Annotated in this window: 53 protein-coding genes and 1 pseudogene (2 of these 54 running past the window's edge); 6 read left to right on the top strand and 48 right to left on the bottom strand. The window is 47.7% G+C overall.

Annotated elements, in window-relative coordinates; genetic code table 11:
• The 14 genes from J2Z70_RS06275 to J2Z70_RS06210 all read right to left on the bottom strand — a co-directional run.
• Window positions 1-112, bottom strand: the 5' portion of a protein-coding gene (locus J2Z70_RS06275) for a flavodoxin family protein (protein WP_209870544.1). Its footprint begins 659 nt before the window's first position; only the first 112 of its 771 coding nucleotides appear in the window; it begins with the start codon at window positions 110-112; its stop codon lies off the left edge, out of view.
• Between the two features lie 231 nt (window positions 113-343).
• Window positions 344-1933 (bottom strand): peptide ABC transporter substrate-binding protein, encoded by a 1590-nt coding sequence (locus J2Z70_RS06270; protein ID WP_209870540.1) that lies wholly within the window; start codon window positions 1931-1933, stop codon window positions 344-346.
• 238 nt (window positions 1934-2171) lie between these two features.
• Window positions 2172-3170 (bottom strand): hypothetical protein, encoded by a 999-nt coding sequence (locus tag J2Z70_RS06265; protein ID WP_209870537.1) that lies wholly within the window; start codon window positions 3168-3170, stop codon window positions 2172-2174.
• A 13-nt stretch (window positions 3171-3183) separates the two neighbouring features.
• Window positions 3184-4746 carry an HAD-IIIC family phosphatase gene (locus J2Z70_RS06260; RefSeq protein ID WP_209870534.1) on the bottom strand — a complete coding sequence of 521 codons (1563 nt, stop codon included), beginning with the start codon at window positions 4744-4746 and terminating at the stop codon, window positions 3184-3186.
• 15 nt (window positions 4747-4761) lie between these two features.
• The gene (locus J2Z70_RS06255; RefSeq protein WP_209870532.1) at window positions 4762-5004 is read right to left on the bottom strand and encodes an acyl carrier protein; all 243 of its coding nucleotides are present in this window, start codon (window positions 5002-5004) and stop codon (window positions 4762-4764) included.
• A gap of 13 nt (window positions 5005-5017) precedes the next feature.
• Complete coding sequence (locus J2Z70_RS06250) at window positions 5018-5401, bottom strand: VOC family protein (RefSeq protein ID WP_209870528.1); 384 nt, start codon at window positions 5399-5401, stop codon at window positions 5018-5020.
• A gap of 28 nt (window positions 5402-5429) precedes the next feature.
• A complete protein-coding gene (locus J2Z70_RS06245; protein ID WP_209870525.1) occupies window positions 5430-6092 on the bottom strand; it encodes an SAM-dependent methyltransferase in 663 nt (220 codons plus the stop codon).
• A 35-nt stretch (window positions 6093-6127) separates the two neighbouring features.
• Window positions 6128-7069, bottom strand: coding sequence for a nucleotidyltransferase family protein (locus tag J2Z70_RS06240; protein WP_342592997.1), 942 nt, complete (start codon window positions 7067-7069; stop codon window positions 6128-6130).
• A gap of 42 nt (window positions 7070-7111) precedes the next feature.
• The gene (locus J2Z70_RS06235; protein ID WP_209870519.1) at window positions 7112-8119 is read right to left on the bottom strand and encodes a hypothetical protein; all 1008 of its coding nucleotides are present in this window, start codon (window positions 8117-8119) and stop codon (window positions 7112-7114) included.
• A complete protein-coding gene (locus tag J2Z70_RS06230) occupies window positions 8116-8391 on the bottom strand; it encodes a PqqD family protein (RefSeq protein WP_209870516.1) in 276 nt (91 codons plus the stop codon). The genes J2Z70_RS06235 and J2Z70_RS06230 overlap by 4 nt, the downstream gene beginning before the upstream one ends.
• Window positions 8392-8413: 22 nt before the next feature.
• On the bottom strand, window positions 8414-8845 hold the full coding sequence (locus J2Z70_RS06225; protein ID WP_209870514.1) for a lasso peptide biosynthesis B2 protein: 432 nt from the start codon (window positions 8843-8845) through the stop codon (window positions 8414-8416).
• Window positions 8846-9050: 205 nt separating this feature from the next.
• A complete protein-coding gene (locus J2Z70_RS06220) occupies window positions 9051-10115 on the bottom strand; it encodes a radical SAM/SPASM domain-containing protein (protein WP_209870511.1) in 1065 nt (354 codons plus the stop codon).
• Window positions 10116-10170: 55 nt separating this feature from the next.
• Window positions 10171-11922, bottom strand: coding sequence for an ABC transporter ATP-binding protein (locus J2Z70_RS06215; RefSeq protein ID WP_209870508.1), 1752 nt, complete (start codon window positions 11920-11922; stop codon window positions 10171-10173).
• Window positions 11916-13706: an ABC transporter ATP-binding protein gene (locus tag J2Z70_RS06210; protein ID WP_209870505.1), complete on the bottom strand. Its 1791-nt coding sequence runs from the start codon at window positions 13704-13706 to the stop codon at window positions 11916-11918. Before J2Z70_RS06210 ends, J2Z70_RS06215 begins: the two co-directional genes overlap by 7 nt.
• 330 nt (window positions 13707-14036) lie before the next feature.
• Here J2Z70_RS06210 and J2Z70_RS06205 point away from each other — a divergent pair, with 330 nt between their 5' ends.
• Window positions 14037-14981, top strand: coding sequence for a TlyA family RNA methyltransferase (locus J2Z70_RS06205; protein WP_209870502.1), 945 nt, complete (start codon window positions 14037-14039; stop codon window positions 14979-14981).
• 210 nt (window positions 14982-15191) lie between these two features.
• On the opposite strand, the gene J2Z70_RS06200 is transcribed toward J2Z70_RS06205, so the two are convergent.
• The 10 genes and pseudogenes from J2Z70_RS06200 to J2Z70_RS06160 all read right to left on the bottom strand — a co-directional run bounded on the left by J2Z70_RS06200 (window position 15192) and on the right by J2Z70_RS06160 (window position 27735).
• Entirely contained in the window at window positions 15192-19136 is a 3945-nt protein-coding gene (locus tag J2Z70_RS06200; protein WP_209870500.1) for a discoidin domain-containing protein, read from the bottom strand.
• A gap of 404 nt (window positions 19137-19540) precedes the next feature.
• Window positions 19541-20038 carry a hypothetical protein gene (locus J2Z70_RS06195; protein ID WP_209870498.1) on the bottom strand — a complete coding sequence of 166 codons (498 nt, stop codon included), beginning with the start codon at window positions 20036-20038 and terminating at the stop codon, window positions 19541-19543.
• Window positions 20039-20294: 256 nt separating this feature from the next.
• Entirely contained in the window at window positions 20295-21422 is a 1128-nt protein-coding gene (locus J2Z70_RS06190) for a hypothetical protein (protein ID WP_209870496.1), read from the bottom strand.
• A gap of 123 nt (window positions 21423-21545) precedes the next feature.
• Window positions 21546-21827, bottom strand: coding sequence for a hypothetical protein (locus J2Z70_RS06185; protein WP_209870493.1), 282 nt, complete (start codon window positions 21825-21827; stop codon window positions 21546-21548).
• Between the two features lie 51 nt (window positions 21828-21878).
• Window positions 21879-21977: pseudogene (locus J2Z70_RS33130) on the bottom strand (DUF6985 domain-containing protein); the annotation flags it as partial.
• Between the two features lie 421 nt (window positions 21978-22398).
• Entirely contained in the window at window positions 22399-22806 is a 408-nt protein-coding gene (locus tag J2Z70_RS06180; RefSeq protein ID WP_209870491.1) for a hypothetical protein, read from the bottom strand.
• 11 nt (window positions 22807-22817) lie between these two features.
• Window positions 22818-24374, bottom strand: coding sequence for a deaminase domain-containing protein (locus J2Z70_RS06175; protein ID WP_209870488.1), 1557 nt, complete (start codon window positions 24372-24374; stop codon window positions 22818-22820).
• Window positions 24375-24546: 172 nt separating this feature from the next.
• The gene (locus J2Z70_RS06170) at window positions 24547-25014 is read right to left on the bottom strand and encodes a hypothetical protein (protein WP_209870484.1); all 468 of its coding nucleotides are present in this window, start codon (window positions 25012-25014) and stop codon (window positions 24547-24549) included.
• 7 nt (window positions 25015-25021) lie between these two features.
• The gene (locus J2Z70_RS33125; RefSeq protein WP_342592991.1) at window positions 25022-27094 is read right to left on the bottom strand and encodes a CdiA C-terminal domain-containing protein; all 2073 of its coding nucleotides are present in this window, start codon (window positions 27092-27094) and stop codon (window positions 25022-25024) included.
• A gap of 158 nt (window positions 27095-27252) precedes the next feature.
• Window positions 27253-27735, bottom strand: coding sequence for a GNAT family N-acetyltransferase (locus J2Z70_RS06160; RefSeq protein ID WP_245368022.1), 483 nt, complete (start codon window positions 27733-27735; stop codon window positions 27253-27255).
• Between the two features lie 192 nt (window positions 27736-27927).
• Between J2Z70_RS06160 and J2Z70_RS06155 the strand changes: the two genes are divergently transcribed.
• The gene (locus J2Z70_RS06155) at window positions 27928-28527 is read left to right on the top strand and encodes an AAA family ATPase (RefSeq protein ID WP_209870483.1); all 600 of its coding nucleotides are present in this window, start codon (window positions 27928-27930) and stop codon (window positions 28525-28527) included.
• Here the strand turns inward: J2Z70_RS06155 and J2Z70_RS06150 are convergent.
• Window positions 28517-29434, bottom strand: coding sequence for a class I SAM-dependent methyltransferase (locus J2Z70_RS06150; RefSeq protein WP_209870480.1), 918 nt, complete (start codon window positions 29432-29434; stop codon window positions 28517-28519). The two genes, J2Z70_RS06155 and J2Z70_RS06150, sit on opposite strands and share 11 nt — an antisense overlap.
• 609 nt (window positions 29435-30043) lie before the next feature.
• Window positions 30044-31429: a sedoheptulokinase gene (locus tag J2Z70_RS06145; protein ID WP_209870478.1), complete on the bottom strand. Its 1386-nt coding sequence runs from the start codon at window positions 31427-31429 to the stop codon at window positions 30044-30046.
• A 135-nt stretch (window positions 31430-31564) separates the two neighbouring features.
• Between J2Z70_RS06145 and J2Z70_RS06140 the strand changes: the two genes are divergently transcribed.
• Entirely contained in the window at window positions 31565-32323 is a 759-nt protein-coding gene (locus J2Z70_RS06140; RefSeq protein ID WP_209870475.1) for an SDR family oxidoreductase, read from the top strand.
• A gap of 62 nt (window positions 32324-32385) precedes the next feature.
• Here J2Z70_RS06140 and J2Z70_RS06135 read toward each other — a convergent pair whose 3' ends face one another.
• The 5 genes from J2Z70_RS06135 to nirB form a co-directional block, all read right to left on the bottom strand.
• Window positions 32386-32706 carry an iron-sulfur cluster biosynthesis family protein gene (locus tag J2Z70_RS06135; protein WP_076086617.1) on the bottom strand — a complete coding sequence of 107 codons (321 nt, stop codon included), beginning with the start codon at window positions 32704-32706 and terminating at the stop codon, window positions 32386-32388.
• 235 nt (window positions 32707-32941) lie between these two features.
• Window positions 32942-33709 (bottom strand): uroporphyrinogen-III C-methyltransferase, encoded by a 768-nt coding sequence (cobA, locus tag J2Z70_RS06130; RefSeq protein ID WP_209870472.1) that lies wholly within the window; start codon window positions 33707-33709, stop codon window positions 32942-32944.
• Window positions 33706-34593: a formate/nitrite transporter family protein gene (locus tag J2Z70_RS06125; RefSeq protein ID WP_209870469.1), complete on the bottom strand. Its 888-nt coding sequence runs from the start codon at window positions 34591-34593 to the stop codon at window positions 33706-33708. The genes cobA and J2Z70_RS06125 overlap by 4 nt, the downstream gene beginning before the upstream one ends.
• Before the next feature lie 37 nt (window positions 34594-34630).
• Window positions 34631-34942 carry a nitrite reductase small subunit NirD gene (gene nirD, locus J2Z70_RS06120; RefSeq protein WP_209871050.1) on the bottom strand — a complete coding sequence of 104 codons (312 nt, stop codon included), beginning with the start codon at window positions 34940-34942 and terminating at the stop codon, window positions 34631-34633.
• An 18-nt stretch (window positions 34943-34960) separates the two neighbouring features.
• On the bottom strand, window positions 34961-37390 hold the full coding sequence (gene nirB / locus J2Z70_RS06115) for a nitrite reductase large subunit NirB (protein ID WP_245368021.1): 2430 nt from the start codon (window positions 37388-37390) through the stop codon (window positions 34961-34963).
• Window positions 37391-37729: 339 nt separating this feature from the next.
• Here nirB and J2Z70_RS06110 point away from each other — a divergent pair, with 339 nt between their 5' ends.
• Both J2Z70_RS06110 and J2Z70_RS06105 read left to right on the top strand, forming a co-directional pair.
• Window positions 37730-38326, top strand: a complete 597-nt coding sequence (locus J2Z70_RS06110) for an ANTAR domain-containing response regulator (RefSeq protein WP_209870468.1) — start codon at window positions 37730-37732, stop codon at window positions 38324-38326.
• A gap of 12 nt (window positions 38327-38338) precedes the next feature.
• On the top strand, window positions 38339-39388 hold the full coding sequence (locus J2Z70_RS06105) for an anthranilate phosphoribosyltransferase (RefSeq protein ID WP_209870466.1): 1050 nt from the start codon (window positions 38339-38341) through the stop codon (window positions 39386-39388).
• Window positions 39389-39463: 75 nt separating this feature from the next.
• Here the strand turns inward: J2Z70_RS06105 and J2Z70_RS06100 are convergent, their stop codons facing one another.
• From J2Z70_RS06100 to lysS, 17 genes are all read right to left on the bottom strand, one after another.
• A complete protein-coding gene (locus J2Z70_RS06100) occupies window positions 39464-39967 on the bottom strand; it encodes a DMT family transporter (RefSeq protein WP_209870464.1) in 504 nt (167 codons plus the stop codon).
• A gap of 18 nt (window positions 39968-39985) precedes the next feature.
• Window positions 39986-40411 carry a DMT family transporter gene (locus J2Z70_RS06095; protein WP_036693966.1) on the bottom strand — a complete coding sequence of 142 codons (426 nt, stop codon included), beginning with the start codon at window positions 40409-40411 and terminating at the stop codon, window positions 39986-39988.
• A gap of 185 nt (window positions 40412-40596) precedes the next feature.
• The gene (locus J2Z70_RS06090) at window positions 40597-40998 is read right to left on the bottom strand and encodes an NUDIX hydrolase (RefSeq protein ID WP_036728610.1); all 402 of its coding nucleotides are present in this window, start codon (window positions 40996-40998) and stop codon (window positions 40597-40599) included.
• The gene (locus J2Z70_RS06085; RefSeq protein ID WP_209870463.1) at window positions 40991-43027 is read right to left on the bottom strand and encodes an elongation factor G; all 2037 of its coding nucleotides are present in this window, start codon (window positions 43025-43027) and stop codon (window positions 40991-40993) included. The genes J2Z70_RS06090 and J2Z70_RS06085 overlap by 8 nt, the downstream gene beginning before the upstream one ends.
• A gap of 9 nt (window positions 43028-43036) precedes the next feature.
• Entirely contained in the window at window positions 43037-44020 is a 984-nt protein-coding gene (locus tag J2Z70_RS06080) for an aldo/keto reductase (RefSeq protein ID WP_209870461.1), read from the bottom strand.
• A 133-nt stretch (window positions 44021-44153) separates the two neighbouring features.
• Entirely contained in the window at window positions 44154-44720 is a 567-nt protein-coding gene (locus tag J2Z70_RS06075) for an ATP-binding protein (RefSeq protein ID WP_209870458.1), read from the bottom strand.
• 28 nt (window positions 44721-44748) lie between these two features.
• Window positions 44749-45582: a GNAT family N-acetyltransferase gene (locus J2Z70_RS06070; protein WP_209870455.1), complete on the bottom strand. Its 834-nt coding sequence runs from the start codon at window positions 45580-45582 to the stop codon at window positions 44749-44751.
• A gap of 29 nt (window positions 45583-45611) precedes the next feature.
• Window positions 45612-46898, bottom strand: coding sequence for a sensor histidine kinase (locus J2Z70_RS06065; protein WP_209870453.1), 1287 nt, complete (start codon window positions 46896-46898; stop codon window positions 45612-45614).
• The gene (locus tag J2Z70_RS06060; RefSeq protein ID WP_036728619.1) at window positions 46885-47565 is read right to left on the bottom strand and encodes a response regulator transcription factor; all 681 of its coding nucleotides are present in this window, start codon (window positions 47563-47565) and stop codon (window positions 46885-46887) included. The genes J2Z70_RS06065 and J2Z70_RS06060 overlap by 14 nt, the downstream gene beginning before the upstream one ends.
• 29 nt (window positions 47566-47594) lie before the next feature.
• Complete coding sequence (locus J2Z70_RS06055; protein ID WP_209870450.1) at window positions 47595-48377, bottom strand: ABC transporter ATP-binding protein; 783 nt, start codon at window positions 48375-48377, stop codon at window positions 47595-47597.
• Between the two features lie 266 nt (window positions 48378-48643).
• Window positions 48644-50995 (bottom strand): ABC transporter permease, encoded by a 2352-nt coding sequence (locus J2Z70_RS06050; protein WP_209870447.1) that lies wholly within the window; start codon window positions 50993-50995, stop codon window positions 48644-48646.
• A gap of 148 nt (window positions 50996-51143) precedes the next feature.
• A complete protein-coding gene (locus J2Z70_RS06045; protein ID WP_209870445.1) occupies window positions 51144-52316 on the bottom strand; it encodes an alanyl-tRNA editing protein in 1173 nt (390 codons plus the stop codon).
• Window positions 52317-52319: 3 nt separating this feature from the next.
• Window positions 52320-52754 (bottom strand): GNAT family N-acetyltransferase, encoded by a 435-nt coding sequence (locus J2Z70_RS06040; RefSeq protein ID WP_209870443.1) that lies wholly within the window; start codon window positions 52752-52754, stop codon window positions 52320-52322.
• Window positions 52755-52777: 23 nt separating this feature from the next.
• A complete protein-coding gene (locus J2Z70_RS06035; protein ID WP_209870441.1) occupies window positions 52778-53542 on the bottom strand; it encodes a TSUP family transporter in 765 nt (254 codons plus the stop codon).
• 29 nt (window positions 53543-53571) lie between these two features.
• Complete coding sequence (locus tag J2Z70_RS06030) at window positions 53572-54006, bottom strand: NUDIX hydrolase (protein WP_209870440.1); 435 nt, start codon at window positions 54004-54006, stop codon at window positions 53572-53574.
• A 409-nt stretch (window positions 54007-54415) separates the two neighbouring features.
• Window positions 54416-55135 carry a YebC/PmpR family DNA-binding transcriptional regulator gene (locus tag J2Z70_RS06025; protein ID WP_036728630.1) on the bottom strand — a complete coding sequence of 240 codons (720 nt, stop codon included), beginning with the start codon at window positions 55133-55135 and terminating at the stop codon, window positions 54416-54418.
• A 94-nt stretch (window positions 55136-55229) separates the two neighbouring features.
• Window positions 55230-56792 carry a lysine--tRNA ligase gene (gene lysS / locus J2Z70_RS06020; RefSeq protein WP_209870438.1) on the bottom strand — a complete coding sequence of 521 codons (1563 nt, stop codon included), beginning with the start codon at window positions 56790-56792 and terminating at the stop codon, window positions 55230-55232.
• A 656-nt stretch (window positions 56793-57448) separates the two neighbouring features.
• Here lysS and J2Z70_RS06015 point away from each other — a divergent pair.
• On the top strand, window positions 57449-57671 hold the 5' portion of the coding sequence (locus J2Z70_RS06015; RefSeq protein ID WP_209870436.1) for a hypothetical protein. It continues 188 nt past the right edge of the window; only the first 223 of its 411 coding nucleotides appear in the window; its start codon is at window positions 57449-57451; the stop codon falls past the right edge of the window.

Genomic DNA, 57671 nt, shown 5'->3' with positions numbered 1-57671 from the left:
TGTACTCAAACTCAATCTCCCCGTAGGTTCGGAGCTGTGCTTCAAACTCACGGACCGCTCTGTACGTATTGTTCTTCTGCTGATTGCCGATGATTGCGATGACCTTCTTCATGATAGTCCCTCCAGAATAGAATACAAAATAGTGGTTCTCTTGATACCTGCCCAGATTATGAATGAATATATTTATATTCATTCATAACGTATATTAACATAGATATGCGCTGTTGTCTGTACGGACACGGCTTGATTTTGAACGATTGGTGAAGAGCTTCCGGGCCAAAAGAAAGAAGCCACAAGCAGCAATCTGCTTATGGCCTCCTGATCCTTGTATTCTAAACGCTTTTCACCGCCACGAGCCTCTTGTGAAAGCTATGGACCCGTCATAGTCAACATATACATTTTTGATATTCGGATGACTCAAATAATCAGTCACAGTGTAAAACAGCGGAATAACTGCCATTTGATCCATGAGCAGCTGTTCGGCCTTGGCATAGATCTGCATACGCGTGCCGGGGTCGGCCGCCTGCCGGGCTTGCTGCATATAACGGTCATACACTGTACTGCTCCACCCTGTATCATTGGAGACATTCTGTGAACTGAACAGCTCCAGCATCGAGGCCGGATCATTGAAATCAGCGCTCCACCCCGCTCTTGCAATAGCATAGTTCTGATGTATACGATTATCCAGCAGTTCCTCGAAGCTTTGGATTTCTACACTTGCTTCAATGCCTAAGTTCTTTTGCCAGTCCTTAATCACTTTAGTTGCGATAACGTCATGGTTGATATATTCATTCACGATAATAGTGAAGCTGGGGAACTTGGTGAGTCCCGCTTCTCTCATGCCTTCCTTCAGTAATTGCTTGGCCGCCGCCACATCCTCATGAAAGTACATCTTGTCCGACATCTCTGTGCGGAAATTCAACTGGGTCCCATGAATACTTGGCGGCACCAATCCAAACGCCGGATTGCCGTAACGCAAGGCTTCGCGGTCAATCGCCATCGCCAATGCCTGGCGGATCTTCAGATTGTCAAACGGCGGCTTAGTCAGATTGAATTGATAAAAATAGGTGGAAGCATACGGTCCTTCATGCAGGTCGCGGGAAGATGCGCTATCTAAAGATGTATAATCTACCGATTCCTCCCCTCCGCCTCCAACCCAGTCAACCTCCTTATTCATATAAGCGGCGGTCGGATTCCCAGGCAGCAGCAGACGTACCTCCGGCAGCTTAATTTCTTGGGCCGCATAATAAGCAGGATTTTTAACTATAGAAATCTCATTACTCTTCCATGTCTTGAGCTTGAAGGGACCATTGGTTACCATAGACTTAATGTCTGTAGCCCATTGGTTGTTGGCCTTCGCGGTCTTAGCATACACCGGCAGATAGATACTCTCTGCGAGCAGCTGGATGAAGTAGGAGGTTTTCTCCTTCAATGTGACCTGGAGTGTGGTGTTATTCAGAGCCTTTACGCCGATTTTGGAGGTATCCTTCAGAAGTCCCTCGTTGTAGTTCTGCGCATTATTAATCATGTACATATTAAAAGCATAAACATTCTTGGCTTCCGGAGCCAGCGCCCGCTTCCAGGCATACTCGAAGTCCGAGGCCAGCACCTGCTGCCCGCTGCTCCATTTCGCATCCCCGCGGAGTGCAAAGGTATATGTTCTGCCATCCTTCGAGAGGGTCCATGATTTTGCAATTGCCGGAACGGCCTGACCAGCCGCATTCAACCGGACCAGTCCTTCAAATAACCCTTTGAGAACCGTCACTGTGCTGTCATCCGCAGCTGCTGCCGGATCAAGCTGATCAGGAAGACTTCCCAGACCGATACGCAATACCTTATTAGCTTGTGCAGCAGATGAAGTACCTGCCCCTCCCGTGAGCGTTACACTCATCATTAAACCTACTGCCAAAATGATATAAAGCAACCTTTTCATCAACGTTTCCCCTTTGTAAAGTCATTATGTATTAGTAATAGAATAGCATGGGGGCAGATATTACGCTGTCATAATTTATCGAAGATGAATAATTATATTCCATGTAAAAAACTCCATAATCAAAAGATCAAATCAAAGGTTGTGGTCTCCATGCTCCCTGACCTGTAGAGCTTTATCTTGAGTCCGTAATACACTGTAATCTCCTCAGTAGGAATAATTTCTTTCCCACTCGTCTAAATTAATATATTTTACACTGCTTTATGTTATACAGCATTAAATTCATCGCCTCTTTTTCTATACTTTCTATTTCCCCCAACAATCTAATGATCTGATCCATCTGTTTATCATTCTGAGTTATAATTGCCTTAAGTAAAAGGTTTCTTGCTGAAAGAGTTTTCTGCTCCAATTGTTTATAGAGTTTATATATAACTTCTGCTTGGTTAAGATATCCGTGAGTTTGCATATATTCTATACGATGAAGCATTAAAACCTTATGGTCATAAATAACATGGATATGTCTAAAATCCGTATTCTTATTTATTAAATCCTCCTTTATTTTCCTGTAAACCTCTAATCCAAATACGCTTTTATTAGGCTTGTTTATATAAAAAGAACTTTTTTCAAAACTATTTTTAGACTGTAAGAACTCTTCCAAGAATTCTATTACCAACGAGGGTTTAAAATCAAATATGCCTTTAGCATTAAAACTAAGAAGCTGCAGTCCTCCTTTATCTAAAAGCCAATCATCTTTTTCCTCAATGGCTAAATAAGCTTTTTCAATTTGTGAAAATGATACCTCTGTATAAGAATATTTCTCTTTAATAGAAAAATCAGCTATGTAAAATACTTTCTTTTCCTTATTGTAACCATATATAAAAGTATCGTGAGGAAAAAATTCTGATCGGCCGAAATAGGATTGTTCAAACACGCCATAAATGTAATTATTAAGATCGATACACTCGATAAAAAACTCACAAATATCTTTTTTAAACAACAAAATGGTTTCTCGTTTTAGATGTTGATTATAAATCCATGGGCAAACCTCTAATATAGGATATTGATAAAAGTCAACAAAGGTTTTGTCGTGCGATTCGTCTCTGATCATATGCAACTGAATATAATTGCTATAGATCCATGGTTGTGTTTCAGGATAATTGGATAGAATTGAAAATAAATTAGCTTGCCATTGCCAAGAAGTTATAATTGGATACTTCATTGGTAAGATTTTAGAGTTCATTTACTTTCCTCCTCTAATTTAAATGCAAAAGTAACAAGTCAATAAGACCATCATTTTTTTGAGTTCTTATACAGCTCTCTACTTTGATATCTTTAAAATTCGTTTTTACGTAAGAAATAAGTTGATTTTCAATATTCCTTCCTAATACCCGGCAAGATAAACAAAACAAATCTAAATAGTATATTCCAGATAGTTGTATGACACCAAATGCTCCGACAAGACCTAAATCGCTGAATTTATCCGACACATCAACTGCATATAATTTATAACCTTTTGTACTGATTTTCTCTTTTATTTCAGATACAGTATACCTTTTACCTACCGTACACTTATTCGCTCTTTGGCTTAATTCTGAAATTCGATAATACTCTAAATCATCTGCTATATGTATATTAATTTTTGTATCAAGAGCGTTTAAATATTCCTCATATGAAGCTGTCTTCTCTTTCAAAACCGTCCTATGCACATTTGATTGATACGTATTATTCCTTATTGCAATAAGATTTGCATCGAAGTCAAGCGACAAGTTGAACAAAGATAAACTGCTGTAAATATTCTCTTTTTTAAAGAGTACTGCTTTAACATCTGGTAAAATGCTATTTACCGATTCCACTTCAAAAATAGAATCATCAATAAATACGATGCTATCCAAACTTATATTTAAAACTACGGCTATTAATTGAATTTGCTCTGCTTTATTGTTCCAATTCACTTGAAAACTTGCGATGTGCTCTTCTCTTAAGATCATTTCACTATGACTATTGAATACCTTTAAAACATCTGATAAATCATTTTTACTTGAAACAGTCAAAATGATCCCTAAGGTATGTAAAGTTAACAGGAATCGTTGGAAATCTTGAAAAAACTGTCCCGGGCCATTAGAGGCTAAACTTATATTTTCAATACCATCTTCACTTAATATCCCACCCCACAGAACATTATCACAGTCCAATACGATACATTTTTTTTCATTTCTCTTTAAAATACGAAACTGTTTAAAAATTTCTTTTGCAGCTAAATAGATAAGATCTGATGTGTATGGGGAATTCCAGCGGTACAATCCTTTGGTGTCATATGCATCTCTGGTTCCGATATAAGATATTAACCTTTTCAGGTCAATAACTATATCAGAAGTTTCACTCAATAGATCTTTGATCTCTTGATTCAAGCGGTCAATGAAATTATAATTATGAAGAATATTTCCAACAACCTCTTGCAAAAAATCAAAATAGTCTTCAAAACCCATCCATATTATTTTTGAGTTAACTTCATTACGCAGCTTTAAATATATGACTTTGACGTATTCTAGTATATCTTTATAAACTATCTGCAATTCATCTTTGAAACCTATGTTTGAGAGTATACCCGGGCTTAATTTCCTGATATTCAGCCAAACCAATATTAGATCCGACTTTTGCATTACTTCAATATGACGGTTTTCAAAGCATCCATTACTAGGTATATAATTAATTTCAGATGAGGTATCAAATAAGCTGTTAATATGCATTCCAAAAAAGTGTTCTATCGTTATGTTAGAAATAACTGAAATGTTCAGATCCTTACCTTGAATATCCAAAGAAGTGAACTCCCTTCATTTGACGGTGGAAAGAACTTGCATCACCTTGTTAAGAGTATTCATACGGGCAAGTAATATATATTCCTCTGGAATTTCAACACCCAATTCTGCTTCCAACGTTACTATAAATCTGATAAAACCAATTGAATCTAAGCCAACCTCTGTCAAATCACGATTCCTGTCAGCTAAAGATGGCAAAACAGCAACATCAAGTGCTTCTAGTAGCGCAGAGTGTATTGTCTCAAAGGTAATATCCATTTCGTATCCTCCACTATAAAATAAACTCAATTAAACTCCCATTATTTAAGCATGCGAAAACAACTTTTCTATTTTGTAGCGCAGGCGCTGTAATCTGTCTTGTGAAGATTTTTCCTATCTTTAAAGCTTTAAACCATTGATTCATATCCATTTTTGTTCCACTTTCGAAACAGATATGATGATAACCCGATTTGAAATTTCGAACGCTCGACCTTTCACTTACTGCTTCGATTAATTCAATAAGCAAACTGCCATCTTGACTCTCTAGAAACATAATATTGTTATCTTGTATAAAATCATATACAACTTCGCCAATTTCCACAAAACCAAGAGCTTCGAAAATTATTCGGTCTTTCTTCATATCCTTCACAATAAAACCTAAATGATGAATTTTCATGATTTCACCTTTATTCTCATCGAATGTATTAAATGTTTGTTGTGTAGATATCAACGTAGGGGTAGTTCATATGAAACAGACCTGTAGATATTCTTTTAGTATGATTAAAGTTCTTATTACGATTTAGATAACGGGTGTAATATTCATTCGGAGAATATAAATACAAAAAAACTGTTCTGTTGAATTCTCTTACCGAAGATAATATATTATCCGTAGTCTTCATAAAATATTTCAGATCAAACGGATTATTAAAAAAGAACTTATTCATATCTGGAGATATATTCATAGCCTCGGCGGGGCATAAATGAAATGAAATCCTATCCCTCTTTTCGATTCGTGTAAATCTCGAAACATTTTCCAGCGCAATAGAATGCATTTCTTCGTTTATTTCAACTCCAAATGCATTCATGCATCCATAGTAGGAGGAACAAATAACCGTTCTTCCTTTCCCACTGCCAAAATCCACAAAATGATCATTTGGAGTAAACGGCTGATATTTAAACAGTTTCTTTAATGCCGAGTATGGCGTTGGTTGATAATTGGAGTATCCGGATTTATTATTCAGGAGAATATACTTATCTGTGTCTATTTTTAATTTTCTGTCGTAATATTTGTCCATCAAATAAAAGGAATACGTATGCACCATGTCAAGAAAAGAAGTCATATAATTATGTTTGTTTACTTGTTCCATAAGATAAACACCACCCGTTGAATATAGCAAGCTAGTCAGTACCCTCTAAATACTTTATTATTAATTCGTAATTTGTGGATATCCGCTTCTGTTAAATTGTTTTTTATCAAATTAAGTTTTTTATCTGTTTGAAGTCTTGTAAAAAAATCCGTTTGCCATTTTTTCCGTTCTTGTTCCGTTAGTCCATAATAATCAAGTAGCTTCTCTCCTTCTTCTGTCTTGAGCGCTTCTAAAAATTGATTTAAACAAGGATCTTTAAAAATCAACTGGGTGTAATAGATTACATAAAAAATATAAGGTGTTATTTTATATTCATTACTAAGGTGATAAATTGTTGAGACTGTGATTGTATCAAGATTGTTCTTGATTAAATAATAGACATCCTGAAACATTGAAAGGTTTATGGTGTTATGGTTAACCAAATGGTAGATAGAATTCATTTCTTTATAATGATGCAAACATACTTGTAGAAGTGCTTTTATTGGAGGTAGTGTCTGTAATTTATGCCCGTAAATCTCCACTTCGGATGCATCTTCCAGGAAGTGATTAACATCGATCCTCTCCCCCGAATATTCCCCCCAAAATAAATCAAAGTTGATGTCCAACTCGACATGACAGCCTTTTTTAGATTGCAATTCTTTGACGTAGGGAACCAATTGGTGAGAAGACGCTAGACAAAATACTCTTGAAAAATTGGTTTTTTTTTCATCTCGGCTTATTGCTTCAAAGCCGCACGTTTTTAAAATCTCCTTCATTTTTGGAATGCTTTTCCGATCAATAAGAATATCCACATCACCTAGTCCACGGAAACCAAATTTATTGTAGGCCAATAATGAGAGCGGCTCTCCCTTTATAACAGCATATGGAATTTCGTTCATCACTTCCCAAAATACTGATAGTTCTTGATAATTTACACGACTGATTATTGACAAAAGTCTATTTTCGGAACGCAGGTGCGTTTGAAGCCATTCTTCCACTAAATGCAAATGTCTCTCTCCTTCAGACAGTCATCCTTCTGATTAGTTTCTAAATATTTCTTCAATAAATCTTTCATCAAAAATACTATCAATATCTCCCAAATCAAGCGCCTCGAATCTGGGTAGGCACAATTTAAAAAAACACACATCTTTCGATAAAATTTGATATAAATGAATTAAATTCAGCTGTTCAGGCAGTAATTTCGAGGGATGAATTGAATTCTCCAGAAAATATCTTAAAGCTTGAGAATTACTTATCTTATTAATGGAAGGAACAACGATATCGTCTTTAATCTCCAGATAAATAATTTTGGATAAAGTCTGAGTCGTATAGAATTTCAGCTTTGAAAATTTAGAAATATCATAATAATCTTGAACCTTGTTGCCCATAAAGCAGTCTTCACTTTGAATATTTGCTATAAAACGATTTATTGATCTTAAATTACTTTTTCGTACTCCAATTGTTTTATCTAAGGAATATACTTTTTTTTCCTTCAAATTCAGATAAAAAAAATCATTACATAATAACCCATCACAAGCCTCAAACAATTGGACTATAGTCGATGATTTACCGGAATTAGATTTACCTATAAAGCCGATGGAGGAGTTGTTTTTTACCAGTACTGCTCCATGAAAAGGAATTTCTCCATTCCTATATAAGACTTGTGCGATAAAAGTTTCTACAAAAGATTCCGTAATCAAATAATGCTCCTGATCTTTCCGATATAGAATAAATAATTTGTTATGAAAAAAATCTCTTGAAATCATGATGTTTTCCAATAAAATAAGATCGGAGGCAGGAAGTTTCTGCGAAACATAATGACCTTTAATAATAGAAGGATCCAAATCCACACTGTGTTTGGAAAGAACATAATTTGATTTATTTATATAAGGATAATCTCCCTCAAAACTTTGAAAATATACTTTTATGTCTATTCTCCTATCCTCACTGTATTGATAATCCGGATAGCTATTCAAAGAATCAAATAATTTTGGATCTTTACTGGTTACAATAAGTTTATACTTGCCTAAACTAAGCGTCTTTTTCATGAAATTTCGTAAAGCATTCCAATTTGCTGCATTTGCTCTAATAGGATTTTTATATCTTGGCTTAGCTGTTCTTGATTTTCAATTTCATAATTTTGTTTAAAATAATTGTTGATATCGTCTATAGAACAACCTTCGTGTACATGAATAAATTCAAATAAGTCTTTGGCTGTTTCGTTAAATACGTGATATTTTTCGTCCGTCATTGTAAACACAACAAAATCTTCATCAATCTTGTTCCATCCAAAGTCTCTTGCGTTAAGTTTATACATCATGATCGTATCTCCTTTTCAAAAGCTAATTTTTCGCTTCAAACGAAACTTTGTATTTCTTTATACTCTGAGATTCGAAGTAGGGCTCTCCGTCTAGCTCTACCCAAGCATGACCAGAAAGTACTTTTCGGTTATGACTGTCATAATAGTGCCAGAATCCAACCTTCAGTGTTACACAAACACCATAACGGCACGCTAAATAAAATAAGATCTGAGATCTCTTCAAACAACCAAGTTCTAAATGTCTATTAATCAAAGAATTATTGCTTACGCTAAGCATTTTTTTTGTAACGTTTATAAATTTCTTCAGGTTAGGATTTAAACGTTTATGCTTTAGGGAGTACTCAATGACTTCATTCATTTTCTTCTCTCTCAATAAAAACAGAGCATAAATTAATTGCAGCATCGGGGTTCCTTTCTGCATTACAAATATCTCAGGTGGCATTTCTAACGTCAAAAAGGAAAGTGCCACCCGAAGGATATTTGACGATTTTAAAAAACAGGTATTATACCTTCAATTAATAAGGGCATGCAGTGTGACAGCTACTTGCTGAGTTACCAGAAAGCACAACTGTTTCAAGTGCACCATAAGATATAATTTCTGGTTTGAAATATGTTTTCTTCATTGAGTTCACCTCCTTTCCATAGTATAAATTTAATATTCAATATTTTCTTTCTGCTAAACAGCCATAAGTACTGTGAGCCTGGATACAAAAATCTTTTTGCGGTTTAGAAAGATCTCCGGAGGCCTTATAATTTTTCGCTATACATTTAATGCAATAATTATCTATTTCACAACTTAAACATTTATCAAAATCAGCCGCAGACAAAGCACGGATCTCATGAAATAAGGAATTGTCCTTCCAAATGTTTTCAAACGGTTTTGTTTTAATGTTCTCGGTGTAACCACCGCTGTTTTCCGGCACACTTGTATCTTTAAAAATAATACATGGAAATACATTTCCTTCAGCATCAATAAAAGCTGATGTTCTTCCAGCCCGGCAGATGCCATCAGAAAGTTTTCTTTTTTTATAATTTTCTTCTATATAATCATCAGATACTTTATAAACCACTGATTTGTCCGTTTCTATTAACTTGGAAATCTGTTCATTAGTTAATTTATATTGCAAAGGTTTTGTATTCCCGCTGTATGTTGAAGTAATGTTATAATCAACTACTAGTTCGACTCCCAGCGATTTGGATAACAAATTTAATGAATTCAATGAGTTAAGGGTTTCTTGAGTGAGTACACATTTCATCAACACTTTCACGTTTGCTTCTGTCAACAATTTAATGGCATCGACTGTCTTTTTCCATGCTCCAGTTCTCTGTACGATTTGATCATGTTCGCTTTCGATTCCAGAGTGCAAACTTATCTCAATTCTCGAAAACAGCTCAGAGAGTTGTCTATAGTTTTTTTCATTTATTAGTGAACCATTGGTATTAAGGGACAGGCCAAACCCTAATGATTTAGCCCTTTCAAATATTTCTATACATCTTCTCTTTAATAAAGGTTCTCCACCAGTAAAATTAATTTCAATCGTGCCTATTCTTTTTAAATCGTCCAACAAAGTGAACAATGTTGCAGTATCTAATCCATCGTCTTCATCACACTCGGCATAACAAAACTTGCATCTCCAGTTGCATCTTTTGGTTAATTCAATTTGAACATGACTAGGTACGTTTTTAGCCCGCAATACACTGAGAATATGCTCACTTAATACCATATTTCCACTCCCGCTTCATTTAATTTAAAATCAGTTTTCAAAACTATCGGGTGGACTAGTGATACCACTGTTCTTGAGCTGTATAGAGTTTTATGTATTCAGCATTGTTCTCAAGCAGTTCTTTATGAGTCCCGATTCCCACAATTTCACCATTATTCATGACGATAACCCTGTCCACCACTCTGCATAGCCCCAGTCTATGAGAAATAACCAAGGATGTTTTATTCTCTGAAATTTCCAGGAATTTCTCCAGCACTTCCGATTCGAAGGTCGGGTCCATAGCAGAAGTTGGTTCGTCCAGAACAACCATTGAACTATCCCGGAACATCGTTCTGGCCAGTCCAAGCCGCTGGTTGTCTCCACCCGATAATTCAATCCCGCCGAATTCGTTTCCGATAGGGGTATCCAATCCTTTTTCTTTGACAAGCTTCCCCATCCCCATCATTTTCACAACATTTAAAATAGCCTCATCGCTATCCATTTTTTGAGTCTTACTAATCGCAATATTCTCTCTGATGGTAAGTTTGTAGGTAACAAAATCCTGCCATATAGAGGAAATGAGGGAATAATAACTTGTTTTATTGATATCCTTAAGATCCGTGCCATTGTAATAAACGCTGCCGCTACTGGATGAATACATCCCCATGATTAATTTTGCCAGGGTGGTTTTCCCGCTCCCGTTTTTTCCGACTATTGCCAACTTTTCTCCTTTATGTAGTTGTAAGCTCACATTTTTCAGAGCATAATCCGTCTTATTCGGGTATCGAAAAGAAACATTGTCCATAGTAATTTGATTAAAAGCTCCTTTTATTTGCGCTCTGCCCTCAACCTCTTCCTCCAATTCCAAGAAATCAAGATAGTCTTTCGAGAACAACAAGTGTTCTTTAAAACGGCCAAATTCCACCAGGAAAGATCTTGTCTGGTCTTGCACTATTGCAAAAGCAGCAATACACGCACCAAACAGTCCGAGCGTTATCTCATGATGGATAACAAGTCTGTAGGCAAAAAATATGCTGGTCAAGTATCCAAGTGTCCTGAGAAAATCGCACACTAGTAAAGTCAGACTATCTTTCCTTCTGAAATCCCACTCTTGACTCAACACAGCATCACGATAATAGGTCCACTTCTCGGCCAAGTAATCACCGCTGCCGTTAACACGCATCTCTTTTACAGCCTGCTTATTATTGAACAGACTCCAGAAATAATCCAGGGATCTCCGCTTGGGGGCCTGAAACCATTTCAAATAGTAAAATTCTTTCCCCCGGATAATTCTGGCTATTAAATAAGGAAGCACGCTAAGCAAGGAGATTGGAATAAACCATAAGCTATAGGATGCCAATAGAGTGATTACAAGAAGCACCGAGATGAAACTGGAGAACACGCTGATTGTAATCATAAGTAATTGCGGAATTACCGCTCTCGTTACACAATCTTTTGCTCTATTTAACTTATTTAATATTTCAGGTGTTTCCATGCTGATAAAAGGAAGCTTCGTACACTTTTCACCTATATAAATATTAAGCTGATAACCCAGTTTCTCGTAAATCCCAATAGACACAAATAACCCGGCGATACTCTGAAGGATGGTTTTCAGGATATAAATCGCTATAAATAGCACCATGAAAAAATAGATTTTATGCAGATTTAACAAAGCCGTGTTGCTAAATTCATGAAAGATTGATGACAAAATCCTGGTTGAGACTGCGGGATATAAGAAACCGGCAGCCGAACTAACTACAATAATCAAAAGCGATCCGGGCGAAGAGTCCATTGCTATTCTAAATATTTTAGCCAGCTGCTTTAACATATGATGTCATACCATTTCGCCTGAGCTCTGAACATTTCAGCATATATTCCCTGTTTGGCGATTAACTCATCATGATTGCCCTCTTCACAGATCCGCCCATCATCTATAACAAAGATTTTATCTGCCAATTTGGCACTTGCCAAACGATGTGAGATCATAATCGAACCTTTTTCTTGTATAACCAAAGAAAGAGATTGATAAAGTTCACTTTCTGCAACCGGGTCCAAAGAAGCTGTTGGCTCGTCTAGAATGATAAATGAAGAATCGGCGAAAAGTGCTCTGGCTATAGTAATCCGCTGCCACTCGCCTCCAGACAGGTCTATGCCGTCATCCTCCAGCTTCCCTAAAGGCGTATTCAGTCCTTTCCCGGTAAGCTTAAGGAATCCCATTGGTTCAGCCTGTCCCAAGGCCTTATCTATAGCTGCATCGTTATGGATTTTTGTAATATTCCCTAAGGCTATATTCTCCCGTACAGTTAAACTGTATTTCATAAAATCCTGGAAGACGACGCTGAAAAGAGCAGAAATCTCATGCTGACTCAAGTTTGAAAGCGCTATACCATTAATAGTGATCTCACCCCTATCAGGTTGATAAAGCCCGCACAACAGCTTAATAAGCGTAGACTTTCCAGCACCATTTTTACCGACAATTGCAATTCTCTCATTATGTCTTATCGTCAGGGACACACCTTGCAGAATCGGTTTTTGAGACTGGGGATATGAAAAGTAGACATCATTGAAACAAATTTCAGGACTATTGAAACACCTCTCTTTTTTGAGATCAGCGCTCTCTTCACTTTCAGGCAAAGACATAAAATGCTTATAGTACTTTGTCTTCAATACATTTCGGGAGTATTCGGAATATTCCCAGGAGACCTGCTCCGATATACTGATAATCGAATTGAGAGAGCAGATTAAAGCCACAAAAAGTCCTAAAGTAATGAGTCCGTTGTACATATAATTTACTAACGTAATAATAATTAGCACTGTCCAAGCCATAACACATAAAGTATTGATAAAGATAAGTTTTTGAGATTTTACATTGGCGCCCACCCTCTCTTTATAAACTTTACTTCTGATCCCTCCCCATTGATTAACGATATATTCTACCGCACCAAATAATTTGAGTTCAGAAAGGGAGGATTTAGTAGTCAACAACCCTAACAAATATCCCAACTTCCGATCTTCGGCAGATTGTTTGTAGAAAAGACTGTCGAGGATAGTCATAGCTCTATAGTTTAGAAAAAGCATGGGGACCGTGAATAAAAAACAAAGTACTGACAACCAGACAGAAACCTTTGCAAATACCAGATTTAGTAGTACCAGTGAAAGCAGAGAACTGCCTATCTGCGTGATATTAAGAAAACTGTTTTTGATACTTTCGCTAGGATTGTCACTCATTTGAAATATAGTATCCTGCGTTTCTTGATCTTCGAAACAACTGTATTTGAGCTGCTTATACTTGTTCAATACGACCGGTGTCCAGTTTTTCAATAATAATCTATCAAAATTTATATTGAGGTAACCCTCCATCGACGTACAAAGGGAGATTGTCAAAATAGTGATAAGCAGCAGCACCAGGTTCAGACCCACGTGGGTGTAACCCGCATTGCCTTTGTATAATTCAGATACACTGTCGATTAGATCTTCTGTTAGCAACAAGCTTAACGGTGCCAAAATGGCTGACACTATTAACAAAATTATTTTGAGTATGGCATGAGCTTTACAAAACTTTATCATGATTTTTATCGGGTCCAGGCAATATTGTAGTAATTGCAGCTTCATCACACCTTGTTTTTTGGAATTAGTGTTTTCACTTAATAAATTGTTTTCTTCAATTGCGCTCCAACAAATAAACAAATGAACATTTAAGTTTACATTTTACAATTACATAAAACCACTTCCTTTCTAATTAATTTGCATCTTATCACAGCATTTTCCATCTGTAAAGCGACTAATTTGTAATAATATTGAAATTATTTAAAATTAAATACAAAAATTAAACAAATATCGGATTTATATTGTTACATTTTTATCTATTGACTCATGTTTTTTCCTATGGTATTAATTACAATATTAAAAGAAAATCATAAATTATTAATTTAATCATTACAAATGAATAAATTATTTTATTCATTTGAACATTTAAATGATAATTATGCGCAATTACTTTTACTAGGGCACTTATTCTATCTAAAATTGGAGTTTTCGCAAATGAAGAAAAATAAAAAAAGTTGTACTGTCATTGATAAACTAATTTCGGAAAATTGGTTTGATAGCTTTGAAGAGGCAAAAAAATGGATAATATTAGGTCGAGTTTTGGTTAACGATGAATTAATAATAAGTGTTAACGACAAAGTTCCTGTAGATGGAACAGTAAGAATTAAAAGGTATTATCAAAGAAAGTATGTAAATAAAGGAGGCTTAAAATTAGCAGGCGCATTAAGTGATTTTGGAATTGATGTAAATGGAAAAGTGGTAATGGATTGCGGAGCTTCTACTGGCGGGTTTACTGATTGCCTGATACAAAATGGAGCAAAGCTTGTTTATGCTGTTGATGTAGGGTACGGTCAATTAGCAGGGAAACTACTATTCGATAAAAAAATAGTGAATATGGAAAAAACCAATCTTGCTGACAAAGTTCTGCTTTCGTTATTCCCTTCTCCAGAAGTAATCACCTTAGACTTGTCATACCTTTCATTAAAATATGCCCTGCCATTATGTAGAGAAATCATCGGGGATTGCGGGACTGTAATTGCTTTAATTAAACCTCTGTTTGAAGTAGCATCTTCTGATATACGGAGAAGCGGGGAATTCGACAGTATCGATACCATCCGTGATATATTAACCGATTTATGTAATCACTTTATCGAAGACTATGAGATAATTGGTATTACCAATAGTCAAGTTACAGGGAACAATGGTACATTAGAATTTTTTATTTATTTGGAATGGGGAAATAATAATCAAAAAAATATAAACAGTGACTACTCATATTCAGTCGATGCGGCCATTAATAGAGCCTCGGAGTTAGATTGTTTTAGTAAGCACTCATTTTAATCTTGCTGGAAAGAACAGACCACTCAAAGTAAGAACACTAGCAGGCAATCCTTTGCGTCTGCCGTAGTCTACGCGCACAGGGACTTTCTTAATAACAGAAATCAGGACCACCGTTGGACGGGTGGTCCTGATTTCGCGCGTTTCACGCACTCAACTGGCTAAAACCAAAAAAAGAGGAGCCTCCACGGCCCCTCCCTGTCTATCTCTAGGCTACTGAATCAACAGCCCAAATCCGCTCTGAATATAATAAAGGCTTGGATATGCAATATTGCTGGTCGTCAGGTTGTTGAAGGTAGCCGAACCGTTGCCGGTATACGTGTAGATTGCCGCTCCCTTATGGGCGCCGGAGAATCTGGACGTTGTCACTCCATCGAGACCTGTGCCGTTGATGTTGATGTTGTTGAATACGATACCCGAGAAGCCGCCACCGTATCCGAACTGGATCGCATCCCGCTGGGTGTTGATGATATCAATGTTGGTGAAGGTTACATTCTTGATCGGATCACTGGAAGCTTCGAGATCAATCGCGCCGCGCTCCCCGTCATACAAGTCACGGCTGGTGCCGCTGTTAATAATCGTCGTATCCGAGAAAATCATCCCCGTATTGCTGTTGAAATGCGCCCCCGGGAAGGTCGTATTCAGCCGGATACCGGAGCCGCCCACCGTGTCGATAATGTAGTTGTGATCCGCCTTGTGACCACTGCCCCCGAAGATGCCGATAGCGCCGGCACGCCAGTTATTCTCAATCGTATTGTACGAAAAAGTGTTATTCACCCCATCCGGCGCCCCGAACGTATTGCTCGGCCAGACAGCCAGTCCGTCGTCCCCGTTATTGCGCACATTGGAATTGCGGACGGTAGAATTGCTGGTCCCCTGGGAGAAGTTGATGCCGTCCGCCAGATTGTTGCGGATGCGGCTGTTCTCTACAAGCAGATTGTTCGCAAAAATCGCCGGCGTCCGCGCATAATCCCCTACCCACATGCCGCACTCAAAATGCTCAATCCATACGTTATGAATGACTGAATTATTGCCGAAGTTATCCATCAGGCCTTTATAGATGGCATTCTGGTTGTACCGGGACCGCAGATTCGAGTTCATATAGACATTGCTGAAATCCAGCTTGCCCAGGATACGGAAGGAAATGCCCCCGCCAGCTGCATTGGGATTTGTAAATTGCAGATTGGTGTGCCAATAGCCTGCACCGGTGACCGTGAAGTTGTTGATCATATTGCTGACCGATCCGATGACCCACATGCTGCTCAGATTAAAAGTTCCAGCCGGAATATAGAGAGATTTTCCGCTGGTGACGGCGGCTGTAACCGCACTGTTGAAGGCGGCCAGGTCGTCCTGTCCGTCTCCTGCCACTGCGCCGTAATCGGTGACCGACACCGAGTTGGCCGGACGGGCAATTGCCGCCGGTACTGGCTCGATTTCCAGGAAGTCTACGCCATACTCAAGGCTGTCCCCGTTACTCTTCTGAATACGGATGGTGTCTCCGGGCTGCAGAGGGGTGTCCATCTTCCAGTGAACTTCATCGAACCGGAATAGCGGACGTCCAGCACTTGGCGCATCTCCCGGCTGATCTCCAGAAAAGTATTGCCATGCATAATAGGAGGTGAGCGGAATGGTCTTGGCCTTGGTTCCATTCACATATACGTCAAGCGCACCGGTAAGACCCATTCCGTCTGCCGAATCCGGCATCGTGAATCTCATGGTGACTCCGGCACCGCCTTGCCCCGCTCTCACTGTCCACTGTGCAAATGCTCCGTTAGACGGTAAGGCCACATAACTCTGTCCCGAAGCTTCGGAGGCAATCAGCGCCTGATCGAAATTCGGTGCGGATCTCAGCGCTGCCGAGCCGCCGCGGGTTGCATCCTCTGTATCATACCGGCTGTAGGGAACGCTTGCTCCGCGCAAGGCGTACACTACCAGATTCACAGTGTTCACGTTGTTGGCCTGCTTGGTTGTTACCTCATTGGCATCTGCTGCAATGGTCGTAGTGACGGTGTAACTTCCGTTCACTGCGCTCCAGGTGCCAGGGAGAGACACTTGAACCGAAGCCCCGGCAGCAATTACGCCGGTGTAGGAGCCGGTGTAGGTTTGCACAGTGGAGCCTGCGGCATTCTTCAAGGCTACAGTTATTCCATGGGCACCGCCTGCGGAAGCCAGGTTGCCTTGATTTTTGAGACTGACAGTGAAGGCCACGTTACTCCCCGCAGCCGGTGTTCCCGGTGACCAGGAGGTCGTACCGACAAGGTCGGAGCTGGAGACTGGAGCAATCACCAGCGGCGAAGAATTCGTATAGCTGTTGTTGCTTTCGTTCTGCTCAATAATCTGGCCCGCCTCATCTACCTTGGCACTCAGCGGATAAGTTCCGGCTGTTAGCGTCCCTGCATTCAAGGAGACCGTAGCTGAAGCACCTGCGGCCAAGGCTGGTACCGCAGCCGAACCGGCCAGTTCGTTGTTCAGATAGAAATTGACAGTCGTCGCTGCTGCTGCGGCATTGCCAATGTTTTTTACCGCTGCATTCAGAGTTACACTGCCTGTCTCCACCGGAGAAGCAGGAGTCCAGCTCATGCCTGTAATCGTCAGATCAGGGTTCGCTGCCGGTGTGCCGTATACCTGGAACTCAGCGATCTGTCCGGCTGGCGCACCGGAGTTGGCAGTGATATTAAGCTGCAGCCGCTTAACAGTTGCTGTCACGGGAATGGTCACCGTGTTGCCCGAAGACGGACTGAAAGTATAGGTCTGAGCTGAAACGAGGCTACTGAAGGTTGTCGTATTCTGATTGTGTCCCAGGACTTGAATATTCTGGGTCCGGGTTGCCCATTCGGCAGCCGGATTCAGCTTCAGCACAATGGAAGTGATATTATGATTGGCTCCAAGGTCGAGCGTAAGGCCGCTTGGATTCCCGCTGCCTTCCCAGTAAGTAGTCGTGTTGTTATCGTTGGCATTCGCGGCAACGAAATTCTGCGTGCTGGAGGAGGCGCTGATCGTTTTACCAAGCGCAATATTGCCACCAGGAGAAGCTGTCGCCGTTGGAGTTGGTGTGACTGTAGGCGTTGGGGAGGTTGTCGGCACTGGTGTTGGTGTAGCAGATGGAGCAGGTGTAGAAGTTGGCACCGCTGTAGCGGTAGAGACCGGAGTAGATACCGGGGTTGCTGTAGGTACAGCTGTTGGAGCTACTGTAGGTGAAGGTACGGGCGTAGCGATGATTGCAGCTGCTACCGTAATTAGATCCAAATTGACATTGCCCGTATCCCCCGCATCGTATTTGTAAGCAATGCTGTTACTGCCAGCATTCAGCTGGAGGGCTTCAGCCTTCGTACTCCAGGTATCCCAGTTCGCCAGGTTAGGCAAGGTGGCCTGGCGCTGCTTAACTCCGTTCACGTAGATACTGATCGATTTGTCGCTTCCGTTTGCATTGGCATACTTCAGCGTAACGTTCCGTGTACCCGCCGCAGGCACATTGACCGAGAAAGTGGTAGCCGGACCTTGGGCCAGATAGTTGTCCACAAAGCCTGTGCCGGAGTATCCGGCATGGTCCGTGTTCACTTTTGCGCCCCCGGAGAGTGTAGCGTCTTCCGCTTCATAGGTACCGGCTGGAACCGGGCTGGCAGTAGGCGCAGGCGTTGCGCTGCTCGCACCGTAGATCTCTAGCTCGGACAATTGGCCCGCAGGCCATGCAGTATTCGCGCTGAACAGCAGACGGACATAACGAGTGCTGGCAGCATTGAAGTTCACCGTGACACTGTTGTTCGCTACCGCAGGGTTGAAGACATATGCGGCCGAAGCAACGATATCCGTGAAGGTAGAGCCGTTCGTACTTCCCTGAACAGCCAGCGTCTGCGTCCGGGTCTCCCAGGTTACCGGAAGCTTCAGCACAAGCTGGTCTATACTGGTGAGCGTACCCAGATCGACCTGAATCCACTGGGGAAAAGCATCATTTGCGCTCTCCCAATACGTATTCTGATTACTGTCCTTAACGTTATCCGGCGTATAATTCTGGGATTGCCCGCTGGCGGTAATGGTTTTGTTAAGTACCAGATTCGGTCCGCCCGCTGCCGACGAACGGGTAAGCGGTCCAGCCGCCATGAATAGCGTTGAGATAAGCAGCGTAACTACAAGCGACCATGTAACATACTTGTTGCGCATTCTATTCCTCCTTAATCTGATGTGGAACGACACACAGTGATATTCACAGCGCTCTAATGATAGCGATTACAACTGTTGAGATCCCTTTCCCGCCCTCCCCTCACTGCGATACACACTCATTATAGGTTTAATGCAGAGCACTCTTTAAGAGCTATTTCTACGGAAAAGATAGTTGATTCTATGAAAGTGATCATTGAGATTAGCCAAGAATAAAAAAAGATCAACTATGGCAGATTCTGACCACAATTGACCTGTACTATGGAACTTAAAAGCGTTATTAGCGTGATTGATTTCTTTAATATGCCTAATTTCCTTGGTATCAAGTAGCATTTCTTATCTTCGTCTTGTTGTATTTACTCGCCAAACCCCAAACCATCTGGGAAATTACTAGGTGGCTGAATATTTCAAGGTAAATCAATCAACCTTGGATCTATATAACACCAATCCGGATCATACGGTAAAGATTTCATTTTTTTCATGTCCCCCCAGCTATAAACCCAATCATAATCTGTAACCCAAAAGTAATTGTCAGGATTCAATCTGAGGTATTCATAAATAAAATTAAAAATTAATTTTTGAACACCATAAATATCTTCAATATGACCAACTTGACATAATGATAAATTAGAATCCAGTTCCAAATCTTCATGATAGTAAAAATCAATACTTGGACTGTTAATAGCGTGAACTGAAAAAATAAATGATTGTTCACTTTTCTCTGCAAATGAATTGTTATTAATGTTCAATGTAGTATACGAAAATTCCCCATTATCTGAATAATTTTTATTATTATGAAAATATAGAGTTGCATTAGCATGGAATACTGAGACTATTGTATCTGATAACAATTTCTCAGGTGAATATTCTTCTTTTATTGTCAAAATAACTGCCGAAGTACCCATTTTATTTTAACGCCTCCTTAAGTTCATCCAGGGAATTAACAATAGTAACGCCCTTAGATTTAATCTCCTGTAATTTTTTTAAATCATTTGGATGTAAGTTTGTCAATATACAAAATAACTTTCTTCTGACCGGGATTGAAATAACTACCGTTATTTGGGTTTATATATTTATCAAACTGTTCTACATCTGTTATTGCCTTTATTGATTTTTTAACTTCAATAATCTCATCTTTAGTAACAACATCTAAATCACCAGCTAAACTATTATCTGCCTTTTTAACTTGCTGTCCAAACCCTGTGATTCCTTATTTTCTCTTACAAAAGAAGCTACTTTAGCCTCGGTAGCCTTACCCGGGTCTGAACTGTTTAACTTAGCATCAATATCATTATTAATACTTCTAGGATGCTGATCAGTCCACGATAGCTCATTCCCAGCAGGATTCTTATAATTTGTTTTATTTCCGTCCTTAACTATTTTAACAATAATATCAGAATTATCCGTCCCCTCAACTCTACCGCCCCCACCCTCCAACCCATCCATATACCGCTGCTGCACCGGCGTCTTCGGCAAGGCTGGAGTATCGGGGATCTCTCCTATCTTGAAAACAAACCCTTCCGGCGTCTGCCCCAGCGGACTCATAGCCGGGAGCTTCTGCTTGATCCCTTGCAGGGCATCCTTCGCCGCTTGGCTGACGATGTCTTCTACCTCGCCTAGGACTTTACCTGCTTTGGTGATTTGTAGTCCGGGGACGAGGATGGAGGCAACCGAACCCAGCATCGCAGCTTTCTCTTCGGGTGTGCCTTCGTCAAACTGATGATAAGCCATCTTCGCCGCTTCCACCAGCACTTCTGGATGGTCAATCAGATATTTCGCCTGATTCTTCATTTCTGTGGTAGTCTTGACCGGGTCTACAACTAGCTTGAAGACAAAAGTAGCCGTATCCGCCACGCCCATGACGATCTCTTTCACCAATCCTTCGGTAAACGCCAGCACCACATCCCCCGACTGGCGTATTCGGCTCTCCACTGTCGTAAGCCCGTAAGTCTCATCCAGCCACCCGCTATACAAAGTTTGTATCGGAGCCTGAAATTCACTCGGCACATGGACTTTCCTAACATAAAAGTCCAACGTGGTCTCATTTTCCTTGTTGTCTGCGGTAATTGGCATGCCATCCGGCAGGGTAAGCGGCGGCCCGTTCAATCTCCGCTGCGCTTCAATCTGCTCTTGAACCTGTTTAAGAGCCGCTGCGAGCTGGATTTCCTGCCGCTTGGCTGCAAGCTGGTCCCGCGCATGCGCTCCTGCGGCGGTCTTCTCCATCGCCAGCCGCAGGAGCAGCAAATATTCTTCGTTATGTAGTAACGGAACCTTGAATGGTTGGTTCATTCGGTAATGGGTAACCCCCCGCCGAAAAAGAAAGCCCTAAAGTAAATGAACTTTAGGGCAAAGTACTTTAGTTATAATTATTGAGGAAACCATTCCAAATTTGTTTTGTACCACTTCAGGGCGCTACGCTTTAATTATAGATAGCGCCTCTTGTAAGGCAATTCCTTTTAACTGAGACAACATGTCATAATTTATGGTTTGTGTCGCAAGCCAAATTTGACCGATTGACTCGCCGCAACTTCCTGCAATCATTTCATCACAGTTGCTTTCGTTTGACACATTAATTAAAAACTCTACCGTCTCATCATCTTGAAAGCTTTCTCCCAACTCAATCACTGCATCATCTTTTTCCGCATCTGATGCCTTAGGGTCTACTAATATTTGAAAAAGTTTTTCCTTATTCATACTTATCACTTCCCAAATGGAATCTTGCCCATTATATCAGTACAATAACACTTAAAGTGCTACATCTTGGTATCCTACCCTAGCCACTTCTTCATTGATCAAACGTACACCAACCCCATTTTCTTCATCCCATGTACAGTCAAAGGTTAACCATAAGTTGAATATAAAAATAATTCATAATCCATTGTCGTCTACCTTTCCAAAGCTTCTCAAATAATTATTAAATTGGGGTAAAAAGAGGAGTTTCAACTGGCCCACCTTTTCAAAATATCTACATCCATGTTTAGCTTTTTGAAAGATACTTTTTCTGGTATTGATCCAAGTTTATATTTACGATTACATTATCATTCTCTTTCCTAAATAAATGATCCGTACCATTTTCCACAAACACCATATCAGGATTAAATGACATCAAAATATTTCCGAAGATTTGAAATAAAATATCCCGCGTTTATTTCCATCCTTTCAATTCTTCAATTGAGTCCACTGTTATTGCTTGAATGAAGGTTAATTCGGCACTGGGTAGCCCCCACAAGATTATGTTCATAGTAACCACTGTACAACACTAACTTTAATCAACCTTCAAACCTAAGATGTATTCTACTCTTGACTTAGTAGCAAAGCTTGTTTCCCTAATTTTATATTCATCTTTACTATAAATTAGATTTTTACAAATTAGAATGTCTTGCAATAGCTTTTCAATGTCATTTTTATCTATGTTTTCTTCAAACACAGCGTTTTTTAGGTAAATATCCAATTTGTTATATATAAAATCAGCAATTTCTTTATATTTCAAACTCTCAATGGCTATAGAAATAAAATATAATGTTTTAGTAAATGAACTATCGTTTACTCTTCTCCATTCTTCTTCTAAAATTTTCGCTGAAGCCTGTGCTACATTTAAACCCTCTTCATCTATATATTCCTCAAAGCCGAATACTACTGAATCTTTTATCCTTTCATAGCCCATAATGTTCATACTATCACTCCTCATCTCATACTTTTAGAATTAACATTTAACTGAATATTCGGGAACTTACGTCTGAATTCCATAATTAAGTTTGAGCAACTTTGACATGCATCTAGTTCAGTAAATAAATCTATTTGACCTTTAACATTAGGGTCTTTTATTTGAGAAGCAATATCCTCAAGAATCTTTGCCTCCGTGTCATTAATTCGTGGAAATTGATCATCGACATAGCTTTCCAATGATTTATCAACTTTGGAATAACTTAAATCTCCAACATTACTTCCCACGCCATCAGAGGAATGAATTTGACTATGTGCTTGAAACTCTTTCTTAATACCCGGAATATTCACATCTGCTACAGCGGCATTTCCAAAAGTTAGATTATCTAGTTTCCTATCAAGTTTTTTTCTTTGTGTATTTGAAAGGTTCTTGTATTCGTCAGAATTTCTTATTTTTTGAATTTCTTTATTAATATCATTTCTGATATTTTGCGTTCTCTCATAAAGACTGTCAATTAATCTATTAGGTATCTTATCTTTGTCCGTCCCCTCAACTCTACCGCCCCCACCCTCCAACCCATCCATATACCGCTGCTGCACCGGCGTCTTCGGCAAGGCTGGAGTATCAGGGATCTCTCCTATCTTGAAAACAAACCCTTCCGGTGTCTGCATCACCGGACCCAGATTCGGGAGCTTCTGCTTGATCCCTTGCAGGGCATCCTTCGCCGCTTGGCTGACGGCGTCTTCTACCTCGCCTAGGACTTTCCCCACTTTGCCTGCTTTGGTGACCTGGAATCCGGGGACCAGAATCGATGCAACCGAGCCCAGCATTCTCGCCTTCTCTTCCGGGGTGCCCTCGTCAAACTGATGATACGCCATCTTCGCCGCTTCCACCAGTACTTCGGGATGGTCAATCAGATATTGCGCTTGCTGCTTCATTTCTGTGGTGGTTTTGACCGGGTCCACAACTAGCTTGAAGGCAAAGGTTGCCGTATCCGCCACGCCCATGACGACCTCTTTCACCAATCCTTCGGTAAAAGCCAGCACTACATCTCCCGATTGACGGACCTTGCTCTCCCATTTCGTGAGGCCGTACGTGTTATCCAGCCACCCCAGATAACTGGTGTACATGGGGGTGAGATATTCATTCGTCACATAGACTTTCGCCTGATAAAAGTCCAATGTGGTCTCGTTTTCCTTGTTGTCTGCGGTAATTGGCGTGCCATCTGGCAGCGTGAGCGGAGGTGCGTTCAACCGCCGCTCTGCTTCGATCTGCTCTTGCACCTGCTTAAGAACGGCTGCAAGCTGAATCTCCTGCCGCTTCGCCGCAAGCTGACTACGAGCATACGCTCCCGCGGCGGTTTTCTCCATCGCCAGCCGCAGGAGCAGTAAATATTCTTCGTTATGTAGTAACGGAACCTTGCCCGCCGTAATTGACGGATCATACTCACAGGCAGTAACCGCTGGTTGCTTATAATGAACGCTTAGATCCTTACCGGCTTCATAGTAGATTTTGGCTACGCCTAGAGAAGCCAGCTTCTGCCGGGCTTCTTCGGCCTTCGCATGAACAGCCGTCATCTGCGCCTGGTTTCCGATTTAACCCTGCGCCGCGAAAATAACCGACAGAAAACCTTGAAAGGCACGAAGCCACTCAAGGTTTTCATTAAAATTAAGATTCAAATGTAGTCCTATCGGGGAAATATCCATTTTCCCTAGCGGAGTTTATCAATTAACATTCCATAGCCTGCTGTTAGTTTGGTAATTCCTGAAAAATATAAGGAGTTCGTAGTAAAGTAATTATCTTGTTTGATAGATACTTTTTCTGGTATTGATCTAATTTTGTATTTATGATTACAGTGGCATTTTCTTTTCTGAATATTTGATCTGTACCATTTTCAACAAACACCATGTCGGGATTAAAAGCCATTAGAATACTACCGAAAATCTTAAACAACATTTCTAATCCTTCCTCGAATAATTTCCCAAATAATTGAATCCTGATTTCAGTATTTATTCCCAATCCATACTCTTCTCTTACATCATCAACACCAATAATATCCTCTGTTTCAATAAAAAAAGTAAAATACTTACAGGAAAGAGTAGAAACATTATCGTAACTAGTTACTTTATCTCCAACTGCACTGCACATAATGTGATAAATTGTTTTTTTAAGTGTTTCCTGATCCAAATTTGAGACTAAGAATAAAGTACAGTCCATTTCACTTCTAACCTCCAAATACTCTTATAATCTTTCCATCCTTCACTAGAATTAATTCTTCTAGTCTTTTTAAATCTCCATTCGGATTTGCCTTCCTTAATAATGTATTAACAATCTCGGTAACTTTTTCATTTGGAAAGTTGTCTAAGTTCAAAACAATTCTTGCAGACTGTTCCTTTGTCTTTTTTGCTAATTCATTAATTAGAGTTTTCACTTGTCCTTCAGGTTTGGGTGCATAGCAATCGAACACCTTACCTTCAATTAGAAAATCTGGATTCGACCCTTCCTTAATGCCATGACCATTTCCACCCTCGATTTCATCTAACATCTTAATGTCATAGCCATTATCAGCCAAGAGATTGGCTGTATCATTTTGTTTCTTTATTCCATGAGAATCTCCTTCTCCGTAATTCCCTTTAGGTTTTCCGCCTGCCGGCAAAGAAGGCTCAGTCAGTTTACCCTTCCCTGCCCCACCCTCCAACCCATCCATATACCGCTGCTGCACCGGCGTCTTCGGCAAGGCTGGAGTATCGGGGATCTCCCCTATCTTAAACACAAACCCTTCCGGCGTCTGCACCACCGGACCCATATTCGGGAGCTTCTGCTTGATCCCTTGCAGGGCATCCTTCGCCGCTTGGCTGACGGTGTCTTCTACCTCGCCTAGGACTTTCCCCACTTTGCTTGCTTTGGTGACCTGGAATCCGGGGACCAGAATCGACGCAACCGAGCCCAGCATTCTAGCCTTCTCTTCCGGGGTGCCTTCGTCAAACTGATGATATGCCATCTTCGCCGCTTCCACAAGTACTTCGGGATGGTCAATCAGATATTGCGCTTGCTGCTTCATTTCTGTGGTGGTTTTGACCGGGTCCACAACTAGCTTGAAGGCAAAGGTTGCCGTATCCGCCACGCCCATGACGACCTCTTTCACCAATCCTTCGGTAAAAGCCAGCACTACATCTCCCGACTGACGGACCTTGCTCTCCCATTTCGTGAGGCCGTACGTGTTATCCAGCCACCCCAGATAACTGGTGTACATCGGGGTGAGATATTCATTCGGCACATAGACTTTCGCTTGATAAAAGTCCAACGTGGTCTCATTTTCCTTGTTGTCTGCGGTAATTGGCGTGCCATCCGGCAGGGTAAGCGGCGGCCCGTTCAATCTCCGCTGCGCTTCAATCTGCTCTTGAACCTGTTTAAGAGCCGCTGCGAGCTGGATTTCCTGCCGCTTGGCTGCAAGCTGGTCCCGCGCATACGCTCCGGCGGCGGTCTTCTCCATCGCCAGCCGCAAAAGCAGTAAATATTCTTCGTTATGTAGTAAGGGGACCTTGTCCGCCTTAATCGACGGATCATACTCACAGGCAGTAACCGCTGGTTGCTTGTAATGGGCGCTTAGATCCTTGCCGGCTTCATAGTAGATCTTGGCTACGCCTAGAGAGGCCAGCTTCAGCCGGGCTTCTTCCGCCTGCGAATGGACAGCCTCCATCTGCGCCTGATTGCCGAACGCCTGATACACCTTGAATGCCATCTGGGCCTTAGCGATCTCATTTCGCGCCGCAAAGATATCGTTCAGCTTACTTTGCGCAGCGATACTCTCTACGGTCAGCAGGCCTGAGGTCTGAATGACATTCCTGAGCTGCTGCACCACCGGGTCCCTGCTGAGTTCATCTTTTCCCGATAGAGCGGCAATCGAAGTGATGAGGTTCGTCGCACTTCGCTGCACAAATTCGGGGATGGAGACCCGTCCGGCGGCTGGTTGCAGCCCCAAGCTGCCGAAAGCCGCGAGCAACAGATTAAATTGGCCTGTCAGCTTGTCCGCCTGCCGCTTATTCTCTTCCTGCAGCTCCGATACGCCTCTTAGGGCGACCCGGATGATATCCTCTAATTTCTCCGCTTCTACGGTTAATTCATTAATCATGACCTGAGCCCTGACCAGATGGTCGCCCATGGGAATGCCGCCCCAGCTACTGGACTGGCCCTTCAATTGAAGATATAACCGGTTGGTGTCCTGACTCACCTGGCCAATCTTCGACTGCAGGCGCCTGACTTCATCTTCGTTAAATACTAGCTTAGTGGAAGACACTATGATCCCTGCTTCCTTCTCCAGAATGGATTCCAATGTACAATATTAGGATTCAAAATATACCCATAAATGATATACACATCCCTTTATTATCGGATTTATTTTCCATTAAGTTTATAGAAGTGAATTCTTCATAGTGTCCATAGTCCCTCAGGAGATCAGATAGGTAAGTCTCGAATATACCAAGCATCACACGCATAATGCTCGGAACCGGCGAGCGGTCCATCCATCTGGCCGAATCCGTGCTTGACATAGAAACGGCCAGCGGCCTGCATCGTCAGCAGCGTCTCCAGGTAACACTTGCGGTAATGCTGCTTAGCGAAGGCAAGCGCCGTATCCAGTAGCTTTGCTGCAACGCCTTGGCCGCGGATGGCTGCGGACAGGTACATTTTCTGCAATTCACAGATCTGCTGTGCTTCGTCAAAAGCCGCAATCCCGCAGCCGCCCAGCACCTGCCCATCCACTTCAATAATCCAGTAAGCCCGGTTTGCCGCGCTATTATAATAGGTATATAAGTCATGCAGGCTATCATCTGCCCAAGCCAAGCCTTCGCGGTTGCCGCCGAATTCAATCAGGCATTCCCTGATAATCCCCTCAATGGCTGCATTATCCCTGCGCTCAATGGGACGGATGGTGATCATATGGTAGTCCTCCTTTTACCCTCTATCTGCTTCGTTTCCTGCTTCAATGTATAGTGAACCTATCATATCATTTGCTGCTGATTGCTGTCATTCACTCACAATAGCTAGGCCACCCTCTCCGGTTTGGCTCCTTCCCCCTGAACGATTCGCCTGCTATACTGGGATTTGCAAGTAGGATAAGGAGTGAGACAGATGAACAAGCTGGTTTTTTTCCTCGGACCCGGAGGGGCGGGCAAAACCACACTAGCCAAGGCTGTTGCAGCCCGGCGTCCGGCGGCAGTGTTCGATATGGACATTCTGCTGCGTCCGGCAGCAACCGCGATCATGACTATGCATGGGCTTGACCCTGACGACAGAGATTCTGATGAGTATAAAAAACTATGCCGCGACCTCGGTTATCGCATTACTATGGATGCAGCGCTGGATAATATCGGTCTGTCCAGCGATATCTACGTGGTGGGTCCCTTTACCAAAGAAGCGGCCGATCCGGAGTGGATCGGCCGCGAACTGGCGCGCATCGGGCGCACACTGGAGGAAGTCGAGGTCAAGGTAGTCCTGGTAGGACTTGCGGATGCAGCCATGTTCCGTGAACGACTTGAAGGCAGGCATTCCGCGCTCGACACCTTGAAGTTCGCCCATTGGGAGAACTTTAGCGCTTCTCTAGGTCCCCGCACCGTAGCCTGGCCGCTCCCGTCTGCTCAGGTGGCGCAGATCGACAATTCCCATCCTGACCGGAATGTCGCTGTAGCGGCGGTGGAGGCTTTTATTTATGGAGAGGAAGCTACCGCTTAACCGCATGAACATAATGGATCGTCTCAAAAGCGCTTAGAGCATCACTTCGGCCGCTGAAAAACCTCTCGTTGATCTCAACCGGAGACAGGTGCTCGTAGACCAGCAGCCCGGCCTCGGCCAGCAGCTCCTCTATCTCCGAATAGCTGAACCAGGATTGCATGGGCTCGCCGCTGGCAGCAGCCATTTGCACCATTTTGGCCACCCGGCCGGACACACCCTGCTCTTCCATTAAATACTCATCTGCATAATCCAGAACGATAGAGCTACCTGAGGGAACTTTTGCGAGCAGCTCCTTAATCAGGCGGGCATTCTCCTCCTTGGTAAGGTAGTAGGATACCCCCAGCAGGCTGAACAAGGTCTTAGCTTCGGGATCGAATCCCCGATTAAGCAAACTGGAATACGTGAATTCGCCCGTGAAGTCCATGGGGACGAGATGAAGATTGCCCGGAACCTCAAGCTGTGCGTCCTTAAGCCTCTGCTGCTTGGATGCCTGGGTAGCAGGAGCATCGACTTCAAAAATCGTGAGCCGCTCCATAAGCGTAGGATAACGGTAGGCAAAGCTGTCCAGCCCCGCGCCAAGAATTACATACTGTTTCAGCCCGAGACTCAGCTCATGCAGCACAATAGCCTCACAGTAGGCAGCACGTGCCAGCGGTGTGGGGGATAACTGAACCTGGACAATCCATCTCAAGATGGCTTCAGGATCATCCGGGTACCTCTCCGCGATCTCGGGATTGAAAAAAGCAATCCCCTGGACCATATTCCTGCGGATATCCGCGAATTCCTGCGGTGATATCAGCTTCGGCGCCACATCATCATTGAATATCTTGGGATTGTCATATTGACTGTGATAAGCTCGGCCAAAAGCGGCCACTAAGGCAGTCATGCTGGACTTGTTCTGCTTCATTAATGGTTCCTCCATGCAAAAATAAGATTCCCCTGGCCAGGAGAACCTTATTATAAACACAAACTACTAATATGTAAATTATAGCATATAAAATATTTTTTGTCAATGATAGATGTTACAATATTTCCTGTTTATCCCTGATCTAACGAGCCCATTAGCTGAAAAAGAATTCGGCCTGTGTTCAGTTATGCGGCTAAATACCCGTATTCCCAGTCTAACATCGTATTGAATACATATAGATAAGCTTGTCTGTTGTGCATAATTGCAACTCTCCCATCACTATTTGATATAGCCTATTATAGTAAAACTCCCCTGACAGACGGTGTCAGGGAAGATGGGTAGAATGGGGAGAATCTACGTTAGCGCTTGGGTGGAAGCTCCGCAAACAGAACGTCGTTCCCATCGCTGTTGTGTCCAGATTTTTTTTCATCCCCCTTAGCGGTAAAAATCCGGACACAAAGGTGAACGCTTCGCTTGTACACAATCGTTCTGCCCGCTCTGCTGTTTAAGCGAGAACTGAAGAACTACCGGGGCTTCCGGCGATTTCTGCAAGGGGGCTGTCACCGCTCATAGAAAATTCACTTTTGAGACAGCACCCTTTCCGTTAACTCAGCCAGACTCTGCTCTAAGATAAGCCCCTGCATCACCGAAGCTTGCGATCTCCCCGCCGCCGACAGCGGCACAGAGCGCCGCCCCTACCGCCGCTTCTTCAGCATGTTCACCAAGCTCAAGCGGTAGCCCGAAGGCTGCTTCAGCCTTGGCGCACAGCACCGGATTCGCCCGCAGCGCATTGCCTGAGCCTATAAGGCGGCTGAATGTGCCCGCGCCCTGCTGTTCAAGCTCTGGCAGGAAGCTGTGCAATTCATCTACCATCCCTTGCAGAAAAGCATGGGCCAGCCCGCCGGGAGTAAAATTCTCCAGTGTGATTCTTTCCACACTGCCGCGGTTCTCCGGGTCTGTCCTCGTCCCCAGAAACTGTGTGTTCACCGTAAGTCCTGTGCTACCGCTTCCCGGAACCTGTTCACTGAGCAGTCTGGACATCAGGGAATAGACATCTGTCGGCGCTTCTCCGGTGTATGCGGTAATCAGCTGCCGGAAGAATCCCTCCAGCAGGGCATAAGACTTGCCGCCGCTCAGGGCGGCTCCCACCATCAGCACCCCGCCGCCTGGGAACGGGCGTACCTCCATAGTGGAAGGAGCGTTGGCGCAATCAGGCACCCAGACCGAGAGCTGGCTCCCTGTGCCGATGTTCAGCAGCAGGGATTCCCCGGGCTGTGGCACACTGCCCAGGAAGCTGGCCTGATTATCTCCGAGCGAAGTGTATACGGGAATGCCTTGTGCCGTGCTACCGATTGCCGTCCCGGAGGGGACGAGCTGCGGCAATAACGAACAATCGATGCCGGCCATACTAATCGCGTTTCTATCGAAATCCCCTGTCCTCAGACTGAAGCCCCCGATCCCCGCCGCCTGCGTTGCATCAATCCGCGGCACATTACTATTCGCCAGCCTCATCGCAACATAGTCCGCAATCGTGCAGAAGCCGACTGCATGCTCAGGGACAAGCTGCCCGGACACATTATAGTAATGGGTGGCGAGTCCATAGCCGGGAGCTACAGTGTACCCGGTAATATTGCTGAGCTGCTGCGCATAGGTAGGACTGCCCGTCCTTCCGGTGTGCTGTCCCGCCCGTCCATCCTGCCAGGTATACAGCGGACCTATTGCTCTGCCATTTGTATCCAAATAGACAATCCCATGCATCTGCCCGGTTAGGCCAATTCCTGCTACTTCCGGCTGCTGCGCCAGCAGACGGTCAAGTATGTGTTCCACCTGCTTCACAATCAGTTCCGGGTCCTGCAGCCGCTCCCATTCCTGATTCAGGCTGAAAGGCAGGCTCGCTTGTGCTTCCGTAATACTATATAGAATCGTGCGTATCTCCAGATCATAGAGCAGCCCGGAAATGGATGTGGTTCCGATATCTAGTCCGGCAGTAATCATAGGCTCCATCCTCTTCCCTGTTGTATAGCCCATATGTTAAGCCTTCGCGAAGGATAGCGTCAACCGGGCGCATAAAACACTATGAAGCAAAAGATACTAGACCAGAGAAAGATAACTATACACGGAGGTACATATATGAGACTTCACAACAAAGTAGCTGTAGTAACCGGGGCGGCATCCGGGATGGGGAAGGCGATTGCCGTCCTGTATGCGAAGGAAGGGGCCAAGGTCGTAGTGGCGGATATTCATTTGGAGGCTGCAGAGACGGTGGCCGGTGACATTAAAGCTGGTGGCGGGGAAGCCATAGCGGTACAAGCCAATGTTGCAAATGAGTCTGATATCCAGAATCTGATCGACAGTACAGTCAACACCTACGGCACGGTAGATATTCTGGTGAATAATGCGGGGATCATGGATAACTTTGAACCGGCGGGTGATATTGAGGATGAGAGCTGGGAGCGGGTTCTCGCTGTCAATACAACTTCGGTGATGCGTGCTACGCGTAAGGTACTGCCTATTTTCCTGGAAAAGCAACAGGGTGTTATCATTAACGTAGCCTCGGTAGGCGGTCTGTTCGGTGCCCGTGCCGGTGCGGCTTATACAGCCTCGAAGCATGCAGTTATCGGCTTTACGAAGAATACCGGATTCATGTATGCTGCCAAGGGAATCCGCTGCAATGCGATTGCGCCGGGCGGTGTGGAGACCAATATTGGTTCAACCATGACTCATATCAATCCTTTTGGCATGGAACGTACACAGCCGGGCATGGCGCTTAATCCGCGGATGGGCCAGCCCGCAGAAATCGCACAGCTCGCTCTGTTCCTGGCTTCAGAAGAAGCAGGCTTTGTGAATGGGGCAGTCATTACCGCAGACGGCGGATGGACGGCTTATTAGCAAAGGCCATCCCCCGCATGCTACGAGAAGATGGCCTCTTTTCTTAAACTATCTTTATTGCTTCAGCTCCGTGCATCCTGCACCCTGATATTGCTCCCGAATAAGGTGGAATCACTCGTCAGCTTGTAGGCCGGATACCCGGCCTCTGCTTCGAGGCGCATCACGTCATCGAACAGCAATTCCTGCTGGCGGTCACACAGGAAGGTAAAGGGCTCGGTCTGAAACACAATATCTGTCGGCGAAGGCTCGCTGACTACCCGGATGACCAGCATGCCATTACAGCCGCAGTCCTCCGTATCGTAGAACATTTTGAATTGCCCGGGCTTCCCGGCCAGACTCTGCTCCAGCCGTTCGCGGGTCATTGCATTAAGCTCAATCTGCATCTGTAATTTCTCCCTTCAGGACAACCTGTCCGTTATGCTGTATCTGTAGGCGACAAGTATAGTCCCTAATCTGCGCAGACCCGTGTGACAGCAGTCACTGTGAATGTGAAAATATGACTTTCAGCGCAGCATGCCACATCATCGATATAATCTCCCTCCTGAATATAACACAGAAACAGGCGCTGCCATAACCCGGCTCACTGCCCGGAGATGTGGGCGCCTGCCCTATTCTGCTTCACCCGATCTGCGAACGTACGGCTTCCTCCAGATTCAGCAGCTCCGCTCTGACCTGGACCACCTCACCGATAATGATCATGGCCGGATTGCTGATCTTCATCGCGGCGGCGACCTTGTCGATATTGCCAAGCGTGCCGGTCACGATCCGTTCGCGCACCGTTGTTCCGTTCTCAATTAATGCAACCGGGGTCTGCGGATCTTTGCCGTGTACCAGCAGTTCCTTGCAGATCTCCCCCAGCTTGCTTACGCCCATATAAATCACAAGCGTATCCACACCATGGGCCAGCGCATCCCAACGCAGCGGCGAATCTTGGGTCTGGTAGCGGCTGCCAGTCACGATGGCGAAGGAGGCCGCCACACCGCGATGGGTCAGCGGAATGCCCGCAGAAGCGGCTGCGCCGACCGCCGAGGTGATTCCCGGAATCACCTCATAGGGAATACCGGCTGCAGCTGCGGACAACGCTTCTTCCCCGCCTCTGCCGAACACGAACGGGTCGCCGCCCTTCAGCCGGACTACATGGCTTCCGGCTGCGGCATAGCGGATCATCAGCCGCTCTGTCGTCTCCTGCGGCATCGAATGCAGGCCCGGCGCTTTACCGCAGTAGATGCGCACGGCATCGCCCCGGGCATAGTCCAGCAGCTCCTCGTTCACCAGCCGGTCGTACAGAATCACATCGGCACATTGAATGTGCCGCAGCGCCTTCAATGTAATCAGCTCGGGATCACCCGGACCTGCGCCTACAATAGATATGCTGCCCTGCTTCATACGCTTTTCTCCAGGGCAGGTGTGCCCGCGAGCCCCGCCTCTCCGCGTCCCGGAAGCTCTGCTCCCGCAGTTGCTCCGGGTTTGCTGCCTTTTTGCGACCCGCTGCCTTTTTGCGATAAGTAGAATAGCAGGCCCGTGAATAGCAGACCGCCCGCGAAGTTGCCGAGGAGCACCGGAATGCCGTTCCAGACCCACCAGTCCGCCAACGTCACATTCGCTCCAAGCATCATCCCCGCCGGAATGACGAAGAAATTGACAACCGTGTGCTCGAAGCCCTGTCCGAAGAAGGTCAGGATGGGGAGCCACATGGCGAGGATTTTGCCGGAGGTGGATTTCGAGGTCATCGCCATCACCGCACCCAGCGTAACCATCCAGTTGCAGAGCATCGCCTTGATGAAGGCCAGCGCCAGTCCCTCTGCCTCCAGGCTCTGATAAGCAATCGTCTTCCCTTCACTTGCCGTAATCAGCGTCTGCACCATGGGATTCGACAGATCGGTCCCCATCTTCGTAATCGTCAGCCCGTATAATGCGGCATAGATGGCACACCCGATCAAATGTCCAAGAATGACCCAGAAATAATTCCCCAGCATGCGCCTGATGGTGGTCTGCTTCTCCAGCACGGCCAGCGGAATCAAGGCGAAGCTTCCGGTAACCAGCTCCAGTCCGAGGAGAATAATCATTACGAAGCCTACCGGAAAAAGAATCGCGCCCGCCATAGGGATCTTGGTCTGTGCCACTGCGGTGAAGGCCAGTGTGGTGGCGCATGCCAGAATGGCACCGCCGAGACTGCCGCGGACAATGAGCTGCATGATGCCCAGTTCTGCTTTGGTTTTTCCCGCTTCAATCATGGAGCCCAGCACTTCGCCTGGTTTGACATAGTCCATTATGAATCCCCCCTTATACTGTCCCTGTATGAATGAATTAGATCGTTAAGTACAAGTTGCCTGTGGCATAATCGACTTCCACCTCATAGGTGGTCACATGTCCCGTATCGGGGGCCTGCACCTCGCCTGTATGCAGCTCGATCCGCCAGTCATGGAGCGGGCAGTGCACCTTGGAGCCGCAGACCATGCCCTCCGAGAGCAGGCCGCCCTTGTGCGGACAACGGTTCTCCACCGCCAGCACCTCTCCGCTGCTTAGCCGGAACAAGGCAATCTCAGTATCTCCTACCCGTAATTTACGTGATCCTTTGATATCTACCTCATTCAGGTTGCCGATTAGCAGTTTGGTCATTGTCATTTCGGTTCCTCCTTAGACCGTCTCGGGTAACGAGATCACTTCAAAATTCTTGCGCAGCTCCGGGGTATTTACAATCTGCTTCCATGGATCGGTAGTCAGGCTGAGCGTCTTCTGAATTCTCTCCACCAGCGCCGCCCGTTCCTCCGGTGATTCCAGCGCCTGCTTGATGCTGTCCAGGTCCACGCGCTCGATCCACTGTGCGGTCCGTTCGTTCCATCCGGCTTGCTCGCGGTAATACTGCAGGAACGCGCTTGCCCATTCCAGGACCTCATCATCGGTCTTCACCACACAGAGCAGATCGGTCGCCCGGACATGAACGCCGCCGTTGCCGCCGACATGCAGCTCCCAGCCGCCGTCAATCGCCACCACCCCGAAGTCCTTGATTGTCGCTTCCGCACAGTTGCGCGGACAGCCGGATACAGCCAGCTTCACCTTCCCCGGCGCATTCAGCCGTTCAAAAGCCTTCTCCAGCCGAATGCCCATCCCCAGCGCATCCTGGGTCCCAAAGCGGCAGAAGGTGGAGCCTACGCAGGTCTTCACGGTGCGCAGCGTCTTGCCGTAGGCATGCCCGGAAGGCATATCCAGCTCCTCCCACATCTTCGGCAGATCCTCCTTCTTCACGCCCAGCAGATCCAGTCGCTGCCCTCCGGTGAATTTGACCAGCGGCACATCGTATTTCACCGCGACCTCCGCTATCTTGATCAGCTCCGCCGGAGAAGTGACCCCGCCATAGATTCTCGGCACCACAGAATAAGTTCCGTCCTTCTGGATATTGGCATGGTAGCGCTCATTCGTATATCTGGATTCATTCTCATCCACGTATTCCTCCGGCCAGAGCATGCCCAGGTAATAGTTCAGTGAAGGGCGGCATTTCGGGCAGCCTTCCTCGTTGCTCCAGGACAATACATGCATGACTTCCTTCACCGTAGTCAGCTTCATCCGCTTAATCTCAGCGACAATCTCATCCCGCCCGAGCGTCGTACAGCCGCAGATTCCCTCCTTGACTGTAACGGCAGCCTCTCCGGCATAGAGCTGGAGCAGTCCCTCTACCAATGGCTTGCAGCCGCCGCAGGAGGCGGAGGCTTTGGTGCAGGCTTTGATCTGGCCGACACTGGTGCAGCCGCCGGCGGTAATCGCTTCGGCAATGGTTCCCTTCGTTACTCCGTTGCAGCCGCAGATGATCTCGTCATCGGGCATCCCTTCCAGCCGGTTGCCCTTGGGCGCAGCCAGCGCATCGGCCTCCAAGCCGAGCAGCAGCTCTTTCTCGCGCCCCTTAATATTCTCGCCTTTCTTGATCATCGAGAAGAGCTGCGCGCCGTCATTCGTATCACCGAACAGGACAGCGCCGATCAGCTTATCCTCCTGGATGACCAGTTTCTTGTAGATTCCCTCCGTCTCATCTTGGAACCGGAGCGCTTTTGTTCCGGGCTGCTCGTTGTATTGTCCCGCTGAGAAGACATCTACACCAGATACCTTCAGCTTGGTTGAGGTGACTGAACCGGCATAGCCCTCTGTGGGAGCGCCTGCCAGTCTTTTGGCCAGCACAGCGCCTTGCTCATATAGCGGCGCTACCAGGCCGTAGGCAATTCCGCGATGCTCTGCACATTCCCCTACGGCGTAAATGCCGGGCAGGCTGGTCTCCATATAATCGTTCACCACGATGCCCCGGTTCACCTCAATCCCGCTGCTGCGGGCAAGTTCCACATTCGGCTTGATGCCGACCGCCATCACGATCAGATCGGCCTCCGCCATCTCGCCGTCTGCGAACAGCAGGCCTTTGACTCTCTTTTTGCCGAGAATGGCTTCCGACTGCTTCTTCAGCAGGAACTTCATGCCCTGAGCCTCCAGCTCTCCCCGCAGCATCCGGGATGCCGCCTCGTCTAATTGACGCTCCATAATATATTCGTGGATGTGAACCACCGAGACGTCCATCCCCAGATGCAGCAGCCCTCTGGCCGCCTCCAATCCGAGTAGACCGCCGCCGATGACAAGCGCTTTGCTGTATTTTTGCGAAACGTCCTGCATGATCTCCGTATCCTTGATATCGCGGAAGGCAATGACGCCCTCCTTCTCCGTTCCGGGGATCGGCAGCATGAAGGGATTAGAGCCGGTCGCCAGAATCAGCTCGTCATACGCGGCGGTAACTCCTTTATTCGTATAGACTGTACGTGCAGCGGTATCAATAGAAGTTACTGTGTGTCCCGTATACAAGGTAATATTGAAGCTGCGGTACCATTCGAGATCATTAATTACGATTTCATCCAGGCTTGCCCCGCCTGCCAGCACGGAAGACAGCATGATGCGGTTATAGTTGGGATAAGGCTCTGTGCCAAAAATCGTAATCTCGTAGGCCTCCGGCGCCAATTTGAGCAGATGCTCAATGGCTCTGACCCCCGCCATCCCATTGCCGACTAATATTAGTTTTTTACGCTTCACTGTCATCTGTATCTCTCTCCTCTCCAGGTGCACAACAGAAATAGCCCGCTTCACCCCGCCCGGAAAAGATACATTTCCCGTAAGCGATATAAGTGAGAGCAGGCGCCATTGCCGCTTCAGCCGAATACATCGTTGTATTCGTGAATTGTTGAATTTGTTAAAACGACTATACTACAGCCGTCTACGATACGTCAATAATTATGACATATAAAATTTAATTAATTTAATTTATCGACAATAACGCTGGATTAGTGTTATATAATATAACATAATCTATCCTGTAATTGGATTATCTGCAATTATACAAGATGTCTCTATTCTTAGGTAAAAGGAGCGTCGTCCCCCATGCATTCCCTGCTCGTAATAGAACCTGCTGGAACAGAGAATCCCGCAGAAGCGCGCTCCTCTGATGGGCCTGATCACATCTTAAGCTCTTGCGGCTATGTAGTTGGAACCGCAGCGTCACCGGAGCAGGCCGCTCCGTTCATCGGCGATGCCGACGCCTTCATCCTCAATCTTCCGGTGACGGATATCAGCCACTGGAGATCCCTGCTGGTGCGGCAAAGAATCGCGCCGGTAATCTGGTGGTGTACCCCGCATACCGCTAACCTCTCCGTCTCTGCCTGCGGCGACGATATCATGGTGGACGGTATTCTGTCCCCCGCCATGAAGCCGCCGGAGATTCACTGGACGCTGCATTTCAGTGCCAGGCAATGCTTCGAGCGCAAGCAATGGCTGAAGGAACGGGAGCAGTTGCTATCCCGGATCGAAGAACGTAAATGGATCGATATGGCCAAAGGCATTCTGTCCAAGGCCAAGAACATCAGCGAATCGGAAGCCTATGACCTGCTGCGCAAGCAGGCGATGAATGAACGCAAACGGATCGTGGATGTAGCAACCTCCATCGTCAAGGTCTACCAGATGCTGCAGAATCAAACTTAAGGAGAACACCCTATGATTAATATTCTCAAGGAAGTTGCCCGCGGCAAACGCGGTGCGAAGGATTTAAGCTACGGAGAAGCCGAATATGCGGCGGAAGCCATACTCACCCGGGCTGCTTCACCGGTCCAGATCGGCGCGTTCCTGATCGCAGAGCGCATGAAGCTGGAGAGCCTGGAGGAGCTGGAGGCTTTTGTGGCAGTCTGCCGTAAATACGCCTTCCGTGAGCCTGTTCACCAGGGAATCGACTGCGCCGGTCCGTATGACGGGAGAGTGCATTCCTTCATCGCTACCTTCCCCACGGCCTTTCTGCTGTCAGCCGCAGGTCTGCCGGTTACCCTGCATGGTTCAGCGGGCTTGCCGCCCAAATGGGGAATTACGCTACAGGATATTATCCAGGCCAGCGGAGTGGATGTAGCCGGACTACGCCGCAGCGACGCGGTTCATGCCGCCGAAGCCAGCGGGGTTCTGTTCGTGAAGTCGGAGCAGTGGTGCCCGCCGCTGGGGGAGCTTCGCGGACTACGTGAGGACATTGGGATGCGGACGATTTTCAATACGGCTGAGAAGCTGATCGACTATTCCTGCTCGCCGTTTATTGTATTCGGGATATTCCATAATACGGTATTCGACCGAATCTCCCGGCTCATAGTGAAGCTCGGCTATCAGCGCGGGCTGGTGGTGCAGGGCGTGGAAGGCTCGGAGGATCTGTACATTGACCGGCCGAACCGCGTATACCGGATTCAGGACGGAGCGGCGGAGCTGGATATCATCGACCCCGACTCGCTTGGCCTGGAGGTTCCCGTACCTGCTGAGCAGGAATGGACGGCTCTGCGGCAGCTCCGTACGGCAGAAGAGGTCCTGCAAGGCGGCGGGCATATGGCCTACTACAACCAGACGCTGCTGAACGCCGCTGCCAGACTGCATGCCGCCGGGCGTGTGAATTCTATTGAGGAAGGCGTCTATACCTGCAAGCCTCTGCTGGACAACGGCCAGGCCTGGGAGACTTACCAGCGCTGGCAGCACGCTCTGGCGGGCAGAAGGGTCGCTTCACTCGGGCAGGGGTGAGAGTGAAGTGGTGTAAGGGGCGTGCCATCCGCATTCCTGCGGGGCACGCTCTCTTCCGTTAATGCATTACTTCCGTTAATCCGTATGCAGCGCCCCCTGCGGCTTGCCGGAACCCGGCGTCCCGGCGGGCTCTTTGGCATCGCTTTTGCCGCCCAGCTTGAACACCAATATCCCGCCTACGATAATAAGCACGCCGATCAGCTGGTTGAACGAGAACGGAACCTTCGCCAGGCCCAGCCAGCCCAGTGAATCCCAGAGCAAGGCGAAGCCGAGCTGGGCAGTAAGTACAATCGAGATGGCATAGGTGGCGCCAAGGATTCTGGTGGCCTGGACCAGGCAGATCACGACCCCCACGCCGATCATTCCGCTTAACCAGTACCAAGGCTGCATGTGCTGCAGCGTGAACATATTCTTCCCTTCCATAATCAGCCCCATGACAAGGGAAGCGGCGAAGCCCATGCCCAGCACTAGTGTAGTGGTCGACCAAGAGCCTGTATGCTCATTGACTTTGGCGTTGAAAATATTCTGTAAACTGACCAGCGCCCCCGCGATCAGTGCAAGTACTAATCCTGTTAACATATCTCTTGCCCCCTTCGTTTAGAACTTCAGTACGACTACCCCGAGAATCATCATCCCGATGCCGATAAACTGCGGCAGCTTCATCTTCTGCCGGACGACTCCGAACCAGCCCCGGATATCAATGATAAACGTCAGGCAGAGCTGGGCAATCAGCAGCGCCGAGATCGTCAGCGTAACCCCGATGTTCTGAATCGCAGTCACCTCGCTGAAAATCACGAAGGCGGCCAGACCGCCGCCGCTGATGTATAACGGATGTACCTTGCGGAAGCCGTGCTTTTTGCCGTCCCGTACCACCAGCGCTATCGCTAACGCCATAATGAATCCGGTAAGCTGGGTAATGGTTGCCGCCTGCCACGTGCCGATATCCTGACTGATTCTGGCATTGGCCACCCCCTGAAGTGTAATGCAGGCCCCGGCCAAAAATGCGAATATAATCCCTCTCATCTGTCTCTCTCCTCTTTTTGCTTCTCTGTACTTATTAAAAGCCAGTTCGCCGGATTGTGGAAGGACATATGTCCTATTTGGTAAAAGTGTACTCGCCTCGCCGCCTGCATCGCCCTGCTAAAGAGACAACAAGCCCGTTTCAGGCCGGGTTCCGGCTCAAAACGGGCTTACTCTCTCTTCTATATTCAGGAGATGAGGCTCATCTCCCGCAGCTTGTCCATGATGATGACGCTGACCGCCGATACCCGGTCTATGTCCTTATAGGTTAACCAGGCCAGCTCTTCAATCTCCGAAGCCGGGGCAAGCTCACCTGTGAAATCTGCGGTAAGGCAGGTCATCCGCACGAGCACGCCTTCCGCTTTGCCATGGGCCGGAGCCTCGAAGCTTCCGAACTCCGCAATCGTCTCCGGCAGGATCTGAACGGACAGCTCCTCCTCAACCTCACGGATCAGAGTCTCTGCATCACTCTCGCCGGGCTCCCGCTTGCCGCCGGGAAAATAATAAGTGTCTTTACCTTTGGATCGCGCGCCCAGCACCTTGCCGTCTACGACGTAAATCCAGGCTACCTTATCTATTACATTAGTCATTGTCAATCTGCACCTTTCCTTCTACTTCACGCTGAAACGGCACTGCTCTCTTAAGAACCGTGTACCCGTTCCTGCTTGCTGCTTGAATATGCATATGCTGTCCGGCCTCTTCCCAGGGTACAGCATATCCCTCCCCCTTGGCACAAAAAATAGACGCCGAGGAGTAGGCCGGATCTGCATTTTTATTATAATTCCGCTGCTCCACCACCGTCTTGGTCTGATGGCAGGGCTCATATCCGGCTACTCTGAGCGACATCGATCCCTTGCCCTGCGTCATCGCTGCCAGTCTCACTCCGTAATTCATGAAGCTTGCCGCCGGAACTGTGCCGGTAATTACGGCCTTGGACGGTGTGATATCCGGGGGATTGAAGCGGCCTCCAGCCTGCTGGATATCACTCATAACCTTTCCCACATCGTCCGGATCTATCCGGATTTTCAGGTCGTAGACCGGCTCCAGCAGCAGATTCTCTGCCTGCTCCAGCCCCTGGCGCAACGCGCGGTAAGCCGCTTCCCGGAAATCGCCGCCGCTCGTATGCTTATTATGCGCCCTTCCCGTAAGCAGGGTGATCTTCAGATCCGTCAGCGGGGAACCGGTCAATAGGCCGTGATGGCCGCTCTCCAGCAGATGCTGCTCAATCTGATGCTGATAGCCTGCCGCCAGATCATCCGGGTGGCAGCGGTTAATGAAGGTGATCCCGCTCCCGCGCTCCCCGGCCTCAAGCATCAGATGAACCTCGGCGTAGTGGCCCAACGGCTCGAAATGCCCGCAGCCATAGACCGTACCGGCAATAGTCTCCTTATAGAGAATCTCCGGCGCGCCAAAAGAGATCTTAAGCTGAAACCGCTCCGCCACAATCTGCTCAAGAATTTCAAGCTGTATCCCGCCCATCACTTGAATATGCAGCTCCTGAAGATCTTCATCCCAGCTTACATTCAGTGACGGATCTTCCGCGCCGAGCTGTCCGAAGGCATGCATCAGCTCCTTCAGGTGCACGGGCGGCTTGAAGAGTACCTTGGATTTCAAGGTGGGAATAAGTCCGCTGCCCTGCGCGTCCTGAAGTGCGCCCACTCCCGCACCCGGAAGCACGGAGCTTAGGCCTACAACGGCGAACAGCTCCCCGGCGGCGGCCCAGTCCGCAGCACTATAAGCAGTACCGTTGTACTTGCGGATTCCGGTAATCCGTTCGGATATTTGTTCTGACTCGGGTCCATACGTCAAGAACTCACGGTTCTTCAGCACGCCTTGAAGGGCTTTGATGTAGGTGATGCGGGTGCCTCTGGCATCGTGGCGGATCTTGTAGACCCTCCCGGCAAAAGGCAGCGTATAATCGTACTCCGTGAACGTGAGCGCATCCAGAACCTCCAGAAATTCACCCACGCCCTGGTCCAGCAGCGCAGAGCCCTGCATACACGGAAAAATCTCTCCGCACTTCACCATAGACCTCAGCGCACTGCGGCAATCGCTGTCCGTCAGCGTGCCTTCAAGATAAGATTCCAGCAGCGTCTCGTCGCGTTCGGCAAGGAACGATTTCATCTCCTCGGTCCATGCTGCTTCCGGCTGCTCCGGCAACAGCAAGGCATCACCGCTAAGCAGTTGCCGGATCTCTTCCAGGACCCGTTCAGGATCACTCCCTGCACGGTCGGTTTTATTAATGAAGAACAGGGTGGGAATCCGGTGCTGGCGCAACAGCTGCCAGAGCGTTTCGGTGTGACTCTCTACACCTTCCACCGCGCTGAGAATCACCACTGCATAGTCCAGCACTTGCAGACAGCGCTCCATCTCCGGGGAGAAATCGACATGGCCCGGCGTATCCAGCAGGAAATAGCGGGCATCCTTATAGGTGAACTCCGCCTGATCGGCGAAGACGGTGATCCCGCGTGCTTTTTCAATCTCATGGGTATCCAGGAACGTATCCTGATGGTCCACACGCCCCCTGCTGCGGATGGCTTCGGTATGGTAGAGCAGCTGCTCGGCGAAGGTCGTCTTCCCGGCATCTACATGGGCGAGTAGTCCGACAGTTATATTCATAGAGTACCGCTACACCTCTCCACGAATATGCGGAACCACCTCTGACTGGTAAAAGGCAGCCAGGCGCTCCATATCCCCAGGGCTGAAGGAGGGTACATCCAGAGTGGCCAGATTATCGTTCACCTGAGACTCATTCTTGAAGCCCGGAATCACACAGCTGACGGCCGGATGGTCCAGAATCCAGCGCATAGAGGCCTGTGCCATATTGCCACGTCCTTCAGTGATCCAATCCAGCTTCTGCGCCAGTTCTACACCTTTAACAAAAGGCAGCCCGGAAAAGGTTTCGCCCACATTGAACTGCTCCCCGTTCGCGTTGAACTTGCGGTGGTCGTTGTCCTGGAAGGTACTGGACGGCGTGAATTTGCCGGTCAAGAGACCGCTGGCCAGCGGCAGGCGCACCAGGATGCCTGCACCCTTGGCAGCAGCCTGCGGCAATAGCTCCTGTGCCGGCTGCTGCCGGAACAGATTGAAGATCACCTGAAGCGCCGCAACACCAGGATGCTCCAGGCAGAGCAAGCCCTCTTCGATGGTCTCTACGCTGACGCCGTAGTGGCGGATTTTACCCTCGGCCTTCAACTGGTCCAGCGCCGCGAACACACTCCCATCACGCAGAATCTCCATCGGCGGACAGTGGATCTGATACAGATCAATCGCTTCCCGCTCCAGACGCCGCAGGCTCTGCTCACAGTATTCACTGATCCGGCGCGCGGAGTAATTCTCCGGGTCATGGATATCACCGGCGCGGCAGAACTTCGTGGCAATATGTATCTCATCCTGCTTGCCCCGGGTCGCCTTGGCGAGCAGCTCCTCCGCATGGCCTCCGCCATAGACATCTGCCGTATCGAAGAAATTCACGCCCTGCTCCATCGCCGCCTGCAAGCCTCTCAGCCCGTCCTCATCCTTACTATTCCCCCAGTCCCCGCCAATCGCCCAAGTGCCAAAGCTGACCTCACTGACAGACAGACCCGTATTTCCCAGCTCGCGGTATTTCATTCTATGAACCTCCGTTTATGAGTTTGTGTGGAACCGTTCACAACTCTTCTTATTATGAAGGGTTTGGGCAGTCAGGTCCAGTTGGCAGCCGGATTGAACTTGAAGCATGGTCGTCCTTGCGGCGAACGAACATTCATATGGACTTCCCGCCTGCGATCTGGACGATCTTCTGAATCGTGCCGGGTACTTCATCGCTGTCGTTGATTACAAACAGATACTCCGACTCCCTCTCCGTTGGCGGCTCAGCCTGCCCCTTCTGTAAATCCGCGATTTGCCGGGTCAGCACTACATCGAAGCTCTTTGATTTTCTAAGGATAGCTGTGCTCCGTTCACTACTCGCTATACGCGAATACAGCAGCTCATCGGGCAGATTGAAATATACCAGCACACTAAGCAATCCCTTCTGGTGAAACCAATCCAGCATTCGCAGTCTGCCTTCCCTATTGGAGTTATTGTTACACATGATGATGTGCTTCTCCGATTCATGGACGGCATAATCCACTAACGTTCGGGTCAGAGCGTCCTTGAGCGTATTCGCCCCTTGCTTGGGCAGCAGACTTTCGTACTGAGAGTTGATGAATTCAGCAACATCATCCCGGTCAATAACGGCTGATTCAGGTAAGCGCCGCTCTAATTCTCTACCAAATGTGGTCTTCCCGCTATGCGTTTTACCGACTGTAAGGATTACTAACCTCTTCATCAATACCGCTCCTTTACGTTAATAGGTATTATCCTTCCATAACAAAAGCAAATACCGGATAACTCTCCACCGGCTCGAAGCCGAGCCTCAGCGCGAGCTTATGTGAAGCCATATTCTCATGCGTTGTTTCCCATAAGGGAAGCATTCCCTGATCGAGATAGTGGCTGATTAACGATACAGCGGCGAGCGTAGCATAGCCCTTCCCGCGCTCCGATTCTGCATAAGTATCTACATCAATGAAGTACCTGTTATTCACGCTGAAGCCGTTATTTTTGCAAAAGGAAACTACCTTATCCCTAATCTTCACTACAGCACCCGTGGCAGTCAGCCCAACGAACCTGTCATCTCTTGCAGACCTATTATGCTCCGGTAGGGTAAGAACAGGAAATTCTTCGTAGGCGACAGATAAATCTCCCTCCAAGGGGATAGCAGCACGCCTGTTTTTTAGCTGAACAAATCGTTCGATATTGAACTCATAGACCGACTCCATATGTCTGTCTACGCTCAGCCCGGCAATCCCAAGCTTCAATAGTTCCGTCCATGAATCACTATCATCCGTATAGATCTCGAACCATTTCTCTTGCCTCTGCTGGCAATCAGGTACGACTACCGTCTGCAAAAAAACCATCAGCTTCAGCCGATTGATCTCAGTACTGATATCTCCGGCAGCATACATCCATCTCCCCGTAGCCCATATCACAGCCAGTGTTGGTGCTTCCGTATGATCAGCAAATACCCGCCCGGGATAATTCTCCAGCAGGACGGATAAGGCGGGAAGGTGATGCTTTTTACCGGCATAAAAATCATAAACTGCAGCAAAATTCTCAGGTTGCAGCTCCAAAAGCTTATTCAGCTCATTCATTACGCTTCCCTCCATGTATGTATCTCACTTCAATACCGCAGCACCAGTACAAACCGCATACCCCGCTCAAGCGGCTCCGCGAAGATATCGCCGCCCATCTTCTGCAGCAGCTGCTTGCAGATGAAGAGGCCGAGGCCATTGCCCGGCTTGCCGTCCGCATTGGACCCGCGCCAGAAGCTGGTGAAGATATGGGGCAGCTCGCTCAGGAGCAGCGGCTCTCCCGAATTCTCGATCACAATCAGCTGGCGGTAATCCTCCTCGCGGAAGGTAATAGAGATCGACCTGCCGTCTCCATACTTAATGGCATTCTCAATGAGATTATTCAGCACCTCATGCAGCCTTTCTTCGTCTCCAAGCAGCAGCTTGTCCTGATAAGCACCTGCCGTGAGCTCCATCTTCAGCAGCTCCAGCCGCTCCTTATGGTTACGGATGACCTTGCCGACCAGCCCGCTGAGATAGAACTCTCCCGGTACCACCTCTACATTCTGCAAAGAAGAGACGGAAGCGGTGATGATCCCGCCGATCAGCTGCTCCATTTGTTCTGCTTGCTGACCAATCAGCCGGGCGGCCGATTGCCGCTTGACTTCGCTGTCATAGAGGCTGTCCGCCAGGGCGCTGGCGTAGAGCCTGATCGTGGCGACTGGGGTTTTAAGCTCATGCGAGAGGGACGCGATCAGCGTCTGGCGGTCCTTTTCCAGGCGGAGATTCGTCTCTTTCTGGGCATCCAGTGTCTGCCGCAGCAGGTCCAGCCCCCACACGAACCGGCCGAAGTACCGGCTACGGTGCTCCTTCATACCTATGCTCAGCTGCCCCCTGGATAACTCATAAGGCAACTCCTGCAGAGAATGGAACGGCCGCAGAATCTGCTTACGGATGTAGAACAGCAGCACCATCACGGCTCCAAGCGCCGCCAGCAGGAACAGATCTAGAACCAGAAGCGCATGAACATCCGGCCCGGGCATCCGGTAAGAGAACCTTAAGTATCCTGCGATTTGCTGATCCGCATACAAGGGCTTGACCATGAATTCATTGCTGTCCTCCACCCCGATACCGGCAAAAAAGCGCTGAACCTCATCCGGCCCCGCCTCCTTCCCGATCCAGCTTAAGCCGTTCACGTAGGTATACCTGTTCAGATCAGGCAGCAGTTCCTCCGGAGGAATTCCTCGCTGCACCTGCTCATAGATACGGCCTATCTCTATCCGGTAAGCCTTCCCGGCCGTCCCTGTCTCCCTGGAGGATACATATCCATTAAGAGCCGCTATGAACGTCAGCCCGAGAAGTAACGCCCAGAGCATCAGCCTGTTAAATGCCTTCATATTTATATCCCACTCCCCAGATGGTAACGATGCGCCTTGGATCTTTGGGGTTATGTTCGATTTTGTCCCGCAGCTTGTTCATATGTACGGTCAACGTGGACGGCTCACTGAAGCTGTCTGCCCCCCATACCTGCTGGAACAGCCACTCCTTGCGAAGCGCTTTGCCCTTGTTGCTCATCAGCAAGACCAACAGCTCGTACTCTTTGGCTGTCATCCCGAGCGGCTGCCCGCTTCTATATACTACTCTTGCGGTCTGATTCACTGTAAGTTCGCCATCCGTCAGCAGCAGCTTGTTCTCGTTCATCTCATAACTCCGCCGCAGGTGCGCCTTGACCTTCGCCGTCAGAAGAGGAGCCGAGAAGGGCTTCTCCAGGTAATCGTCCGCACCCAGCTCAAGCCCGATAATCTTGCTCTCATCCCCGTGGCGTGCGCTCATGATCAGAATCGGCAGATTGAACTTCTCCCTGGCGATTCTGCATACGGCGAAGCCGTCCAGCCCCGGCAGCATAATATCGAGCAGCAGCAGCTTGACGGCATTCGTCTCCAAATAAGCCAAGCCCTCTTCCGCAGAGGCCATACTGCATACAGAATATCCTTCCACCTGCAAAAAATCCTTCATCACCTCCGCCAGCTCCGCATTATCCTCAATGATCAGAATATCCGCCACGGCTCTCTCCTCCTGCTGCTTGCAGCTTCTTACCAGCCCATCTCCATCAGCCAGCCGGTCAGGCTGCGTTCACGTTCCCTCGGACCTTGCTCCGGTATATATTTGCCCAGCACATGCTCACCCTGAATATTGCCATCTACCATATACAGCACCTTATCACTCTGCGCGGCTACCTTTACATCGTGAGTAACCACCATCAGCGTTGTTCCTTCCCGGTTGATCCGGCAGAGCTCGGACATGACCTCCTGTGCGGCTTTGGAATTGAGCGCACCTGTCGGCTCATCCGCGAACAGCATAGCCGGCTTGTTGATGAGCGCCCGGCAGATGCAGGCCCGCTGCAGCTGTCCGCCGGACACCTCTGTAATGTCATGGCCCGCTGTCTCCATAATGTTCAGCTTCCGCATCAGCTCATCGGCATATTGATTCACCTCGCTGCGGCTGCGTCCCTGTCCGCCTCTCTTGCCGCTCAGCGACTCATAGCCTGATAGAATAATATTATCATAAACCGAGAGATTGCTCAGCATATGCATCTGCTGGAAGATGAAGCCCATTTTGTGCAGCCGCAGTTCAGCCATGCCCTTCTCAGAGAGCTGCGAGAGACTCTCCCCGTCAAATACCACCTCGCCCGCCGTAAGGCGGTCCATCCCGCTGACGGTATAGAGCAGCGTAGACTTGCCCGAACCGGACGGCCCCATGACAGACACGAACTCCCCGGCATGAAGCGAGAAATTGATATTCCGCAGAACATTATTCTGACTTTTATTGACGATATAGGTCTTGCATAGGTTGGTTACTTCAAGTAATGCTGCCATTTCGTCACTCCTTCTTTTCTTTTAATATAAACGCTTGGTTCTATTTACAAGAATCACAAAGTTATAAACATTGAGCTTAATCGTCGCTGCGGTGAACATTTGGACTTCCGGCCACTGTTAGGTTTGGATTTCCTGATTTGGACCGCTGCTCGCGGTAGAAATCCAAACCTAAAGGCGGACGCTACCGCTCCTCCAGTTCCAAATTTCCCCTCCGCTCCTTTAGCTTTTTGTTATTTCCCGTGATTCTTATTCTAGAATCCAATCGCCTATTCCTTATTCATATTCCATATCTGTACCCGCTTGATCTGGCCGCAGCTGGTGTACACTGCCAGCATGACCACGGCAAGGATCAGCAGCGGATACAGCAGATAGACCTGAAGCGGAAGAATATTTAACTGGAGGCTGGTCAGTCCGAAGATCCGGAAAATGAAACCCAGCAGGCGGGTGCCTAGGGTGTTCGCAGCGATAACGCCCAACACCAGGGAGACGGACATAATAATCAGAATGCGCAGCGCCTGCCACCGCCGGATCGCGGCATTCGTGAAGCCGATGCTTTTCATGACAGCAATGCCGTGAACCTCCTTCGCAATCATCAATCGGACGAACAGGCTGGTGATGAAGAACGTTATCATGCAGATGATGGCCGTGAGCAACCCGTTGATGCTGTGAAGCTGGCCCATAAAGCCGCCCGTGATCTCTCCCAGCAGTTCAAGCGAGGTTTTGAAGCCTTGTTCCGGGAACTGCTGCTGAATTTCCTTCATCATCCCCGCCTTCGCTTGCTCCGGGGCATGGAGTTCGCCGGAGAACAGGTAAGCGGATATTGTCTTCAGCTCATAGTCCCGGGCAATCCAGACCGCGTACCCCTCGTTGGAGATACTTTGGAACAGTCCGCTGATCATGAAGGTCCCCTGAACCCCGCCGATTTCAAAAGTAATATTATCGCCCACCCGTTTCCCGTATTTCTCGGACATGATAGTCGTAATTGCAATTTCATTCTTCAGCAGCGGGACCATCCCCTCCAGAATCTCAACAGACCCGTTCTGATCATTCTTCTGGCCGTTGATCCGCCGGTTGGCTTGCCCGTTATCGGAGATATATTTGGTACTTACCGTATAATTCGCTGTAAGCGTGACCTCGAAGCCCCGATCCTTCAGCCGCTTGGACAGGAGCGCCTTCTCCTGTTGGATCTGCTCAACGGGTTTCTCTGCCACGACGGTTGGGCTATAAAAATCCGCACCAATCGTACCGAAATATTCCAGGAACTTAGGAGTTACAATGGTATTGGTCAGATTGACCGGGATCAGAATGATCGCCGAGCTTAGGATCAGCGTCAGGATCAGTGAAGTGTAGCTCTTGAGCCGGTTCAGCACATCGCTTAGCGCGAGGAAGAACGGGGGCGGGATGAAACGGATTTTATGTAAATGAATGCGCCGGGACGCCTTGAAGCGTTCACCGGTCTGGCCTTGCCGGATTGCATCGATGGCCGATGCCTTGTTAATCTTGCGCATGCAGAGTAAGCAGAACAGCAGAATGAATGCGATCATAACCACCGTGCTAAGCGCCGAGATCATTATATTGGTGCTGCCTCCGGGTAAAATCATATACTGCGAGGTTTTGCGGGACATCAGCGCAGTCAATGGGAGACTGATGCCGAGTCCGAGAACGCCGCCGAGACAGGCCAGCCCTGTATATTTTGTCAGGTAGAGCTGCTTGATCGCCCGGTTCCTGAACCCGATGGCCTTCATAACGCCAATCTCCTTGTATTCATCCTGCAGAGTGGAGACAATGGTGAAGCGCAGGGTCAGAAAAGCAATGAAGATCAGAAACACGCTAATTGCAAACATCATGGCCGAGATCATCCGGTCCGTCATATAAGTCATCTTGACCAGCGCCTTATCCACCTCGAAGCTGATGGGCAGATCACTGTTCGCAAAAGAAGATGATATCTCAGTAGACGCTACACCCGGTGCCGCCACAAAGCTCCATAGATTCATCCATTTATCTTCGGGCACCAGCTTCTCTATTTCCTTGAAATCCTCTGCTGACAGCATGAGGCGCTTCAGTCCCAGCAGATCTGCCCCCATGAACGCATCCTTGAAGTAACCGTTCACCGTGAACGTTTTCGTAATCTCACCGAACTTCAGCTTCAACTGCTCTCCCGGTACGATACCACTGCTTAGCATCAGGCTGGCCGGAAGACCGATCTCCCCTGAGCGAAGTGAATATCGCTCATTGTCTTCACCGAAGACCAGGTTCACCTGCTCAGGAATAGCGGACAGCACGAAGCTTACATTTCCCGAGAAGCTCTTGCGGCCTTCCGGCATCGTAACCTGATTCAGTAAGAGATTGAGCTGCCGTTCTGTATAAGCTGTCTCCACCTTCTTTTCCTGCTTGACCCAGTCTTCTACTGCAGAGTTATAGCCAGGGTCATTGGCCAGCGTGATATTAAGATCCGCCACCTTGCTGACTTCGATGAAACTGCCCAAGGCGCTGGAGGTGGAATACATCAGGCTGGAGCTGCTTGCAGCTAGTGTGGAGGCCAGGATGATGAGGATCAGCAGAACGGTATTCATCACCTTTTTACGCCGCAAATCCTTTTTTAGAATTGTCAGGAACACGTTAATTTTCTCCCTTCGTCAAGCTCTGTCCTGATTATAAGACTTCAAATGTTAAATAATCCTTAAGTCGGTCCAGTCCTTGCTCACCCTATGAAAACAGCAAAAAGAGCTACGGAATAAACGCTCCATAGCTCCTTAACTGCCTGCCTCAGAATTGCCCTTTAGCAAAATTGTAAAATGCCAGTGCGTCTTCCCATGCCGGGAATCCGGCCTGAGCCAGCTTGTCGCTGCCCCCGCCCTTGCCCTGGTATCTGCCCAGATGAGCCTTGAAGAATGCTCCGCACGAGAATTCCGCAGAGCCGCTATGCGCGAGTACGGCCTTATTCTCCACCGCACTCAGCAGCAGCACCGGAAGGTCGGTCAACGCCGTCAGCTTCGCAGCCAGACTCTGCAGATCCTTAAGCGTTCTCCCGTCCGACATATGCGTGAGCACCCGGCTGCCCTCTTCCATTGAAGCTAACAGGTCCCGGGCCAGATAGCTGTCGTTCTGCTCCTTCACGACAGCCAGCTCTGCTACCAGCATCTTCTGCTCCTGCTCCCATTTGCTGATCCGGTCCATAATTTCGTCCTTGTTCGTATTGAATTTGGCCGACAACAGACTCAGGATTTGCATTTGATCGTTGAATTCCGCAAGCGCCCGGCTCCCGCATTTGAAGGTAATCCTGATATTGCCCTTCTGCTTCTCGGACCGCAGCAGCTTGATCATCCCAATCTCCCCTGTCGAAGACACATGGGTGCCGCCGCAGGCGTTATGCTCTACACCTTCAATCTCGACAATCCGGATGTCCTCCGTTACCTTAGGAAGCTTCACCAGCGGCAGCTTGGCCATTTCCTCTGCGGTCACGAAGTAGCTGGTAATTGCGCGGTTCAGATAGATCTGACGGTTCACCTCTTGTTCAGCTTCCGCCAGCTGCGCCGCAGATAGTTCCCCCAGATCAAGATCAATCGTGGCATAATCGCTGCCCAGGTGGAAGCTCAGTGTCAGTGCCTGATACAGCTCGCGGAATACCGCCGAGAGCAGATGCTGGCCGCTGTGCTGCTGCATATGGTCGAATCTCCGGCTCCAGTCGATGGCGCAGTCTACTTCAGTCTGCCCGGGAAGCTGCGCTACTTTATGCAGTACCTCCTGATCCTCCAGCACCACATCCAGTACAGCAATCCCGCCGATGGTTCCCGTATCGCAGGGCTGTCCGCCGCCGTGCGGGTAGAAGGCCGTCTCCGCAAGCGTCACATAGCTCCCGTCTTCACGCTCTATCGCGGAAGTGATCACGGTACTCCATTCTTGAATATAAGCTGAATCATAATATAGCTTCTTGGTCATCCCTTAAGCTCCCCCATTCGCATCCGTTGCAGGTCCGAAGAATTTCTCCATGACCACGTAATCCTTGCCGCCTTTGCTGAACACTTCATCCGTTCTCTGCATGCCGAATTTCTTGTAAAAGCCTGCCTTATACGTTCTGGCATTACAGAAAATCCGCCGCACCCCCGCCAGCTCCGCTTCCGCAAGAACCGTCTTCAGCAGCTTGCTGCCATAGCCCTGGCCCTGCTCCAGCTCCAGGGTAGCGAATTTGCGGAACTGTGCATCTGTGTCGTTAACGAAGAGGGATAACACAGAAACCAGACGATCCCCCACATACAGCCCGTAATGCTTGCCTTGATCGTCATCTGCCAGCTTAATATAATCCGGCTCCCGCTCAGGCCACATCACTTCATGCCTAAGCTTCCATACTTCTTCCTTATGTATAAGCTTGATCTCCATCTCATCCACTCCATTAGTTGTGCTTAATGCATCGTATCCCATATTTGCTTGCCGATCAATATGACAGTGACTGTAATGAATAACGGCCGAATATACGCTGCCCCTTTGCGGATCGCCATCCGGGAGCCGACAATGGCTCCGATCACCATAGGAATCCCCAGAATCAGTCCATGGGTGTAGCTGACAGAGCCCAGGGCAATGAATGTAAGCAGGCTTGTGATGTTGCTGGCGAAGTTCAGGATTTTGGCGTTCCCTGCGGCAGTTACAAATTCAAACCCCATCATCAGAAAAGCAAAAATCAAAAACGACCCCGTTCCCGGGCCAAAGAACCCGTCATAGAAACCGATTATGAGCGCTGCCATGCTTCCGGCCAGACGTAATTTACCGTTGCTGGCAGAGAAGGTGGAGACGTCTCCCCAGGCTTTTTTGAACAAGGTGTAGATTGTAATGACCACCAGCATCACGATCACCAGCGGCTTCAGGAACTCGGAAGGCACCTGACGGACAGTCAGCGTTCCGGCCATCGCGCCAATGACGGATAACGGGATGAGAGTGCGGACCAGCTTGAAATTGATTTTGCCGGAACGCACGAATGAGGCGGTGCTGGTCAGCGAACACATTGATCCGGCCAATTTACTGCTGCCAAGCAGCAGCGGAAGCGGAATCCCTACCGCCAGCAGCGCCGGAATCGCGATCAGTCCGCCGCCGCCCACTACAGAATCAATTAATCCGGCCAGAAATCCGCATACCACCAATATAAGAACCATACTGAGCGTCCAGTCTTCCATTACTGCGCCATCCCCCCCGCTACTCTAATCTAATTCCATCCGTGAGCGGCATACCACACGCCGTCCCTGAATGTATTCCAGGCCTCCTGTACGAACGGGATGATATTCTCCGGCAGCGCATCCACCGGGAACCAGCTTACCTCATCGCATTTGTCCGGCTCCATGTTGTGGATCACTCCGCTCCACTGCTCCGCTCTGAAAAAGAAATCCACCCGCTCATCCCCGGAGGTACGCAAGTGCATCGTTCCAATCAGGGTAAGATCGGCGGGAGCTATAACCGCACCGCATTCTTCCCGGACCTCGCGGATGGCGGCGGTATGCAGTGGCTCGCCGCCTTCCAGCTTCCCGGCAGGCAATCCATACTCCCCGTCATGATGTCCTGTATTCTTCCGTCTCAGCAGCAGGACTTGTCCGTCCTTAATCAGAAATACATGAACCACACTGACTAATCGAAAGACTTCCATTGCAATTCTACCTCTCTACTCTCGCTGCACATAACCACCCTTACGGATGAATGGGATTACCTGCGCGCTAATACAGTGTATGTTGTTTTCCACATACATTTAGGCCATACGCCAGCTTGGTAGCCAATGTATGTTGTTTTTCACATACATTTGGGCCATGTGCCAGCGTGATAGGCCATTGTATGTTGTTTTTCATATACATTTGGGCCATGCGCCAGCTGATAGGCCATTGTATGTTGTTTTCCATATACATTTGGGCCATGCGCCAGCTGGTAGGCCATTGTATGTTGTTTTCCACATACATTGGGTCCACAACAGGAGGAAACTATAGTTTCCTGTACAACAACACGAAAGAATAAGCGGACAAGCCTGGAAATCGGCTTGCCCGCTCATTCAAGTTACCGCTATTCTATTCTTCCGAATCCACGTTGTGGTAGACCTGCTGCACATCGTCCAATTCTTCGAGCGCATCGATCAGCTTCTCGAACTGAGCCTGCGCATCTTCAGGAATAGCTACATAGTTCTGCGGGAGCAGCGTCAGCTCGGCTACGGTGAATTCCGTGATTCCCGCGCCGCGGAAGGCTTCCTGTACCGCATGGAACTGATCCGGCTCAGCATACACGATGACCGCCTCGTCTTCTTCCAGCACATCGCGGACATCCAGGTCTGCTTCAATCAGCAGCTCCATCACCTCATCCGCAGATTTACCTTCCACCCCGATGACCGCTGTCGGATCGAACATATACGTAACCGATCCGCTGACGCCCATGTTGCCGCCGTTCTTGCTGAACGTGGAACGGACCAGCGGAGCCGTGCGGTTGACGTTATTCGTCAGCGCATCGACTACAATCATCGAGCCGCTTGGACCGAAGCCTTCATAGCGAAGCTCAACGTAGGTCTCATCTCCACTGCCTTTGGCTTTCTCCAGGGCACGGTCAATAATCGCCTTCGGTACATTGTAGGTCTTGGCACGCTCCAGAACGACCTTCAGCGCCCGGTTGGATTCCGGATCAGGCTCGCCCTTCTTCGCCGCCACATAGATTTCTACCCCGAACTTGGCGTAGACCTTACTTGTATTCGCATCCTTGGACGCTTTCTTTTCCTTAATATTATTCCATTTACGACCCATATCGTTACCGCTCGCTTTCCAACATTTGATTAAAAACAGTCTTGTATATTATACCTCTGTTCGATCGATCCCGTAAAGGGCAGTCCACACTCCTTCACAAATCCAGCAAATTCAGCATCTGCTCCGTCCCGGCTGCCTGGATTAGCCAAGGCAGACGCGGGCCTTCCTCTGCACCAAGCACCAGCTGATAGACGATGGTGAACAGTCTTTTTTGTTGGATGCGCATCGTCTTTTTGTCTTCATGATAGCAAATGGCGTAGATTTCGGTCATCAGCTGCGCTTCGTCCAGCTCCCTGCTCCGCAGCAGACTGCACAAGCTCCGCAGCCATCTCAGCTCCACTCCGGTAAGGGAATGATAATATGCATAGTTGGGCGAAGCTTGGATCGTCACCAGCTTGTGCGGCATCCAGTTCCTGATCCAGTATTCCGCACGGTCCGCCACCCTCTGAAGCCGGAGTTCATCAATCTCCACATTATTTCTGTTGAACATCTCCCGGAGCCTTCCCCTGTCGAAGTTGATTAAGGGAAGCAGACTGGCTACCTGGCCGAAGCTAACGTTGCTTCCAGCACTCACCGGGGAGTCGCTTCGCAGAGACAGCTCCAGCGCACCTGCAAGATCGCCCGTTAGCGTGCCTGCCCGTGCTCCCGCAGCATACCGCTCGAACTCCGCATAGTTGCGCAGCACATCCTCATCCAGCCCGATATGAAAGGCGGCATTCGGCTGGTATTTGGCGAACAGGAACAGAATGTTCTCCGGGGCGTAGACTCGGAGCAGATCATCTGGAGTGTAATTGTGCCCGGAGGAGCTGGACATTTTAGCGAAGCTGCCTTTAATACTGATGAATTCATAAGGCTCATACATGGGCGGCGAATACCCGTAGATCTGCTCTGCGATTACCGCAGCCACATTATAGCTTCCTGTCTCCGACGAATGATCCCGGCCTCCCGGCTCGAATACGACCTGCTCCTGCTGCCAGCGCATCGGCCAGTCGATTTTCCAGTGCAGCTTGATGTTGTCCGCCTGAGGAATATATACGGTATCGCAATGACCACAGCCGCAGCGGTAAGCCACGGTCTCCGCCGTGTCGTTGTAATCCAGAATGGTAGTCGAGTCTTTGCCGCATTGCCCGCAATAGAGATGGATGGGATAGAATGCCGCCCGCTCATCCGCTGAACTCCCACCTGTCTTGAACGACATCAGGATATCGTATATCTCACCCCGGCGGCGCAGAGCGTGCAGGATCTGCGGATGATAATGGCCTGACTGGTATTCCCGGCTCTGATAAATGAATTCCGGCTCGATCTCAAATACCTGGAGCGCCTGCTCGAATTCCGACTCGAAATGTGCCGCATATGAAGCATGACAGCCATACGGACAAGGCACCTTCGAATAAGGCAGCCCAATATACTGAGCGAAGCCGGGATCGATATGGGCTGGAACTTTACGGAACCGGTCGAAGTCATCCCACGAGAAAATAAACCGCACCTCCTTCCCCGCCCGCCGTAGTGCCTTCGCCACAAATGCAGTCGTTACCACCTCGCGGAAATTCCCGATATGAACGGACCCGGACGGACTGATCCCAGATGCACATACATACGTCTGCCGCTGCGGATGCTCCGCGATTAACCGGTTTGCAATTTTTTCTGCCCAATGCACAATGAATCACCTCTACTGATAGTATGAATCTTACTTGGAGCCTGCTTGACTGCGCTCGGAGCTGCCCGCCTGTGAACGCAAAAAAGCTCCCGCCCTCAAGATCAATATCTTGAGGACGAGAGCTTGGATAAGCTTCGTGGTACCACCTCTGTTCACGGACAAGTTGCCTGATCCGCCTCTTCGGGTACGGCCATGACGCTTATACCCTATCTCTGTAACGGGAGAACCCGGCATACCATCCTTGGGCCATTAGAGCCCAATTCCCTATGCAGCTCGGAGACTTTTTTCAGATCAGGCGCTTCGCTGCTCCCTTTCACCACTCTGGAGCTCTCTGTGAACGCTGCCGCCTGCTTACTCTTCTCTTCATCGCTTGTTGCTGTAAGTTGTTATGTGCAATAATACTGCGGGAGGGAGAATGTGTCAATTACTAAGTTTAAAATAACCTTTAATAGCTGTCAGGGATTTCGCTTGAGCATCTCGAACCAAAGACAGAACTCCAGAAAATTCATCACCCTAAGCCCATGCCATACTTTTCTTCGCTATTTTTGATAAAATCATAAGGAATACATAGCAAGCTCAGTTTTGTTAGTAACTTCTGCATTAGGTGGGTCAAGTCTCTTCTTATCGGTGTCCTGAACAAAAAAGGAGGATTAATCATGAAAAAAAATCTATTCTTCACCTTCATTAGCTTTTTATTTCTTATTGCTTGTTCTTCTCAACAAAAATATTCTAACGTGAATGAAGCCATAATGTCCCTTGAAAAAAACATTACACAAATTGAATCACCTGACGACTACATTCTTGAGGGTATTAAACCTGTTAGCTATAAACTGAGTAATGAGGAAATTATAAAAGTTTACGCTTTCGGATCGGAGGAGC

Source organism: Paenibacillus silagei (assembly GCF_017874735.1).
Lineage (GTDB): Bacteria > Bacillota > Bacilli > Paenibacillales > Paenibacillaceae > Paenibacillus_AQ > Paenibacillus_AQ silagei.
Note: the sequence above shows the minus strand (reverse complement) of the source record. Positions and strands in the feature narration are given on the sequence as shown.

What these genes read in the sequence shown, in the direction of transcription:
- J2Z70_RS06250 (WP_209870528.1), bottom strand. Translation starts at nt 5,401, where the DNA reads ATGAAAATTCATCATTTAGGTTTTATTGTGAAGGATATGAAGAAAGAC.
- J2Z70_RS06175 (WP_209870488.1), bottom strand. Translation starts at nt 24,374, where the DNA reads ATGACGGCTGTTCATGCGAAGGCCGAAGAAGCCCGGCAGAAGCTGGCT.
- J2Z70_RS06155 (WP_209870483.1), top strand. Translation starts at nt 27,928, where the DNA reads ATGAACAAGCTGGTTTTTTTCCTCGGACCCGGAGGGGCGGGCAAAACC.
- J2Z70_RS06110 (WP_209870468.1), top strand. Translation starts at nt 37,730, where the DNA reads ATGCATTCCCTGCTCGTAATAGAACCTGCTGGAACAGAGAATCCCGCA.
- J2Z70_RS06190 (WP_209870496.1), bottom strand. Translation starts at nt 21,422, where the DNA reads ATGAACCAACCATTCAAGGTTCCGTTACTACATAACGAAGAATATTTG.
- J2Z70_RS06035 (WP_209870441.1), bottom strand. Translation starts at nt 53,542, where the DNA reads ATGGAAGACTGGACGCTCAGTATGGTTCTTATATTGGTGGTATGCGGA.
- J2Z70_RS06080 (WP_209870461.1), bottom strand. Translation starts at nt 44,020, where the DNA reads ATGAAATACCGCGAGCTGGGAAATACGGGTCTGTCTGTCAGTGAGGTC.
- J2Z70_RS06135 (WP_076086617.1), bottom strand. Translation starts at nt 32,706, where the DNA reads ATGCAGATTGAGCTTAATGCAATGACCCGCGAACGGCTGGAGCAGAGT.
- J2Z70_RS06065 (WP_209870453.1), bottom strand. Translation starts at nt 46,898, where the DNA reads ATGAAGGCATTTAACAGGCTGATGCTCTGGGCGTTACTTCTCGGGCTG.
- J2Z70_RS06265 (WP_209870537.1), bottom strand. Translation starts at nt 3,170, where the DNA reads ATGAACTCTAAAATCTTACCAATGAAGTATCCAATTATAACTTCTTGG.
- J2Z70_RS06030 (WP_209870440.1), bottom strand. Translation starts at nt 54,006, where the DNA reads ATGGAAGTCTTTCGATTAGTCAGTGTGGTTCATGTATTTCTGATTAAG.
- J2Z70_RS06025 (WP_036728630.1), bottom strand. Translation starts at nt 55,135, where the DNA reads ATGGGTCGTAAATGGAATAATATTAAGGAAAAGAAAGCGTCCAAGGAT.
- J2Z70_RS06215 (WP_209870508.1), bottom strand. Translation starts at nt 11,922, where the DNA reads ATGTTAAAGCAGCTGGCTAAAATATTTAGAATAGCAATGGACTCTTCG.
- J2Z70_RS06180 (WP_209870491.1), bottom strand. Translation starts at nt 22,806, where the DNA reads ATGAACATTATGGGCTATGAAAGGATAAAAGATTCAGTAGTATTCGGC.
- J2Z70_RS06200 (WP_209870500.1), bottom strand. Translation starts at nt 19,136, where the DNA reads ATGCGCAACAAGTATGTTACATGGTCGCTTGTAGTTACGCTGCTTATC.
- nirB (WP_245368021.1), bottom strand. Translation starts at nt 37,390, where the DNA reads ATGACAGTGAAGCGTAAAAAACTAATATTAGTCGGCAATGGGATGGCG.
- J2Z70_RS06100 (WP_209870464.1), bottom strand. Translation starts at nt 39,967, where the DNA reads ATGTTAACAGGATTAGTACTTGCACTGATCGCGGGGGCGCTGGTCAGT.
- J2Z70_RS06270 (WP_209870540.1), bottom strand. Translation starts at nt 1,933, where the DNA reads ATGAAAAGGTTGCTTTATATCATTTTGGCAGTAGGTTTAATGATGAGT.
- J2Z70_RS06140 (WP_209870475.1), top strand. Translation starts at nt 31,565, where the DNA reads ATGAGACTTCACAACAAAGTAGCTGTAGTAACCGGGGCGGCATCCGGG.
- J2Z70_RS06150 (WP_209870480.1), bottom strand. Translation starts at nt 29,434, where the DNA reads ATGAAGCAGAACAAGTCCAGCATGACTGCCTTAGTGGCCGCTTTTGGC.
- J2Z70_RS06185 (WP_209870493.1), bottom strand. Translation starts at nt 21,827, where the DNA reads ATGAATAAGGAAAAACTTTTTCAAATATTAGTAGACCCTAAGGCATCA.
- J2Z70_RS06160 (WP_245368022.1), bottom strand. Translation starts at nt 27,735, where the DNA reads ATGATCACCATCCGTCCCATTGAGCGCAGGGATAATGCAGCCATTGAG.
- J2Z70_RS06085 (WP_209870463.1), bottom strand. Translation starts at nt 43,027, where the DNA reads ATGAATATAACTGTCGGACTACTCGCCCATGTAGATGCCGGGAAGACG.
- nirD (WP_209871050.1), bottom strand. Translation starts at nt 34,942, where the DNA reads ATGACCAAACTGCTAATCGGCAACCTGAATGAGGTAGATATCAAAGGA.
- J2Z70_RS06070 (WP_209870455.1), bottom strand. Translation starts at nt 45,582, where the DNA reads ATGAATGAGCTGAATAAGCTTTTGGAGCTGCAACCTGAGAATTTTGCT.
- J2Z70_RS06125 (WP_209870469.1), bottom strand. Translation starts at nt 34,593, where the DNA reads ATGGACTATGTCAAACCAGGCGAAGTGCTGGGCTCCATGATTGAAGCG.
- cobA (WP_209870472.1), bottom strand. Translation starts at nt 33,709, where the DNA reads ATGAAGCAGGGCAGCATATCTATTGTAGGCGCAGGTCCGGGTGATCCC.
- J2Z70_RS06205 (WP_209870502.1), top strand. Translation starts at nt 14,037, where the DNA reads ATGAATAAATTATTTTATTCATTTGAACATTTAAATGATAATTATGCG.
- J2Z70_RS06245 (WP_209870525.1), bottom strand. Translation starts at nt 6,092, where the DNA reads ATGGAACAAGTAAACAAACATAATTATATGACTTCTTTTCTTGACATG.
- J2Z70_RS06095 (WP_036693966.1), bottom strand. Translation starts at nt 40,411, where the DNA reads ATGAGAGGGATTATATTCGCATTTTTGGCCGGGGCCTGCATTACACTT.
- J2Z70_RS06235 (WP_209870519.1), bottom strand. Translation starts at nt 8,119, where the DNA reads ATGAAAAAGACGCTTAGTTTAGGCAAGTATAAACTTATTGTAACCAGT.
- J2Z70_RS06045 (WP_209870445.1), bottom strand. Translation starts at nt 52,316, where the DNA reads ATGACCAAGAAGCTATATTATGATTCAGCTTATATTCAAGAATGGAGT.
- J2Z70_RS06230 (WP_209870516.1), bottom strand. Translation starts at nt 8,391, where the DNA reads ATGATGTATAAACTTAACGCAAGAGACTTTGGATGGAACAAGATTGAT.
- J2Z70_RS06255 (WP_209870532.1), bottom strand. Translation starts at nt 5,004, where the DNA reads ATGGATATTACCTTTGAGACAATACACTCTGCGCTACTAGAAGCACTT.
- J2Z70_RS06220 (WP_209870511.1), bottom strand. Translation starts at nt 10,115, where the DNA reads ATGGTATTAAGTGAGCATATTCTCAGTGTATTGCGGGCTAAAAACGTA.
- J2Z70_RS06170 (WP_209870484.1), bottom strand. Translation starts at nt 25,014, where the DNA reads ATGGACTGTACTTTATTCTTAGTCTCAAATTTGGATCAGGAAACACTT.
- J2Z70_RS06055 (WP_209870450.1), bottom strand. Translation starts at nt 48,377, where the DNA reads ATGGCAGCATTACTTGAAGTAACCAACCTATGCAAGACCTATATCGTC.
- J2Z70_RS06090 (WP_036728610.1), bottom strand. Translation starts at nt 40,998, where the DNA reads ATGACTAATGTAATAGATAAGGTAGCCTGGATTTACGTCGTAGACGGC.
- J2Z70_RS06105 (WP_209870466.1), top strand. Translation starts at nt 38,339, where the DNA reads ATGATTAATATTCTCAAGGAAGTTGCCCGCGGCAAACGCGGTGCGAAG.
- J2Z70_RS06040 (WP_209870443.1), bottom strand. Translation starts at nt 52,754, where the DNA reads ATGGAGATCAAGCTTATACATAAGGAAGAAGTATGGAAGCTTAGGCAT.
- J2Z70_RS06195 (WP_209870498.1), bottom strand. Translation starts at nt 20,038, where the DNA reads ATGGGTACTTCGGCAGTTATTTTGACAATAAAAGAAGAATATTCACCT.
- J2Z70_RS06210 (WP_209870505.1), bottom strand. Translation starts at nt 13,706, where the DNA reads ATGAAGCTGCAATTACTACAATATTGCCTGGACCCGATAAAAATCATG.
- J2Z70_RS06075 (WP_209870458.1), bottom strand. Translation starts at nt 44,720, where the DNA reads ATGAAGAGGTTAGTAATCCTTACAGTCGGTAAAACGCATAGCGGGAAG.
- J2Z70_RS06145 (WP_209870478.1), bottom strand. Translation starts at nt 31,429, where the DNA reads ATGATTACTGCCGGACTAGATATCGGAACCACATCCATTTCCGGGCTG.